46 protein-coding genes (1 of these 46 running past the window's edge) are annotated in these 57671 nt (G+C 71.4%); 22 read left to right on the top strand and 24 right to left on the bottom strand.

Annotated elements, in window-relative coordinates; genetic code table 11:
• Both AC07DI_RS03030 and AC07DI_RS03025 read left to right on the top strand, forming a co-directional pair.
• On the top strand, nt 1-732 hold the 3' portion of the coding sequence (locus AC07DI_RS03030; protein ID WP_478901788.1) for an alpha/beta hydrolase. The gene continues 903 nt to the left of window position 1, outside the view; the window shows 732 of its 1635 coding nt (coding positions 904-1635); its start codon lies beyond the left edge, outside the window; it ends in the stop codon at nt 730-732.
• Nucleotides 729-1127: a RidA family protein gene (locus AC07DI_RS03025; RefSeq protein WP_478901787.1), complete on the top strand. Its 399-nt coding sequence runs from the start codon at nt 729-731 to the stop codon at nt 1125-1127. Before AC07DI_RS03030 ends, AC07DI_RS03025 begins: the two co-directional genes overlap by 4 nt.
• 15 nt (nt 1128-1142) lie before the next feature.
• On the opposite strand, the gene AC07DI_RS03020 is transcribed toward AC07DI_RS03025, so the two are convergent.
• A complete protein-coding gene (locus AC07DI_RS03020; RefSeq protein WP_384258489.1) occupies nt 1143-1712 on the bottom strand; it encodes an adenylosuccinate lyase in 570 nt (189 codons plus the stop codon).
• Between the two features lie 558 nt (nt 1713-2270).
• Here AC07DI_RS03020 and AC07DI_RS03015 point away from each other — a divergent pair.
• The 9 genes from AC07DI_RS03015 to pssA all read left to right on the top strand — a co-directional run bounded on the left by AC07DI_RS03015 (nt 2271) and on the right by pssA (nt 13158).
• Nucleotides 2271-4052: a 3-hydroxyacyl-CoA dehydrogenase family protein gene (locus tag AC07DI_RS03015; RefSeq protein ID WP_478901785.1), complete on the top strand. Its 1782-nt coding sequence runs from the start codon at nt 2271-2273 to the stop codon at nt 4050-4052.
• 112 nt (nt 4053-4164) lie between these two features.
• The gene (locus tag AC07DI_RS03010; RefSeq protein ID WP_384258494.1) at nt 4165-4971 is read left to right on the top strand and encodes a TetR family transcriptional regulator; all 807 of its coding nucleotides are present in this window, start codon (nt 4165-4167) and stop codon (nt 4969-4971) included.
• Nucleotides 4972-5372: 401 nt separating this feature from the next.
• Nucleotides 5373-6734, top strand: a complete 1362-nt coding sequence (gene ccrA / locus AC07DI_RS03005; RefSeq protein ID WP_384258496.1) for a crotonyl-CoA carboxylase/reductase — start codon at nt 5373-5375, stop codon at nt 6732-6734.
• 36 nt (nt 6735-6770) lie between these two features.
• Nucleotides 6771-8798, top strand: a complete 2028-nt coding sequence (locus AC07DI_RS03000) for a protein meaA (protein WP_478901783.1) — start codon at nt 6771-6773, stop codon at nt 8796-8798.
• The gene (locus AC07DI_RS02995; RefSeq protein ID WP_384258500.1) at nt 8795-9760 is read left to right on the top strand and encodes an HpcH/HpaI aldolase/citrate lyase family protein; all 966 of its coding nucleotides are present in this window, start codon (nt 8795-8797) and stop codon (nt 9758-9760) included. The genes AC07DI_RS03000 and AC07DI_RS02995 overlap by 4 nt, the downstream gene beginning before the upstream one ends.
• Before the next feature lie 6 nt (nt 9761-9766).
• Entirely contained in the window at nt 9767-10279 is a 513-nt protein-coding gene (locus tag AC07DI_RS02990) for a MaoC family dehydratase (RefSeq protein WP_384258502.1), read from the top strand.
• A gap of 4 nt (nt 10280-10283) precedes the next feature.
• Complete coding sequence (locus AC07DI_RS02985; RefSeq protein WP_384258504.1) at nt 10284-11489, top strand: acyl-CoA dehydrogenase family protein; 1206 nt, start codon at nt 10284-10286, stop codon at nt 11487-11489.
• Nucleotides 11490-11660: 171 nt separating this feature from the next.
• A complete protein-coding gene (locus AC07DI_RS02980) occupies nt 11661-12317 on the top strand; it encodes a phosphatidylserine decarboxylase (RefSeq protein ID WP_055555195.1) in 657 nt (218 codons plus the stop codon).
• Complete coding sequence (gene pssA / locus AC07DI_RS02975) at nt 12304-13158, top strand: CDP-diacylglycerol--serine O-phosphatidyltransferase (RefSeq protein WP_150174018.1); 855 nt, start codon at nt 12304-12306, stop codon at nt 13156-13158. Before AC07DI_RS02980 ends, pssA begins: the two co-directional genes overlap by 14 nt.
• A 614-nt stretch (nt 13159-13772) precedes the next feature.
• Here the strand turns inward: pssA and AC07DI_RS02970 are convergent.
• Nucleotides 13773-14888 carry a glycerate kinase family protein gene (locus AC07DI_RS02970; protein WP_478902263.1) on the bottom strand — a complete coding sequence of 372 codons (1116 nt, stop codon included), beginning with the start codon at nt 14886-14888 and terminating at the stop codon, nt 13773-13775.
• A 247-nt stretch (nt 14889-15135) separates the two neighbouring features.
• On the opposite strand from AC07DI_RS02970, the gene AC07DI_RS02965 reads away from it, so the two are divergent.
• A complete protein-coding gene (locus AC07DI_RS02965; protein WP_478901781.1) occupies nt 15136-16860 on the top strand; it encodes a BCCT family transporter in 1725 nt (574 codons plus the stop codon).
• Nucleotides 16861-16902: 42 nt separating this feature from the next.
• The gene (locus tag AC07DI_RS02960) at nt 16903-17400 is read left to right on the top strand and encodes an NUDIX domain-containing protein (protein ID WP_478901779.1); all 498 of its coding nucleotides are present in this window, start codon (nt 16903-16905) and stop codon (nt 17398-17400) included.
• Nucleotides 17401-17506: 106 nt separating this feature from the next.
• Here AC07DI_RS02960 and AC07DI_RS02955 read toward each other — a convergent pair whose 3' ends face one another.
• The 14 genes from AC07DI_RS02955 to AC07DI_RS02890 form a co-directional block, all read right to left on the bottom strand.
• Nucleotides 17507-18016, bottom strand: a complete 510-nt coding sequence (locus tag AC07DI_RS02955; protein ID WP_478901777.1) for a methylated-DNA--[protein]-cysteine S-methyltransferase — start codon at nt 18014-18016, stop codon at nt 17507-17509.
• Nucleotides 18017-18060: 44 nt separating this feature from the next.
• A complete protein-coding gene (locus AC07DI_RS02950; RefSeq protein ID WP_478901776.1) occupies nt 18061-19542 on the bottom strand; it encodes an AlkA N-terminal domain-containing protein in 1482 nt (493 codons plus the stop codon).
• A gap of 83 nt (nt 19543-19625) precedes the next feature.
• On the bottom strand, nt 19626-20153 hold the full coding sequence (locus tag AC07DI_RS02945; protein ID WP_478901774.1) for an O-acetyl-ADP-ribose deacetylase: 528 nt from the start codon (nt 20151-20153) through the stop codon (nt 19626-19628).
• Nucleotides 20150-21562, bottom strand: coding sequence for a phytoene desaturase family protein (locus tag AC07DI_RS02940; protein WP_478901772.1), 1413 nt, complete (start codon nt 21560-21562; stop codon nt 20150-20152). The genes AC07DI_RS02945 and AC07DI_RS02940 overlap by 4 nt, the downstream gene beginning before the upstream one ends.
• Nucleotides 21563-21678: 116 nt before the next feature.
• The gene (locus AC07DI_RS02935; RefSeq protein ID WP_478901771.1) at nt 21679-22590 is read right to left on the bottom strand and encodes a phosphotransferase family protein; all 912 of its coding nucleotides are present in this window, start codon (nt 22588-22590) and stop codon (nt 21679-21681) included.
• Complete coding sequence (locus AC07DI_RS02930) at nt 22580-23824, bottom strand: MFS transporter (protein WP_478901770.1); 1245 nt, start codon at nt 23822-23824, stop codon at nt 22580-22582. Before AC07DI_RS02930 ends, AC07DI_RS02935 begins: the two co-directional genes overlap by 11 nt.
• A complete protein-coding gene (locus AC07DI_RS02925; RefSeq protein WP_478901769.1) occupies nt 23821-26406 on the bottom strand; it encodes a lantibiotic dehydratase in 2586 nt (861 codons plus the stop codon). The genes AC07DI_RS02930 and AC07DI_RS02925 overlap by 4 nt, the downstream gene beginning before the upstream one ends.
• Complete coding sequence (locus AC07DI_RS02920; RefSeq protein ID WP_478901768.1) at nt 26403-27338, bottom strand: PHP domain-containing protein; 936 nt, start codon at nt 27336-27338, stop codon at nt 26403-26405. Before AC07DI_RS02920 ends, AC07DI_RS02925 begins: the two co-directional genes overlap by 4 nt.
• Nucleotides 27338-28390, bottom strand: coding sequence for a hypothetical protein (locus AC07DI_RS02915; RefSeq protein WP_384258530.1), 1053 nt, complete (start codon nt 28388-28390; stop codon nt 27338-27340). Before AC07DI_RS02915 ends, AC07DI_RS02920 begins: the two co-directional genes overlap by 1 nt.
• Complete coding sequence (locus tag AC07DI_RS02910) at nt 28387-29481, bottom strand: arginase family protein (RefSeq protein ID WP_478901767.1); 1095 nt, start codon at nt 29479-29481, stop codon at nt 28387-28389. The genes AC07DI_RS02915 and AC07DI_RS02910 overlap by 4 nt, the downstream gene beginning before the upstream one ends.
• A 1-nt stretch (nt 29482) precedes the next feature.
• The gene (locus AC07DI_RS02905) at nt 29483-30679 is read right to left on the bottom strand and encodes a B12-binding domain-containing radical SAM protein (RefSeq protein ID WP_478901766.1); all 1197 of its coding nucleotides are present in this window, start codon (nt 30677-30679) and stop codon (nt 29483-29485) included.
• A gap of 193 nt (nt 30680-30872) precedes the next feature.
• Nucleotides 30873-33470 carry a lantibiotic dehydratase gene (locus AC07DI_RS02900; RefSeq protein ID WP_478901764.1) on the bottom strand — a complete coding sequence of 866 codons (2598 nt, stop codon included), beginning with the start codon at nt 33468-33470 and terminating at the stop codon, nt 30873-30875.
• A gap of 215 nt (nt 33471-33685) precedes the next feature.
• Nucleotides 33686-34513 carry an inositol monophosphatase family protein gene (locus AC07DI_RS02895; RefSeq protein ID WP_384258540.1) on the bottom strand — a complete coding sequence of 276 codons (828 nt, stop codon included), beginning with the start codon at nt 34511-34513 and terminating at the stop codon, nt 33686-33688.
• Between the two features lie 121 nt (nt 34514-34634).
• The gene (locus AC07DI_RS02890; protein ID WP_478901763.1) at nt 34635-36488 is read right to left on the bottom strand and encodes a gamma-glutamyltransferase family protein; all 1854 of its coding nucleotides are present in this window, start codon (nt 36486-36488) and stop codon (nt 34635-34637) included.
• Nucleotides 36489-36688: 200 nt separating this feature from the next.
• Between AC07DI_RS02890 and AC07DI_RS02885 the strand changes: the two genes are divergently transcribed.
• Nucleotides 36689-37315, top strand: a complete 627-nt coding sequence (locus tag AC07DI_RS02885) for a dihydrofolate reductase family protein (protein ID WP_478901762.1) — start codon at nt 36689-36691, stop codon at nt 37313-37315.
• Here AC07DI_RS02885 and AC07DI_RS02880 read toward each other — a convergent pair.
• On the bottom strand, nt 37312-38901 hold the full coding sequence (locus AC07DI_RS02880; RefSeq protein ID WP_478901760.1) for a hypothetical protein: 1590 nt from the start codon (nt 38899-38901) through the stop codon (nt 37312-37314). The two genes, AC07DI_RS02885 and AC07DI_RS02880, sit on opposite strands and share 4 nt — an antisense overlap.
• A gap of 142 nt (nt 38902-39043) precedes the next feature.
• On the opposite strand from AC07DI_RS02880, the gene AC07DI_RS02875 reads away from it, so the two are divergent.
• Together AC07DI_RS02875 and AC07DI_RS02870 are read left to right on the top strand one after the other, a co-directional pair.
• Nucleotides 39044-39367, top strand: coding sequence for a hypothetical protein (locus AC07DI_RS02875; protein WP_478901759.1), 324 nt, complete (start codon nt 39044-39046; stop codon nt 39365-39367).
• 116 nt (nt 39368-39483) lie between these two features.
• On the top strand, nt 39484-41877 hold the full coding sequence (locus tag AC07DI_RS02870) for a SpoIIE family protein phosphatase (protein ID WP_478901757.1): 2394 nt from the start codon (nt 39484-39486) through the stop codon (nt 41875-41877).
• 45 nt (nt 41878-41922) lie between these two features.
• Here AC07DI_RS02870 and AC07DI_RS02865 read toward each other — a convergent pair whose 3' ends face one another.
• A complete protein-coding gene (locus tag AC07DI_RS02865; RefSeq protein WP_478901755.1) occupies nt 41923-42921 on the bottom strand; it encodes a MerR family transcriptional regulator in 999 nt (332 codons plus the stop codon).
• A gap of 194 nt (nt 42922-43115) precedes the next feature.
• Here AC07DI_RS02865 and AC07DI_RS02860 point away from each other — a divergent pair, with 194 nt between their 5' ends.
• Nucleotides 43116-43769 carry an SDR family NAD(P)-dependent oxidoreductase gene (locus AC07DI_RS02860; RefSeq protein ID WP_478901753.1) on the top strand — a complete coding sequence of 218 codons (654 nt, stop codon included), beginning with the start codon at nt 43116-43118 and terminating at the stop codon, nt 43767-43769.
• Nucleotides 43770-43792: 23 nt separating this feature from the next.
• Here AC07DI_RS02860 and AC07DI_RS02855 read toward each other — a convergent pair whose 3' ends face one another.
• On the bottom strand, nt 43793-45166 hold the full coding sequence (locus AC07DI_RS02855) for a cryptochrome/photolyase family protein (protein ID WP_478901752.1): 1374 nt from the start codon (nt 45164-45166) through the stop codon (nt 43793-43795).
• Nucleotides 45167-45388: 222 nt separating this feature from the next.
• Between AC07DI_RS02855 and AC07DI_RS02850 the strand changes: the two genes are divergently transcribed.
• Nucleotides 45389-46453, top strand: a complete 1065-nt coding sequence (locus tag AC07DI_RS02850; RefSeq protein WP_478901750.1) for a lipoate--protein ligase family protein — start codon at nt 45389-45391, stop codon at nt 46451-46453.
• 20 nt (nt 46454-46473) lie between these two features.
• On the opposite strand, the gene AC07DI_RS02845 is transcribed toward AC07DI_RS02850, so the two are convergent.
• The 5 genes from AC07DI_RS02845 to AC07DI_RS02825 form a co-directional block, all read right to left on the bottom strand.
• Nucleotides 46474-47472, bottom strand: coding sequence for a TIGR03842 family LLM class F420-dependent oxidoreductase (locus tag AC07DI_RS02845; RefSeq protein ID WP_478901749.1), 999 nt, complete (start codon nt 47470-47472; stop codon nt 46474-46476).
• Nucleotides 47473-47617: 145 nt separating this feature from the next.
• Nucleotides 47618-49375 (bottom strand): thiol reductant ABC exporter subunit CydC, encoded by a 1758-nt coding sequence (gene cydC, locus AC07DI_RS02840; RefSeq protein ID WP_478901747.1) that lies wholly within the window; start codon nt 49373-49375, stop codon nt 47618-47620.
• Nucleotides 49372-51087, bottom strand: coding sequence for a thiol reductant ABC exporter subunit CydD (cydD, locus tag AC07DI_RS02835; protein ID WP_478901745.1), 1716 nt, complete (start codon nt 51085-51087; stop codon nt 49372-49374). The genes cydC and cydD overlap by 4 nt, the downstream gene beginning before the upstream one ends.
• A 31-nt stretch (nt 51088-51118) precedes the next feature.
• Nucleotides 51119-52141 carry a cytochrome d ubiquinol oxidase subunit II gene (gene cydB / locus AC07DI_RS02830; RefSeq protein WP_478901743.1) on the bottom strand — a complete coding sequence of 341 codons (1023 nt, stop codon included), beginning with the start codon at nt 52139-52141 and terminating at the stop codon, nt 51119-51121.
• A 60-nt stretch (nt 52142-52201) separates the two neighbouring features.
• Complete coding sequence (locus AC07DI_RS02825; RefSeq protein ID WP_384263715.1) at nt 52202-53503, bottom strand: cytochrome ubiquinol oxidase subunit I; 1302 nt, start codon at nt 53501-53503, stop codon at nt 52202-52204.
• A 201-nt stretch (nt 53504-53704) separates the two neighbouring features.
• Between AC07DI_RS02825 and AC07DI_RS02820 the strand changes: the two genes are divergently transcribed.
• The 4 genes from AC07DI_RS02820 to AC07DI_RS02805 form a co-directional block, all read left to right on the top strand.
• Nucleotides 53705-54631, top strand: a complete 927-nt coding sequence (locus AC07DI_RS02820; RefSeq protein WP_478901742.1) for a LysR family transcriptional regulator — start codon at nt 53705-53707, stop codon at nt 54629-54631.
• Nucleotides 54632-54922: 291 nt separating this feature from the next.
• A complete protein-coding gene (locus AC07DI_RS02815) occupies nt 54923-55246 on the top strand; it encodes a 2Fe-2S iron-sulfur cluster-binding protein (protein WP_384263720.1) in 324 nt (107 codons plus the stop codon).
• Nucleotides 55246-56517 (top strand): NAD(P)/FAD-dependent oxidoreductase, encoded by a 1272-nt coding sequence (locus tag AC07DI_RS02810; protein WP_478901740.1) that lies wholly within the window; start codon nt 55246-55248, stop codon nt 56515-56517. The genes AC07DI_RS02815 and AC07DI_RS02810 overlap by 1 nt, the downstream gene beginning before the upstream one ends.
• A 378-nt stretch (nt 56518-56895) precedes the next feature.
• The coding region (locus AC07DI_RS02805; RefSeq protein ID WP_478901739.1) for a 3-deoxy-7-phosphoheptulonate synthase at nt 56896-57671 on the top strand (776 nt) is incomplete at its 3' end.

Genomic DNA, 57671 nt, shown 5'->3' with positions numbered 1-57671 from the left:
GTCACCAGGAAGCCCGCGGGCAAGAAGGTGGGCGGCGCCGAGCTGGAGGACACCTTCATGCCCGGCGCCTACTTCAACGGCTACTGGCCCATCCTGGCGAAGGCGTTCGCCGCGTACGCGAACGGCAAGGAGACGGGCCCGCTGGTCAAGGCGTACGAGGGGATCGGCGCCGTGGACGCCGCGGGCGAGAACGGCTACAGCGTCTACACCGCCGTGCAGTGCCGGGACGTGCAGTGGCCGCGCGACTGGCGCACGTGGCGCGACGACAACGACGCGGCGCACGCCAAGGCGCCGTTCGCCACCTGGAACAACGCCTGGTACAACGCCCCGTGCGCGTTCTGGCCGACCCACCACCTGAGCCCGCCGGACACCGCCAACTCCGAGCTGCCCCCGGTCCTGCTCTTCCAGGCGACCGACGACCCCGCCACCCCGTACGACGGCGCCATCGCCCTGCACCGGAACCTGGGCGGCTCCCGGCTGGTCGTCGAGCAGGGCGGCGGCAACCACGGCATCACCCTGCGCGGAAACCGCTGCCTGGACCGGCACTTGGCCGCGTACCTGAGGAACGGCAAGGTGCCACAGAGCGACGGCGAGGTCGACGCGGTCTGCGAGGCGCTGCCCGACCCGAAGCCGCCGCACGCCACGAAGGGCAGGTCGGACACCGTGCGCGGAGCGCTTGCGGCCTTCGGGCGCGGGGCGTTGTCACACCCGTGGTCCACCATGGGGTCATGAGCCGACTGACCCGCATCAGCGCCCCCGAGGGCGTCGCCCCCGCCACCGCGTACACCCACGTCGTCATGGGCACGGGCCGCCTCGTGGCCGTCTCCGGGCAACTGGCCCTGGACGAGGACGGAAAGCTCGTCGGCGAGGGCGACGCGGCGGCGCAGGCCCGGCAGGTGTTCGAGAACCTGCGGCGCTGTCTCGCGGCGGCGGGCGCGACCTTCGAGGACGTCGTGAAGCTGACGTACTTCGTGACGGACATGGCGCACATGCCGGCCGTGCGCACCGCGCGGGACGCCTTCCTGGACCCGGAGCGGCTCCCCGCGTCCTCGGCGGTGCAGGTTGCGGCGTTGGTCGCCCCCGAGTTCCTGATGGAGATAGAGGCGTTCGCTGTGGTGTCGGAGTAGGGGCGCCCGCCCCCCTCACTCCGGCAGCCGCGCCAGTGCCGCCGAGGCCGCTGCCGCGAGGCGCGGGTGGCCGCGCGCGGCCATCAGCACGGGCCTCGCCCGGCCGTCGCCCAGCGCCCCGAGCCCCTCCACGCACGCGAGGGCGATCTTGCCGTACGGATCGTGCGGGGCGAGCCTGCGCTGGAGCGTGGTGATCAGCGCGGGCGCCGACTCGGGGGCGCGCAGCTCGGTCAGCAGGCGCACGGGGTAGAGCGCGTAGGCGATCCGGAGCTCGTTCGTCGCGAGGGCGGCAGCGGCGCGTGCCGTGCGCGGGTCGCCGAGCCGCGCGAGGGCGTGCGCCGCGGCGGCGCACCGCGGCGGGTCCCGGTGGTTGAGGAGGAGGACGAGCGACTCGAAGGCCCTGCGGTCACCGGCGACGCCGAGTCTGACCGCCGCCAACTCCCGGGCCCACAGGGGCTGCCCGGGCGAGACGAGCACCTCGGCGAGTGCGTCGAGGTCATCGGTGGCGACCATCCAGTCGTACTCCTTGGCCCCACCCGCCTCGGCCCGTAAGCGTTCCGTCACCGTCCGCAACTCCTCATCCATGGCCGCGAGCCTAGGGCCTGCCTTTCGGATCTGTCCGGGGTCGCGTGGCCTGGCACGCACATCTGCGGCGTTGCCGTCGGTTGTCAACGCTCCGCATTGCCACCCTCCTCCGCCTTGCAGCTGCACGCACCGAACACCGCTCGAGCCCCACCCAAGGCAAAGCCACCCAAGTCCGGCCCGACCCGAAAGGCAGACCTTAGAGCCTTACCCAGCAGTCGCGACGTAGATCACACAGATCGGGCCGCCGAGGGAACTCGCGAGGGCTGGCGCGCTCATTACTTGCCGGTTAACCTCATGTGAGCGGGGCACACTCCTCGCAGCAGTTCCTTTTCTCGCGGTGGCCTGGTGACGCAGCCGCCGCGAGTGTCCGGTCGGTTCGGTACTTCATGTACCTCAGTACGACGTGGCCCCGGGACAGGGCCGGTCGGCTTCTTCACCGGGCGTGCCCTGCGCGCCGCCCGGGACGCGACACGCACCACTCCCCGCCGCCGTGCGGCAGCCAGGCAGCCGCCGCACCCGCGCGCCCCTCAGTCGTCACTCTCTTCCTGGAGTCCACGCATGGACACTCCCTTGAACACCGTCGCCGTCATCGGTCTCGGCACGATGGGCACCGGCATCACCGAGGTCCTGGCCCGCGCGGGCCGCGAGGTCATCGGCATCGACATCAGCCAGGCGGCGGTGGCCCGCGCCGTCGAGTCCCTGGAGGCCTCGACCGCCCGTGCCGTGCGCCGGGAGCGCCTCACCGAGGAGGAGCGCCGCGGCGTCCTCGCCCGCTTCCGCACCTTCACCGACCTGCGGGCCGCGGCCGACGCCGACCTGGTCATCGAGGTCGTCCCGGAGTCGTACGAGATCAAGCAGCAGGTCGTCCGCGAGCTCGACACCGTCGTCCGCCCCGAGACGATCATCGCGACCGGCACCAACGCGCTGTCCGTGACCCGCCTCGCCGCGGAATCCGCGCGCCCCGAGCGGGTGTTGGGCCTGCACTTCTTCAACCCGGCGCCCGCGATGAAGCTCGTCGAGGTCGTCTCGTCCGTGCTGACCGCGCCCGCCGCCGTCGCCTCCGTCACCGAGCTCGCGTACGCCCTGGGCAAGGAGTCCGTCGCCGTCGGCGACCGGCCCGGCTTCGTCGCCGACGGGCTGCTCTTCGGCTACCTCAACCAGGCCGCCGCGATGTACGAGGCGAAGTACGCCTCCCGGGAGGACATCGACGCCGCGATGAAGCTGGGCTGCGGGCTGCCGATGGGCCCGCTCGCGCTGCTCGACCTGATCGGCGTGGACACCGCCCGCACGGTGCTCGACGCGATGTACGCGGAGTCGCAGGACCGCCTGCACGCGCCCGCGCCGATCCTCAAGCAGCTCAGCGAGGCGGGTCTTACCGGCCGCAAGGCGGGCCGCGGCTTCTACACGTACGCCGAGCCGGGCGGCGCGGAGGTGGTGCGCGACGCGCAGACCCCGCCGGAGGGCGAGGTGCGCGGGCCGGGGCGCACGGTGCGGTCGGTGGGTGTCGCGGGCTCAGGGACGATGGCGTCCGGCATCGCGGAGGTCTTCGCCAAGGCCGGCTTCGACGTGGTCCTCGCCGCGCGCACGGAGGAGAAGGCCGAGACCGCCAGGTCGCGCATCGGGAAGTCCCTTTCCCGTTCCGTGGACAAGGGCAGGATGACGGCCGAGGCCGCGGCGCGGGCGCTGGAGCGGATCACCCCGGCCGGGTCGTACGAGGCGTTCGCCGACGTCGATCTGGCCCTGGAGGCCGTCGCCGAGGACCTGGAGATCAAGCGGCAGCTGTTCGGGACGCTCGACAAGGTCTGCAAGCCGGGCGCCATCCTCGCCACCACGACGTCCTCGCTGCCGGTCGTGGCCTGCGCCCGCGCCACCTCCCGGCCGCGCGACGTGATCGGCATGCACTTCTTCAACCCGGCCCCGGCGATGAAGCTGGTCGAGGTGGTCCGCACGGTGGTCACCGCGGACGACGTGCACGCCACGGTCCGCGAGGTCTGCGCGAAGATCCGCAAGCACCCGGTGGACTGCGGCGACCGCGCCGGCTTCATCGTGAACGCGCTGCTGTTCCCCTACCTCAACAACGCGATCAAGATGGTCCAGGAGCACTACGCGACGCTGGACGACATCGACGCCGCGATGAAGCTCGGCGGCGGCTACCCCATGGGCCCCTTCGAGCTCCTGGACGTCGTCGGCCTGGATGTCTCGCTGGCCATCGAGAAGGTCCTGCACCGCGAGTTCCGCGACCCGGGCCTGGCCCCGGCGCCGCTGCTCGAACACCTGGTGGCCGCGGGCTGCCTCGGCCGCAAGACGGGTCGTGGCTTCCGCGAATATGCCCGGCGCTGAGCCGGCCGGGGGGCACCTGGGCGATCGGACGGACTGGGGCGGGCTGCTCGGACCCTCGGGCGGCCCCGTCCCTCAGGAGCACCTCGCCGCGCACATGCAGTACGTTCGTGGCATGTCCAAGGCCGCCAAGTCCTCACGCAACGCAAGCCCCGACGCTCCGGAGAGTGCCGCGGGCAGCCGTGCCGCCGCCCAACGGCTCAAGATGCGCCGGGAACTGGCGGCGGCGGCCATGGAGCTCTTCGCGTCCAAGGGGTACGAGGCGACGACGGTCGACGAGATCGCCGCGGCGGCGGGCGTCGCCCGCCGGACCTTCTTCCGGCACTTCCGCTCCAAGGAAGAGGCGATCTTCCCCGACCACGACGACACCCTGATCCGCGCGGAGGCGGTGCTCAACGCGGCGCCGCCGCACGAGCACCCGCTGGACACGGTGTGCCGGGGCATCAAGGAAGTCATGAAGATGTACGCGGCATCGCCCGCGGTCTCCGTGGAGCGCTACCGCCTCACCCGCGAGGTCCCGACGCTCCGCGAGCGCGAGATCGCCTCCGTGGCCCGTTACGAGCGGCTCTTCACCCGCTACCTGCTCGGCCACTTCGACGAGCACGCGCACCACGACGGCAACGACGACCCGCTGCTCGCGGAGGTCGCCGCCTCCGCCGTGGTCACCGCCCACAACCACGTCCTGCGGCGCTGGCTGCGGGCCGGCGGCCAGGGTGACGTGGAGACGCAGCTGGACCGCGCCTTCGCGATCGTCCGCCGCACCTTCGGCAGCGGCATCGGCGCGGGCCGCGACACCCTGCCCGCCCCGGCCTCGGCGACGGCCTCCGCGCAGGGCGAGGTCCTGGTCACGGTGGCCCGCACGGACGCGCCCCTCGACGAGGTCATGAGGACCATCGAGAAGGCGCTGCGCGAGCGCTCGTAGGCGTCGATAGTCACCCTTTCGCACCGTTTCGTCCTTGGCTTTTCAGGGGGCGCTACCCACCGGTAGCGCCCCCTTCGCTGTGCCGCCACCCCCTCTGACCTGCACTGATCGATCATCGGTCAAAAATTCATGGCACCCAGTGTCTTGCCCGTTGGCACGCGGTGCCATACGTTGAAGGTGTCCGGGCGGCCAGCGTACAGAGATCCTCCGTACGCCGGCTGTCCCCGCAAGCCCCGGCTTGTGCGCCCGGACGCCTGCGTCACAGGCACCTCCCACGCCCCACCAAGGCGTCGCCGAGCACCACCTCCGCCGAACCGACGGCACACCTCCACCGCAACTTCAGCACCCGACGCAACCCTCAAGAGCGTTCCCTCAGACGCTTCTTCGCCGGAGGCAAAACCGTGAAGGAAATCCTGGACGCGATTCAGGCCCAGACCTCGACCGCGAGCGGCTCCGCCGCGGTCACGTCCGCCGACTTCGCCGCTCTCCCCCTGCCCGACTCGTACCGCGCGATCACCGTGCACAAGGACGAGACGGAGATGTTCGCGGGCCTGGACACCCGCGACAAGGACCCGCGCAAGTCGATCCACCTGGACGACGTGCCGATCCCCGAACTCGGCCCCGGAGAAGCCCTGGTGGCCGTCATGGCCTCCTCGGTCAACTACAACTCCGTGTGGACCTCGATCTTCGAGCCGGTGTCCACCTTCAGCTTCCTGGAGCGCTACGGGAGGCTGAGCGAGCTGACCAAGCGCCACGACCTGCCGTACCACATCATCGGTTCCGACCTGGCGGGCGTCGTGCTGCGTACCGGGCCCGGCGTGAACGCCTGGAACCCCGGCGACGAGGTCGTCGCGCACTGCCTCAGCGTCGAGCTGGAGTCCTCCGACGGGCACAACGACACGATGCTCGACCCCGAGCAGCGGATCTGGGGCTTCGAGACCAACTTCGGCGGACTCGCCGAGATCGCCCTGGTCAAGTCCAACCAGCTGATGCCGAAGCCGGACCACCTGAGCTGGGAGGAGGCCGCATCCCCCGGCCTGGTGAACTCCACCGCCTACCGCCAGCTGGTCTCCCGCAACGGCGCCGGCATGAAGCAGGGCGACAACGTCCTGATCTGGGGTGCGAGTGGCGGCCTCGGCAGCTACGCGACGCAGTTCGCGCTCGCCGGCGGCGCCAACCCCATCTGCGTCGTCTCCAGCCCCCAGAAGGCGGAGATCTGCCGCGCGATGGGCGCCGAGGCGATCATCGACCGCAACGCCGAGGACTACAAGTTCTGGAAGAACGAGCACGAGCAGGATCCGCGCGAGTGGAAGCGGTTCGGCAAGCGCATCCGTGAGCTCACCGGCGGCGAGGACATCGACATCGTCTTCGAGCACCCCGGCCGCGAGACGTTCGGCGCCTCCGTGTACGTCACCCGTAAGGGCGGCACCATCACCACCTGCGCCTCGACCTCGGGCTACATGCACGAGTACGACAACCGCTACCTGTGGATGTCCCTCAAGCGCATCATCGGCTCCCACTTCGCCAACTACCGCGAGGCGTGGGAGGCCAACCGCCTGATCGCCAAGGGCAAGATCCACCCCACGCTCTCCAGGACGTACCGCCTGGAGGACACCGGCCAGGCGGCCTACGACGTCCACCGCAACCTCCACCAGGGCAAGGTCGGCGTCCTCGCCCTGGCGCCCGGGGAGGGCCTCGGCGTGCGCGACCACGAGATGCGGGAGAAGCACATCGACGCGATCAACCGTTTCCGCAACGTCTGACCGCACTGAGCCGAACGCACTGAGGAGCAGCGGAACATGACAGAGCGTCAGAAGGACCGGCCGTGGCTCATGCGGACGTACGCCGGTCACTCCACGGCGGAAGCGTCCAACGAGCTGTACCGGCGCAACCTCGCCAAGGGGCAGACGGGCCTCTCGGTCGCCTTCGACCTGCCCACGCAGACCGGCTACGACCCGGACCACATCCTCGCCCGCGGCGAGGTCGGCCGGGTCGGTGTGCCCGTCTCGCACCTCGGCGACATGCGGCGGCTGTTCCAGGACATCCCCCTGGAGCAGATGAACACCTCGATGACGATCAACGCCACCGCCATGTGGCTCCTGGCGCTCTACCAGGTGGTCGCCGAGGAGCAGGGTGCGGACATCACCAAGCTCCAGGGGACGACGCAGAACGACATCGTCAAGGAGTACCTCTCGCGCGGGACGCACGTCTTCCCGCCGGGTCCTTCGCTGCGCCTGACCACCGACATGATCACGTACACGGTGGCCCACATCCCCAAGTGGAACCCCATCAACATCTGCAGCTACCACCTCCAGGAGGCGGGGGCCACACCGGTCCAGGAGATCGCGTACGCGATGTCCACCGCCGTCGCGGTTCTCGATGCCGTACGCGACTCGGGGCAGGTCCCCGAAGAGAAGTTCGGGGACGTCGTGGCCCGCATCTCCTTCTTTGTGAACGCGGGTGTCCGGTTCATCGAGGAGATGTGCAAGATGCGGGCGTTCGGGCGGATCTGGGATCAGGTCACGCGCGAGCGGTACGGCATCGAGAACCCGAAACACCGCCGGTTCCGCTACGGCGTGCAGGTCAACTCGCTCGGCCTGACCGAGGCCCAGCCGGAGAACAACGTCCAGCGCATCGTCCTGGAGATGCTGGCCGTCACGCTCTCCAAGGACGCACGCGCGCGTGCCGTGCAGCTGCCCGCCTGGAACGAGGCGCTCGGCCTGCCCCGGCCCTGGGACCAGCAGTGGTCGCTGCGCATCCAGCAGGTCCTCGCGCACGAGAGCGACCTCCTGGAGTACGAGGACATCTTCGCGGGCTCGCACGTCATCGAGGCCAAGGTGGCCTCGCTCGTCGAGGAGTCCCTCGCCGAGATGGACCGGATCGAGAAGATGGGCGGCGCGATGGCCGCCGTCGAGTCCGGCTACCTCAAGTCGCAGCTCGTCTCCTCGCACGCCGAGCGCCGGGCCCGCATCGAGTCGGGCGAGGAGAAGATCATCGGCGTGAACTCCTACGAGTCCACCGAGCCGAACCCGCTCACCGCCGACCTGGACGCGGCGATCATGACGGTCGACCCTGCGGTCGAGGCGCGCGTGGTCAACGCCCTGGCGCACTGGCGCGACAACCGCTACCAGCCGCCGTTCAACCACCCGCGCCCCTGCAAGGCCCTTCAGCGGCTCAAGGAGGTGGCCGCCGGGACGGGCAACCTCATGGAGGCCACCCTGGAGTGCGCACGCTCCGGTGTGACGACCGGGGAGTGGGCCGGGGCCCTGCGGGAGGTCTTCGGGGAGTTCCGGGCTCCCACGGGCGTCTCCAGCGCTCCTGTGGCGGTCGCCGCGGAGGAGGGCTCGCCGCTCGCCCTCGTCCGCGAGAAGGTGGCGCGGACCGCCGAGGACCTCGGCGGCGGCAGGCTCCGTTTCCTGGTCGGCAAGCCCGGCCTCGACGGGCACTCCAACGGCGCCGAGCAGATCGCCGTGCGCGCCAGGGACGCCGGCTTCGAGGTGGTCTACCAGGGCATCCGCCTCACGCCCGAGCAGATCGTCGACGCGGCGCTGGCCGAGGACGTGCACGCGGTGGGCCTTTCGATCCTCTCGGGATCGCACGCGGAACTCGTGCCCGACGTGCTCGTACGGCTGCGCGAGGCCGGCGCACCCGACATCCCCGTCATCGCCGGAGGCATCATCCCCAACAGCGACGCCGAGGAACTGAAGGCGGCGGGTGTGGCCGCCGTCTTCACCCCCAAGGACTTCGGCATCACCGAGATCATCGGCCGTATCGTCGACGAGATCCGGAAAGCGAACAAGCTCGACCCTCTGGAGGTCCCCGCATGACCGCGCCCATCAACCGACTCCGCCCCCGGCGCTCCTGTCTTGCCGTACCGGGCTCGAACCCCCGCTTCCTGGAGAAGGCCCAGGGCCTCCCCGCCGACCAGGTCTTCCTCGACCTGGAGGACGCCTGCGCGCCGCTCGCCAAGCCGGAGGCCCGGCACACCATCGTCAAGTTCCTCAACGAGGGCGACTGGACGGGCAAGACGCGGGTCGTGCGCGTCAACGACTGGACCACCGAGTGGACGTACCGCGACGTCGTCACGGTCGTCGAGGGCGCGGGCCAGAACCTCGACTGCATCATGCTGCCGAAGGTGCAGAGCGCCGAGCAGGTCGTCGCCCTCGACTACCTCCTCACCCAGATCGAGAAGACGATGGGCTTCGAGGTCGGCAAGATCGGCATCGAGGCGCAGATCGAGAACGCGCGGGGGCTCAACAACGTCAACGCCATCGCCGAGGCCTCCCCGCGCGTGGAGACCATCATCTTCGGCCCGGCCGACTTCATGGCCTCCATCAACATGAAGTCCCTGGTCGTCGGCGAGCAGCCGCCCGGCTACCCGGCGGACGCCTACCACTTCATCCTGATGAAGATCCTGATGGCCGCCCGCGCCAACAACCTCCAGGCGATCGACGGCCCCTACCTCCAGATCAAGAACGTCGACGGCTACCGCGAGGTCGCGAACCGCGCCGCCGCGCTCGGCTTCGACGGCAAGTGGGTGCTGCACCCCGGCCAGGTCGAGGCTGCCAACGAGGTCTTCTCGCCCTCGCAGGACGACTTCGACCACGCCGAACTGATCCTGGACGCGTACGAGTACTACACGTCCGAGGCGGGCGGCAAGAAGGGCTCGGCGATGCTCGGCGACGAGATGATCGACGAGGCGAGCCGGAAGATGGCGCTCGTCATCTCCGGGAAGGGCCGTGCGGCGGGCATGCAGCGCACGTCCAAGTTCGAGGCCCCGGAGGCGTAGGACATCATGCAGTTCGGCCGCACCTACGAAGAGTTCGAAGTCGGCGCCGTGTACAAGCACTGGCCCGGGAAGACGGTCACCGAGTACGACGACCACCTCTTCTGCCTGCTCACCATGAACCACCACCCCCTCCACATGGACGCCAACTATGCGGAGAGGACGACGGACTTCGGGAAGAACGTCGTCGTGGGCAACTACATCTACTCGCTGCTCCTCGGCATGTCCGTGCCGGACGTCTCCGGCAAGGCGATCGCCAACCTGGAGGTCGAGTCGCTCAAGCACGTGGCGCCGACCTTCCACGGCGACACGCTCTACGGCGAGACGACGGTCCTCGACAAGACGCCGTCCAGGTCCAAGTCGGACCGCGGGATCGTCTACGTGGAGACCAAGGGCTACAAGCAGGACGGCACTCTCGTCTGCGTGTTCCGCCGCAAGGTGATGGTGCCCACCGAGACGTACATCAAGGAGCGCGGCGGCGAACAGCCCGGCCGCCCGGAGCTCAAGTCCCAGGAGAAGTGAACCCATGAGCCGACTCGCGCAGACCGCCGGTCTCACCGACGTCCAGCAGGAGATCCTGTCCACCGTCCGGGACTTCGTCGACAAGGAGATCATCCCGGTCGCGACGGATCTGGAGCACCGCGACGAGTACCCGCAGGCGATCGTCGACGGCCTCAAGGAGTTGGGCCTCTTCGGGCTCATGATTCCCGAGGAGTACGGCGGTCTGGGTGAGTCGCTTCTCACGTACGCGCTGTGCGTCGAGGAGATCGCGCGTGGCTGGATGTCGGTCTCCGGCATCATCAACACCCACTTCATCGTCGCCTACATGCTCAAGCAGCACGGCACGCAGGAGCAGAAGGAGACCTTCCTGCCGCGGATGGCGGCCGGCGAGGTGCGGGGCGCGTTCTCGATGTCGGAGCCGGGGCTCGGCTCCGATGTGTCGGCCATCACGTCCAAGGGCGTGAAGGAGGGCGACGAGTACGTCCTGAACGGTCAGAAGATGTGGCTGACCAACGGTGGCACGTCGACTCTGGTGGCCGTCCTGTGCCGGAGTGACGAAGGACACCCCGAGGGCACGGCGCCGCACAAGTCGATGACGACGTTCCTCGTCGAGAAGGAGCCCGGCTTCGGGGAGGTCCGGCCCGGCCTCACCATCCCCGGCAAGATCGACAAGATGGGTTACAAGGGCGTCGACACGACAGAACTCATCATGGACGGCCTGCGAATTCCGGCCAATCGTGTGCTCGGCGGGGTTAGCGGCCGAGGTTTTTACCAAATGATGGACGGCGTCGAGGTCGGCCGCGTCAATGTCGCGGCGCGTGGCTGCGGTGTCGCTCAGCGTGCGTTCGAGCTCGGTGTCTCATATGCCCAGCAACGCCACACTTTCGGCAAGCCGATCGCCCAACACCAGGCGATTCAGTTCAAGCTGGCCGAGATGGCTACCAAGGTTGAGGCCGCCCATGCGATGATGGTGAACGCAGCGCGCAAAAAGGACTCGGGGGAACGAAACGACCTTGAAGCAGGGATGGCGAAGTACCTCGCATCCGAGTACTGCAAGGAAGTAGTGGAGGACGCGTTCCGGATTCACGGTGGCTACGGCTTCTCGAAGGAGTACGAGATCGAGCGCCTCTACCGGGAGGCCCCGATGCTGCTGATCGGTGAAGGTACCGCCGAGATCCAGAAAATGATCATTGGCCGACGGCTACTCGAAGAGTATCGATTCCAGGGCTAGATGCCCGGTTTGGGCCATTTTCGCCGAGAAGAAGATCACACCCTGTCAACACTCTTCGGCCGCCGACTCGGCTTCCTCGCTTGCCCAGTTGTGGCTCGCAACCGATAGCATCCGGAAAAAGCCGCCGTCCCCCTGTTCACTGCGCGGCATCATCCGCTACGAAGGTCATCCATGCCCCACAGCCAAACCTCTGCACCACGCGACGGCATTCTCCAGGGACGCCTTGCTCGCGGAGCATCGCCGTGGCTCCTGCCGACCGTCGCAACCGCGGCACTCAGCCTCGCCCGCGCGCGCCGCTCCAAGGGCGCCGCGGCCGTAGCCGTACCCGCCACCGCGCTGGCGGCGGGCATGCTGTGGTTCTTCCGCGACCCCGAGCGTGAGATCGCTCAGGGCCGGGTCATCTCCCCCGCCGACGGCGTGGTGCAGAGCATCATGCCGTGGAAGGACGGGCGTACCCGCGTCGCCATCTTCATGAGCCCGCTGAACGTCCACGTCAACCGGGCGCCCCTGGCGGGCACCGTGACGTCCGTGGAGCACATCCCCGGCGGGTTCGTCCCGGCGTTCAACAAGGAGAGCGAGAACAACGAACGCGTTGTCTGGCACTTCGACACCGAGCTCGGTGACATCGAGATGATCCAGATCGCGGGCGCGGTCGCCCGGCGCATCGTGCCGTACGTGCCGCAGGGGTCGAAGGTGGAGCAGGGCGAGCGGATCGGCCTGATCCGCTTCGGCTCGCGCGTCGACATCTACCTCCCCGAGGGTGTCGAGGTGGACGTCGAGGTCGGTCAGAAGACCGTGGCTGGGGTGACTCGCATTGACCGTGGTTGATCCTGAGACACAGGCGGGCTGGGTGCCCGAGGCGGTGGAGGACGAGGCGGACGAGGAGATGCCTCTCTCACTTCGCCTCTCGATAGCGGACACCCTCACGCTCGGTAACGCCACCTGCGGGTTCATGGCGGTGTACTTCACCACCACGGGCATCCTCATCCCGCACCTGCAGGGCAGCAACGAGAGCGGCATGGCGCGGCACTCCGCCGCCACCGCCGTGATCCTCATGCTCTGCGCCGCCGTCTTCGACCTCTTCGACGGGCTCGTGGCGCGCAAGCTGCGGTCCTCGCCGATGGGCGCGGAGCTGGACAACCTCTCCGACCTGATCAGCTTCGGCCTGGCCCCGGCGTACTTCGTCCTGGTCTACGGCATGGTCGCCGACGACGCCCACCAGCGGGTGGCGGCGGTCGGCGCGATCGTGGTCCTGCTGGCGGTGGTGCTGCGGCTTGCGCGGTTCAGTTGCGTGACCGTGAAGGACGGCACCTTCCAGGGCATGCCGTCGCCCTTCGGAGCGCTCACGGTCGTCTCGATCGTGCTCCTGGAGCTGCCCTTCGTGGCGACGCTCCTCGCGATCATCGGCACGGCCTGGCTCATGGTCAGCCGCGTCGAGTACCCGAAGCCGCGCGGCCCCCTCGCGGTGGCCATGCTCTCGTGGATCGTCGCGGCCATGGGGCTGCTCGCGGCCTGGGCCTTCGAGGCGCCGGGCGGCCAGCTGCTCCTGCAGACCGGCTGCGCGCTCCAGCTCGTCCTCGGCGCGGTGATCCCCCTCTTCGCCACGGCTCGGCGGGTGAACAACTTCCGCGGCAACCGTCGCGAGGCGCGGGCAGCGCAGTTGCCGTAGCGGCGCGGGTGCCGGCGGCGCTTGAACGGTGTGAGGGGGGCCTGAACCGAATGGTTCAGGCCCCCCTTCACGTGCCGCCGGTCGCCCTTCGGGCTCGTCCTCAATCGCCGGACGGGCTCACATGGCCTGTCGCCCTTCCTGAGGCCCTGCCGAGGATCCGCCCGCGAGCCCGGCCAGGGTTACCGCCAGGGCCGCGGCGAGCCAGGTCGGCAGGCTGAGGCCGGTCAGAGCCTGTCTTTGAACCCCCGTCGTCCGCGCGAAGCGCGGGCGCAGCGGTGGATTGGGGCCTCCCCTGCTCGAGCGGAGCCGAGAGCTTGGGGAAGCGTGCGATCGGAGTGCGGAGTTCCAGGTCATGTGGCGGAGCCACCTGTCCTGAAACTCCGTGCGCCGAGGGCGCGTGCCGGGCATCGGGGCGCAGACGGGGGTTCAAAGACAGGCTCTCAGCCCCCTCAGGGGCGCGGGGAACTGCGCGAACAACCCGACACGACCCGCATCCGCCGAAGAAGCCCCGCCCCGCAGACGGTCTCGCGCGGGCGTCTGCCCGGCCAGGGCCCTTCGCGGCTGCGGGTCGTTCTTCGGTCGCTCGCGCAGTTCCCGCGCCCCTTACGGGTCCCTCAGGTCAAGTAGTCCCGGCCCAGACGCTCCGCGAGGACCTCCAGGATCGGGCCCGCCTCCGCGATGCACCGCGCCACGTCCGGCTCCACGTCCGTCAATGCGTACGCACGGCGGATACCGGCCGCACCCAGCGTCTCCGGAGGCAGCGCGAGGCGGCCGCAGACCGCGACGACCTCGACCCCGGCGGCCCGTGCCGCCGCCGCCACGCCCGCGGGCGCCTTGCCGTGCAGGGTCTGCTCGTCGAGCGAGCCCTCGCCCGTGATCACCAGGGTGGCCCGCTCAAGCGCGGGCGCGAATCCGAGCACGTCGAGCATGACGTCGATGCCGGGCCGGAAGCCCGCGCCGAGGCCGACCAGCGCGCCGTACCCGATGCCGCCCGCGGCTCCGGCGCCCGGCGACTGCGCGTACTCGGCGGCCTTGGGCCCGATGGACTCCTCCAGGACCATGGCGAAGTGGGCGAGGGCCGCGTCGAGGGCCTCGACATCCTCGGGGGACGCGCCCTTCTGCGGACCATAGACGGCGGGCGCGCCCTTCGGCCCGGTCAGCGGGTTGTCGACGTCGCTGGCGAGGACGATCTCAACGTCCTTCAGCCGGGGGTCGAGACCCGACAGGTCGGCGGTGGCGAGTTCCCCCAGCGGTCCGCCGCCGGGTCCGACGGGTTCGCCGTCCGCGTCGAGGAAGCGCGCGCCGAGCGCGGCGAGCATGCCCGCGCCGCCGTCGGTCGTGGCGCTGCCGCCGACGCCGAAGACGATGGTGCGGGCCCCCGCGTCGAGCGCCGCGCGCAGCAGCTCCCCGGAGCCGTACGTCGTGGAGGTGAGCGGCGCGAAGACGCCCTCGGGGAGCAGCTGGAGGCCCGAGGCCTCGGCCATCTCCACCACGGCGGTGCCGTCCTTCAGCGCGTACGCCGCCGTGACCTGCTCGCCGAGCGGGCCGGTGACCCGCACCTCCCGGCGCTCGAAGCCGCCCGCGACGGCCGCGGCGACCGTGCCGTCACCGCCGTCGGCGACCGGCAGCGCCTCGACCGGCAGGCCGGGGGCGACGCGGTGGAGTCCGGCCGTCACCCGCTCGGCGACCTGCACGGCCGTGAGCGAGCCCTTGAACTTGTCCGCGGCGATGAGTACGCGGTGCGCGTTCCCGCGCTGTGCGCCGTCGCGCCCAGCGTGCGCCTGCCGCTCGTGTCCCGCCGTCCCTGCAGCGTCCGCCACCTTGGTTTCCCCTTGCTTTCCGGGCCTTGCTCGCGTCAAGGCAGTCGCGCCGCTGCGACCATAACCGCAGACAGGGCCCGCTGCCCATGGCCGACCGGGGCGCGAGACGGCGCGCCCCGACGAAAAATCCCGCCATATCGCTCCATAGTGGTGCGCCATGAGCACGGAAATGATCGATCAGCCCCCTCCCGGCGAGGACCCGCCGGACCCGCCGCCGACCGACCGGGACCCGGCGGACGGCTCACCGCCCGACGGCACGCCGGACTACGTGGTCGTCGGCGTCGGCGTGGCCGCCGTCCTCGCGGTGGTCGGCTGGGCCGCGATCGGCAAGAGTTCCTTCGAACGCGCCTCGGACGCCGCGCTCGCCTGGGTCCTCGCCAACTTCGCCTGGCTCTTCGTGATCGCCGCCGACGCCTTCCTCGTCCTCTGCGTGGTCCTCGCGCTCAGCCGTTTCGGCGGCATCCGGCTCGGCAAGGACGACGCGCGGCCGGAGTTCACCAACCTCGCGTGGATCGCGATGATGTTCAGCGCGGGCATGGGCATCGGCCTGATGTTCTACGGCGTCGGCGAGCCCCTGACCCACTATCTGAACCCTCCCCCGTCCTCGGGCGGCGAGCCCCGCACCGGCGGCGCGGCGCGCACCGCCCTGGAGTACTCGTTCTTCCACTGGACGCTGACCCCCTGGGCGATCTACGGCATCGCGGGCCTGGCCCTCGCCTACGCGGGCTTCCGCAAGGGCCGCGGCAACCGCCTGAGCGCGGTCTTCGTGCCGCTCATCGGGGCCCGGCGGGCGGCAGGCTGGCCCGGCCGCCTCATCGACCTGCTCGCCGTCTTCGCGACCGTCTTCGGCACGGCGACCAGCCTCGGCGTCGGCACGCTCCAGGTCGCCACGGGGCTCAACCTCACCACCGGCGTGACGGACTCCACCACCCTCCAGCTGATCATCATCGTGGCGCTCGGCGCCGCGTTCGTGGTCTCGGCCTTCTCCGGCGTGCACAAGGGCGTCAAGTGGCTCAGCACCCTCAACATCGTGCTCGCCGCCTGCCTGATGCTGTTCGTCTTCGTCCTCGGGCCGACCGTCTTCGTCCTCGACGCGATCCCCTCCAGCGTCGGCGGCTACCTCCACCAGCTGCTTCCGATGGCCTCGCGCACGGGCGCGTTCACCGACAGCGGCTGGCTCGGCACCTGGACGATCTTCTACTGGGCGTGGTGGCTGTCCTGGGCGCCGTTCGTCGGTACGTTCATCGCCCGCATCTCGCACGGCAGGACGATCCGCGAGTTCCTGATCGGCGTGCTCCTCGTGCCGAGCGGCGCCACCATCGTGTGGTTCTGCGTGATGGGCGGCACGGGCATCCGGCTCGACGCGACCGGCCGGGTGGACATGGCCGCGAAGGTGGAGGAGGGCGCGGAGGCCTCGCTCTTCGCCATGCTCGACGCGCTGCCGCTCGGCACGGTCACCTCCTGGGTCGCGATGATCCTCGTCATGACGTACTTCGTCACCAGCGCCGACTCCGCCTCCCTGGTGATGGGCTCGCTCAGCAGCCGCGGCTCGCTGCACCCGCCCACCTGGCTGGTCGTCACCTGGGGCGTCCTGATGGCGGCGGTCGCGGCGGTGCTGCTGGTCGCGGGCGGGCTGAACTCGCTGCAGAGCGCGACGATCCTGGTGGCGCTGCCGTTCGTCGTGGTGATGCTGGCGCTGTGCTGGGCGCTCCTGAAGGAACTGCGCGCGGACCCGGGCGCGGGACCCGCACGCGGCCAGGCGCTGCACGGGCTGCGGGACGCGGTGCGCACGATGGTCGGCGACGCGATCACCGAGCAGACCCCCGACCGGCACCGCCGCCTCCGACGGGCCATCAGGTCCCGCAGCAGGGAAGGCGATTGACGGCCCGCCGGGCCCATGCCGGGCTGCGGCTACGCTTTCCGGATGACCATCCAGGACTACGCCACGTACATCGCCGGACTCCCTCGCGTCCTCGTCGGCGCCGCCGCGCTCTTCCGCGACGCGGAGGGCCGCGTACTCCTCGTCGAGCCCAACTACCGTGAGGGCTGGGCCCTGCCGGGCGGGACCGTCGAGTCGGACGACGGGGAGACGCCGCGGCAGGGCGCGCGCAGGGAGACCCTTGAGGAGATCGGGCTCGACGTCGGGCTCGGGCCGCTGCTCGTGGTGGACTGGGTGCCGCCGGGGCCGGTGCGGAGCCGGCCGCCGCTGGTGGCGTACTTGTACGACGGCGGGGTGCTCGACGCCGACCAGTTGAAGTCGGTCAAGTTGCAGGAGGAGGAGCTGCTCTCCTGGCGCCTGGTGGCCCCCGAGGATCTCGCGGAGCACCTGCCCGAACCGCTGGGGCGCCGGGTCGCCGCCGCCCTCGACGTGCTGGCCCGGGGCGGCGGGCCCGTGGAGTTGGAGGACGGGCACAGGCCGTAGCGCCGCAGAGGCCCGCGGGCGCGGGCGCGGACCAGGGCCTCGTCAGAAGAGGACGTCGTCGGAAGAGGACGTCGTCGGAAGAAGACGTCGTCGGAAGAAGACGTCGTCAGAACAGGACGTCGGGCCCGGTCCGCGTCGCCCCGCCCTCGAAGGCCAGCAGTCGCTGCTTGCGGTCGAGCCCGCCCCCGTACCCCGTCAGGCTGCCGTTGGCGCCGATGACGCGGTGGCAGGGCACGATGACGCCGATCGGGTTCTTGCCGTTGGCGAGGCCGACCGCGCGGGAGGCGCCGGGCCTGCCGAGGAGTTCGGCGAGTTCGCCGTACGTACGGGTCTCGCCGTAGGGGATCTCCTGGAGCGCACGCCAGACCGTGCGCTGGAACGGCGTGCCGTCGAGCCGCAACGGCACGTCGAACTCCGTGAGCTCCCCTGCGAAGTAGGCCGCCAACTGGTCGGTGGTCTCGGCGAACGGGGTCGCATCGCGGTGGCCGAAGGTCTCCTCGGGCGGGCGGTGGCGCTGGTCGGTCATGTAGAGGCCGCTGAGCACGCCGTCGGTGGCGACGAGGGTGAGCGTCCCGTAGGGGCTGTCGATGTGGGTGTGCAGGCGTTCCGTGACCATGGTCGGGATGTTCCTTGCGTCTCGTCGTCGCGTCTCGTCGTCCCCTACGCGGGGAGGAAGTTGATGGGGTGGACGTCGGTGGCCCACAGGTACTGGACGGCGTAGGCCCGCCAGGGGCGCCAGGCCGCGGCGCGCGCCGTGAGCGCGGCCGGGGTGTGCGGCAGGCCCAGCTCCTTCGCGGCGCGGCGGATGCCGAGGTCGGAGGGGAGGAACGCGTCGGGGTCGCCGAGCGCCCGCATCGCGATGACCTCCACCGTCCAGGGGCCGAAGCCGGGGAGCTCGGCGAGCCGGGCGCGGGCCTCGTCCCAGCCGTTCTCCACGCCGAGGCCGAGGGTGCCGTCGGCGAGCCGGTGCACGAGCGTGGTGAGCGTGGCGCGGCGGCTGCGGGGCAGGGCGAGCGACTCGGGGTCGAGTGCGGCGAGCGCGTCGGGGCCGGGGAAGAGGTGGGTGAGGCCCCCTTCGGGGTCCTCGACCGGCGTCCCGTGCGCGGTGACCAGGCGTGCGGCGTGGGTGCGGGCGGCGGCCGTGGAGACCTGCTGGCCGAGGACGGCGCGTACGGCGAACTCGGCCTCGTCGACCGTGCGCGGCACCCGCCGCCCCGGGGCCTTGTCGACGAGCGGCGCGAGCAGCGGATCGGTCCGCAGCCGGCCGTCGACGGCGGCCGGATCGGCGTCCAGGTCGAGCATGCGGCGGCAGCGGCTGATGGCGATGGTCAGATCGCGCAGGTCGGTGAGGGCGAGCCGGCAGCCGATGTGGTCGGGGTACGGGGTGAGGGCGACGATGCCGTGCCCGTAGGGGAGGCTCAGGGTTCTGCGGTACGCGCCGTCCCGCCACTCCTCGACGCCGGGCACGGCGGTGGCGACGAGGTGCCCGAAGAGGTTGTCGGGGTTGAGGGGGGCGCGGAACGGCAGCCGCAGGGAGAGGACGCCGCCCGCCGCTCCGGGCCGCGCGATACCCGGCCGCTTCGGCGCGCGGGCCCGCAGCTCGCCGGGGGCCAGCGCGAAGACCTCGCGCACCGTGTCGTTGAAGGTGCGGATCGAGGCGAAGCCCGCGGCGAAGGCGATCTCCGCCATGGGCAGCTCGCTCGTCTCGATGAGCAGCCGCGCGGTCTGCGCGCGCTGGGCGCGGGCGAGCGCGAGCGGTCCTGCGCCGAGCTCGGCGAGGAGCTGGCGCTCGACCTGCCGGGTGGAGTAGCCGAGGCGGCGCGCGAGGCCGGGGACGCCCTCGCGGTCGACGACGCCGTCACCGATGAGGCGCATGGCGCGGGCCACGAGGTCGGCGCGCTGGTTCCATTCGGGCGAGCCCGGGCTGCTGTCGGGGCGGCACCGCTTGCAGGCCCGGAAGCCGGCCTGCTGGCAGGCGGCGGCACTGGGGTAGAACGTCATGTTCTCGGCCTTGGGCGGGACGACCGGGCAGCTGGGGCGGCAGTAGATCCGGGTGGTGACGACTGCCGTGAAGAACCAGCCGTCGAAGCGGGCGTCCTTCGACTGAACGGCGCGTACACAGCGTTCCGTGTCGGTGTGCATGCTCTCAAGGATCGCGGTTCCTGCGCCGGGTGGCTGGCGAGAATGCGACATCGACGTAGCGCTGCCCGGCCGCCCGCGCGGGCCTACCGCGCCGCTGCCTCCGCCGCGGTGAAGGCGTCGTACGCCTCCTGGCCGAAGAGGACGAAGCGCACCTCGTCGAAGTGCGCGGGATCCGCGGACTCGCGGACCGTCCGGACGGCGATGCGGGCCGCGTCGTCGAGCGGCCAGCGGTAGATGCCGGTGGAGATCGCGGGGAAGGCCACCGTACGCGCGCCCAGCTCGGCGGCCACGCGGAGCGACTCGCGGTGGCAGGAGACGAGCAGCTCCGAGCGGTCCTCGTCGGCGGACCAGACGGGGCCGACGGTGTGGATCACGTGCCGGGCGTCGAGCCGGCCCGCGGTGGTGGCGACGGCGCGGCCGGTGGGGAGCCCCTTGCCGTAGTGCGAAGCGCGCAGGCGGCGGCAGTCGGCGAGGATGTCGGGGCCGCCGCGCCGGTGGATGGCGCCGTCGACGCCCCCGCCGCCGAGGAGCGAGGAGTTGGCGGCGTTGACGATGGCGTCGGCGTGCTGCTGGGTGATGTCCCCTTGGACCAGGCTGATGCGCGCGGTCACGGTGTGCTCCTCAGTGCTTTCCATACGGCCTTCGCGGCGTTGTGCCCGGACATGCCGTGCACTCCGGGTCCTGGGGGCGTCGCGGACGAGCAGAGGAAGACCGCGGGGTGCTGGGTGGCGTACGGGAAGAGGGACGGCTTGGGCCGCAGCAGCAGTTGCAGGCCGCTCGCGGCGCCGCAGGCGATGTCGCCGCCCACGTAGTTGGCGTTGGACGCGGCGAGCTGGGGCGGGCCCGCCGTGGCGCGGGCGAGGACGCGGTCGCGGAAGCCGGGGGCGAAGCGCTCGAGCTGCCGCTCGATCGCGTCGGTGAGGTCGCCCTCCCAGCCGTTCGGGACGTGGCCGTACGCCCAGAAGACGTGCTTGCCCTCCGGCGCGCGGGAGGGGTCGACCAGGCTGGGCTGCACGGTGATCAGGAACGGCGCGTCCGGCGCCCGTCCTTCGCGGGAGGCGGCGTGCAGCGCGGCGCCGATCTCCTTGCTGTCCGCGCCGACCTGCACGGTCCCGGCGCGCCGCGCCTCCTCGGCGGTCCAGGGGACGGGGCCGTCCAGGGCATAGTCGATCTTGAAGACACCGGCCCCGTACCGGTACCCCGCATAGGCGTTGCCGAGCCCCGCGATCCTGGCGAGCGCGGTCGGCGAGGTGTCGAACACGTAGGCGCGGGCGGGCGGCAGGTCGTCGAGCCGCTTGACCTCGTAGTCCGTGTGGACCGCGCCGCCGAGGTCCTTCAGATACGCGGTGAGCGCGTCGGAGATGGACTGCGAGCCGCCGCGCGGGACGGGCCAGCCGCGGGCGTGCGCGGCCAGCGCGAAGACCATGCCGACACCGCCGGTGACGATGCCGTCGAGCGGGGCGATGACGTGGGCGACGAGTCCCGCGAAGAGCGTGCGGGCCCGCTCGTCGCGAAAGCGCCGCATCAGCCATGTGGACGGCGGCAGCCCGACGAGTCCGAACCGGGCGAGGGTCAGGGGGGCCCTCGGCAGCGAGCTCAGCGGCAGGGACATGAAGTCCCGGAGCAGGACGTCCCACTTGGGCAGGAACGGCTCGATCAGCCTCCGGTACGCGCCCGCGTCGCGCGGCCCGAACGAGGCGGCGGTCTCGGCGACGGAGCGGGACAGCACGGCGGCGGTACCGTCCGGGAAGGGGTGGGCCATGGGCAGCGGCGGCTGCAGCCACTGGAGCCCGTAGCGCTCCAGTGGCATCGAGCGGAACGCCGGGGAGTTGATGCCCAGCGGGTGGGCGGCCGAGCAGGGATCGTGCCGGAACCCCGGAAGCGTCAGCTCCTGTGTGCGCGCTCCGCCGCCCACGGTGCTCTTCGCCTCGAAGACGGCCACGGAGAAGCCGCGGCGGGCCAGCTCGACGGCAGCGGTCAGCCCGTTCGGCCCCGCCCCCACGATGACGGCATCAAGCATGGACGGCACCTTGGGACTCCTTCGTCAGCCGCTGGCCACTTCCGCCAGGATAGGCCGGAGCACCGGCGCCGATCCGCGGGCCCCGGCCCTCCCGGAGCCCGCCTTCGAGTGAGCTGTCACGCGTGCCGCGCGCCCATCCTGAGCGCCAGTTCTCGTGCGTGGTCGGCTGCCGCCGGTCCGCGGCTCGGGTCGGGCGCCTCGGAGAGGAAGACGAGAGCCAGCATCAGTGCGGCGTCCAGGCGGCAGACGTGCAGGCACGGATCGCTGTCGGGTGGCACCGTGGCCGTCCTCGCGTAGCCGCTGCGGATCGCTGCCATGTCGAGCTCGTTCTCCGGGTACCTGGCGTACTCGGTCAGGCGCCCGAACTCCAGCGAGGGGGAGCCGAGCAGGGCATTCGACCAGTCGAGCAGGGCGACGGCCCGCCCATGCCGACGCCGGATGTTGTCGCTGCGGACGTCGAGGTGGAGGAGGCTGTCCTCGGTGAGGCCGGTGAGCCGGCCGGCGATGAGGGACGGGTCCGGCGGCTCGGGCCAGTCATCGACGAGGCGGCCGATCTCGGCCCAACGGCGCCCGATGCGTGCGGTGATCGCGCTCGCCGTGGGCACCGCCTCCGACGCGACGGGCCGCAGCCGCGGCGGCGGCACCTGGTGCAGCCGTGCGAGGAGTTGCCCGAGCGCGAAGGAGTCGAGAGCCGACCCGTCATCGGGGACGTATGCGGAGAGCAGTACGTCAGGGGAGTCCGGATCGTCCGCCAGGACGAGTTCCTTCGCCTCCGCGACCGGCAGATCATGGGCGGCCAGATGCCGCGCGATCTCGTACTCCTGAAGGAGCAGGGTCCGGGTGTCCACGTGGGGGTCATTGGCGTTCGAGTCGAATCGCCGGTGCGCGAGACGTACCGCGACGGGCCGCCCGTCGCGCCCTTGGGCCTGGTAGACGGAGAACTCAAGTCCCTTGCCCACCAGTTCCAGACTGCTCAGGCCCCACCGCTCGGCAAGGCTGTCCAGCTCGGCGAATCTCTCACTCATCATGTGCACCTTCGGGGATCTTGCGGTCGTCGGTGATCCTGCTGTCCTTCAGCAGGGTGAAAGCGATGGGCGGACACATCAGCAGGGTGACCGCGCCGCCGACCGCGAAGGCCGTCCGCGGCCCCGCCGACGTGCTCAGCCAGCCGAAGATCAGCGCGCCGAGGGGCATCGTCCCCCAGGCGAACAGCCGGTACACGCCGGTTGCCCGGCCGAGGAGGCGGTCCGGGATGAGTTCCTGACGCAGGGAGACAGCCACGACGTTCCAGACCATGAGACCGAACCCGGCGGCGCAGTAGCCCGCGGTGACCACGTACACGCTGTCGGTCGCCGCTACCGCCAGGCCGCCCACGCCCATGAGGGCCAGGTTTCCGATCAGGGTGGGGACCCGGCCCAGCGCTCCGGTCATACGGCTCGCGGCCACGCTGCCGGCGACGCCCCCGGCGGCTCCGGCGGCAAGCAGCGCCCCGTATGCGGCGTCCGGGAGCCCGAGCACGTCGCGCACCAGGATGACGAAGACGGCGATCTGTCCGAGGTAGACGGCGTTGATGACGCCGGCGGAGAAGGTCAGGGCGCGCAGCAGAGGATCACGCAGCACGTGGACCAGGCCCTCGCGGATGTCGGTCAGGAGCCGCGGCCTGACCGCGGACCGCTCGGGCCGCGGCCCGCGAACGCCGGTCAGCAGCGCTGCGGACACCAGGAAGGAGAGCGCGTCGAGCAGGAGGGGAATCACCCTGCCCAGCACGAAGAACACACCCCCGAGCACATGTCCCAGCAGGTCGCGGCCCACGGTCTGGACCGCGAAGAGCCTGCCGTTCGCCGCCTCCAGCTTCTCCCTGGGAACGATGCCCGGCAGCAGCGCGAAGGACGCGCAGTCGAACAGCACCTCCCCGACACCCAGCAGGAACGCCGCGGTCATCAGGGGCCAGAAGGTCAGCCAGTCGCAGGCGAGCAGCACCACGGTGACGATCAGCGTCGCGGCGCGCAGCAGGTCGGCGGCGACCATCAGACGACCACGCTCGAACCGGTCGGCGTACGCCCCTGCCGGCAGACCGAACAGCAGCCAGGGAACCGTGGTGGCCGCGGTGACGGCGGACACCTGGAACGCGTCGTGCAGCAGCGCGGCGGACAGCAGCGGAAGGGCCGCGAAGCGCATGCCGTCGCCGACCGCCGACGCGGTCGCGGCGCCGATCATGCGGTGGTAGCCGGAACCGAAGCGAACAGTGGTGTGCGCGCTCACCCCGTGCTCCCCGGTGAGAACACGGCGCACCGCAGCTCGCTGGTGTAGCGGTGACCGCGCACGCTCAGCCAGCGTTGGGCGGGCGTGGGCAGCATCTCGGAGATCTCCAGTGTGCCGTCCTTCCGTGCGGCAAGTCGGCACAACTGCCGTACCAGGAGCGGTGCGTGCCAGTCGACGTAGACCGGCTTCGGCTCGCCGGGGATCTTGACGAAGACGTGCCGGGGCAGGCCGAGCTCGGAGCGCAGTCGGCAGGCCGCGACGAACTCCGCGGCCTCCTCCCCGCCCGTCCGCCCCACGGGTCCCTCGAAGGCGGCCGCACCGCGCAGGCGGGCGGCGGAGACCCGCCAGGTCTCGCGTTGCAGGACGACACGGCCGCAGCGGATACGGGGGATGTGCGCCAAGGCGGGGGCGTCCAGTCCCGCCCCGCCGAAGTGCCGCGGGAAGGCGAACGGGGAGAGCGGGTCCTGGCGGATGCTCGGTCCGCCGGCCGGGGGCGCCATGAGTCGCAGCCTTCCCGCGACCCCGTGGGCCCGCAGCTCCAGCCGTCCGTCACGGAGCACGACGTACAGCTGGGACGGCTGCACCACCCGGTCGCGCGACTGCCCGGAACGGCCGTAGACCTCCAGGTCGTAGCAGGGGTAGACGAGCTGTGTCGACGACTTGTCCGGGTGGCCCCGGGACAGGTTGGCGAGGACCTCGCCGTCGTCGAGCAGGGACAGGTAGCCCTCGTAGACCTGCGGCAGCAGCTCCGGCGCGCGTTCCTGGATCAGGGGACCGAAGCTGGTGTGGGTGATGACCTCCCGGACGGCGTGGCAGTCTCCGATCACCGCGGTGAACCGGCCCTCGCGCAGGTCCTGAAGGCTCGTGGCGGCGAACAGCACGTCCGGGTCGACGACCGCCGCGGGTCTACGGGGACGGTCGGCGAGGATCACCTCCATCCGCTCCCTCTCCACGACGACCTCCGGCCGGTCCGTGCCCCCCTCCCCCATCAGGGCGTCGGTGATCGAACGGTCGAGCGCCGCCAACTCGGCCTCGACGGCGGCGCACTCCTCCTCGATGGCGTGCCGGTCCCGGAAGAACTCCGAGTAGAGGCGGTCCAGGGGGACCTCGACACCGGCGCCGAAGCGCTCCGCCACCCATCGGGTGAGAATGGCGAGCTCACGCCGCATGCGCAGGCGTGGACGCGCGAGCACGGTCTCGTACACGATCGACAGTTCGTCCGTGATGAAGCGGGCGATGTCCGGGCCGATGGTCAGGTCGACCGGCTCGCCGTGGGCCTCCTCGAACAGGACGCTCCGGTCGGCGTAGTGCAGGCCGCTGTTGCGGTTCGCGGGGGTTCCCGTCACCTTCTCGAACCTGGCCTTGATCGCGGCCAGCGCGGCAGGGCGCTCGGCGAGGGGCAGCGTCGCGAAGCGGGCCAGGTCCTCCTCGAAATGCCCGATGGCCGAGAGGACCGGCGCGGCCTGCTCCGGTGGAGCGGAGAGCAGTTGGCGGCGCAGGGCGGTCAGGGGCTCGTGGTCGCCGACGGGGATCTCGAACTCGGCCACCACCCATTCCCGCGCGACCAGCTCCTTCAGCACCTGGTCGAAGGGGGCGGGGGTGTGGGAGCCGAACGCGGTGTCCCACTCCGCGCGCAACTCGCGCAGCGTTCGTTCCCCGTCGCAGCGCTGCCACAGCCATTGCTCGTGCGCTGCCGCCTCCCTGCCTCCGAGGTGCTGGAAGTTCCAGTCGGTGTCGAGGCCGTCGCGGGTGGTGAACGCGTAGAGGTCGATGCGTCCTTCGCGCAGGAAGGACAGCGGGCGCCTGCGCGGACGTACGCAGTCGAACAGGCCGGGGACCTCCGCGGCGCTCTGGGCCAGCTTCTCCGCGGCCCAGTGGCTGAAGAGCGTCCGGCGCTCCATCTCGCGTTCCGAGGTCCAGGCGATGCCCGGCGCTTGTCCGACCCGGCCCACGGTGAACGGTCCGAAGTGGGAGTGGGTCTCGTTCTTCGTCGTCACCCGCTGGAGGTACATCGTGAGCAGGTCGGTCATCCTCCGGGTGTGCCGGCCCATGTCTTCCTGGAAGCTGTCGAGCCATGCGGCGAACTCCGGGTACGCGGAGTCGTTCGACAGCAGCAGTACTTGCCGCAGGCGCTCGTCGCCGAACGCCTCGGCCACGGCGGTTCTCGCGAGGTTGAGGCGCGTGCGGTACCGGGCCGTGTACGCCTCCTGCTCCGCGGCGAACTCCTCGGCGGACGCCTGGTAGGTGTGCAGGGTGTGCGCCGCCTCGTCGGGCAGTGCCGCGGTGGCACGCCGCACTTCACGGCCGGACAGCGGTCGCAGCAGGCCCACGCGCGACGCCGACTGCCGGCAACCGGGCACCTGGTGCTGCCGCAGTACGGGCTTGAGATCCCGCGCCAGCGAAGCCAGCCGGTCCCTGCTCTCCAGGAGAGCGTGAGCCTCGTCGACGGAGGCGGTGTCCACGAGGGGGTCGAGCGCCTCCATCGGGAAGCCGGCCTGTCGGAGCACGACGATCGGCACGAGTCGCCACGCCTCGCCCGGTGCGGGGTTCGTGCTGCTCTGGGAGTCGTTGACGCTGGTCACAGCCCTGCCTCGGTGCTCGTGCGGACGGGACGACGCTCGTGCAGCGCGTCGAGGACGGCCAGGGGGTCCGCGGGGAGCGCGGGCAGCAGGCCGGGCCGCGGCGCCCAGGGCTTGACCCGCACCCCGTGGTAGTCGGACCCGGCGGTCGGGACGAGGCCGAGCCGGTCGCATACATCGGCGAGGAGGCGGCTCTCGGCCGGGGTGTGCCAGCTCGTCCACACTTCGAGCCCGGCCAGTCCGGCCTCCCGCAGCGGCTCGAGCAGCGCCACGCACTCGGGTCCGTCCAGGTCCGTCACGAACTGGCCCGGGTGGGCGAGGACGGCGGCCCCGCCGGCCTCCTCGATCCATGACAGGACGTCGACCACGTCGGGCTTCTCGGGGTGCTCGACATGGAGCGGCCTGCCGGGACGGCACCAGTCGGCCACGAGCCGGTCGTACGCATCTGCCGTGTAGTCGGCGAACCTCGCATCGTCGTGCGCCGCCTCGAGGAGCAGGGCGAGATAGTCGCCCACATAGGCCACCCGGTGGCCGCCCAGGCGTCGCACCACGTCGTCCCAGGTGAGCGGCGCTCCAATGGTCTGCGCGCGGTCGGTCCAGGTGCGCCACCACGCCAGTTCGGCGTCGTGGACACCACCGATCCGTTCCCGGAACCGCAGGTCATGGGGGTCGATGAAGTAGGCAAGGCAGTGGGTTTCCGCGCCGCGCCAGGTGGCGGTGACCTCGCAGGCCGGTACCACGGTGAGGCGCCCGCCGACGGCCTGCTCGAACGCGGCGACGCCGGCCACGGTGTTGTGGTCGGTCACGGCGGCCACGCGCAGCCCGGCGTCGACACAGCGCCGGGCCAGCTCGGCCGGGGCCTCGTCCCCGTCGGAGTGCCGCGTGTGCAGATGCAGGTCGACCGGGGTGGCGAGAGTGGCGGACGCCCCCCGCATCAGCGCGCTCCGGGCAGGGCGCGCCGCCAGGACGCGGCCAGCCATCGCTCGTAGTCGGGTCCTGACGGCTCGTCCATGACCAGGCACAGTGGCTCGATGATCCGCCCCGGGCCGCCGGCCAGGCCGCCGTGGAGCATGGTGAGGTTGTGGCCGAACAGCAGGTCGCAGTGCTCGCCCGGTGCGAGTACTTCCCAGCGGCGCCGGAATTGCGCCCAGGTCAGGCCGGTGGCCATCAGCACCTGGTGGCAGAAGAGGCGTGCCGCCTCGCCCTCGCACTCCCCGCAGGCGCAGCGCCGGGCCAGCGGCACGGCGGCGGGGTAGCGGACCCGTTCCTCCTTCGTCAGCACGGCCTCGCTGTGGTGGAAGGACAGGCCGTGCCAGAGAGGTTCCTGAAGACCGAGCATGGCTCCGAGCGACGGATAGGCACAGCCGTGCTCCGGCTGACGCTCCAGCCCCCGGCGCAGGTTGTCACCGAGCCAGCGGGCCGCGGCGGCCGGCCGGTCGTCCCCGGCTTCGATGTCACGCCGGTCGAGCACGTCGTCGATGACACCGAGCCAGTCGTAGTACGTCGTGACGCTCAGCCCTTCTCCCACGTCGGGGAGGAAGATGCCCTGGTACATCTTGTGCGCGGGAGTGGTGGTGTAGCCGGAGCTGCCGAATTCCCGCCAGGCGGGATCCCAGTCGGGCGCGTCCTGGAGACTGGGCGTCAGGTAGGAGCAGTGCTGTCCGTCGTGGTGGGGCAGCAGGGTCCGGGTGGAGAACCCCTCGGGGACGTACGTCTGCTGCGGCCGGTCGACCTCCAGCCGCATCTTCGCGGGGGCGCCACGGGCGATCAGCGCGGCGCGGATCCGTTCGGCCAGGGCTGTCGAAAGGCGGCGGCTCTCCTCGACGCCCAGCCGCAGGCGGCCGATGCGGAACACCGCGAAGCCGACCCGGTGGATGACGTCGACGGACGCGGCGGCCATGTCGTCCAGTGCCTGCTCGCGCCGGTCCGCGGGCCCGGAGACGAGAGCGGTGCAGTCGAACCGGGCTTCGGAGGGGGTGAAGTTCACTGGTGCTCCAGGGGTTCGTCACAGGCGCTTTCGGACCAGGGCGCGAAGTCGGACGGGACGCACTCGGTGCGGAACAGGAACTCGAAGAGCAGGCGTGCCGCGATCTGGGCGGTGCTGCCCGACGGGTCGTAGCGGGGTGCGACCTCCGCCACGTCGACGGCGCCGACGGGCAGCGCGCGGAGTTCCTCGTAGACGTCGAGGAGTTCGCCGGTGCTGATGCCGCCCATGGTCACATGGCCGGTTCCGGTGGCCGAGGCGCTGTCGAGTACGTCGATGTCGAGTGAGACGTAGACCGTGTCGCACCGGGAGCCGAGTTCCTCGATGAGGGGGCGCAGTGCGGCGGCGGCCCCGTCCCTGGTGATCCGGGAGCCCGGCACGATGTGGAAGCCGCTGTCGACCAGCCCCCGGTACTGGTCGTACTTGGTCACGTCGCCGACGCCGACGAAGGCCATGTCCTCCGGGCGCATCTGGGGGATCTCGCTGATCCTGCGGGAGTTGGAGCCGTGGTACAGCGGTCCGTGCAGCGTGCTCCAGTTGCCGAAGTCGAAGTGGTGGTCGATGTTGATGAACCCCACGCGGCCCGCGCCGCGGTCGAGCCGTCCGGCACGGAAGCCGGCGAAGGTGGGGAAGGTGCACGAGTGGTCGCCGTTGAGGAAGACCAGACACGGCGCGGACTGGCTGAGACGGCGGCTCTCCGCCGCGACGGCCTGGAAGGTCCGCACGGTGTCCGTCGGGTAGACGTGCAGGTCACCGGCGTCCGCGACCTGGGGGGCGCGGTAGCGGAAGGCCTGGCCGGTGCGGGTGTCCAGCATGCGCCACTGGCCCAGGCTGGTCAGGTAGCTGGAGAAGACCAGGCTTGCCTGGCGGATGGCCCGGGGTCCCTCCGCGGCTCCCGGCCGGGAGCTTGCGGTGGCGTCGAAGGGGACGCCGGACACCACCCAGCCGTCCTCTCCCACGTCCACCCGGTCGGCGGGAGTGGTGGGGGTGCCGAAGAGTGTCGCTACGCCGGCCCAGCCGGGCAGCGGATCCTCCTCGAAGTCCTCGGCCTTGACGCTGTTCTGCAGCGCTGCGAAGTCGGGGAGCTCGTTCATGTCACTTCTCCTGCGCAGAGGACGTGGGAAGGGGCATCGGGGTGCGGATGATGTCGTGCGCGGCGGCGACCTTCTCCTGGAACAGGTCCCAGCTCGCTTCGGGAGACAGGTGCTGCGGCCGGTAGACGACGGGTACGTCCTCCCGCCAGTCGGCGAAGTCCCAGTTGAATATGCGCTCACGCAGCCTCGGGAAGTCCGGGGTGAGCGGGTAGGGAACGAAGTTGTAGAGGTTGAAGAGCCACAGCGCCGAACTGTTCTCCCGCATCCAGTCGACGGTCTGGCCGTGCGCGGCTTCCGTTTCCTCGTCGAGGCCGCCCATCATGTTGAGGACGACCTTCAGGCCTGCGTCGCTCAGCTTATGGATTTTCGTGGTGTAGTCGTCGAGGCCGCGGGAGAGTTTGTTGAGCCGCTTCAGCATCTGGGAGTCGGCCGACTCGAAGCCAAGTTCCACGGCGACGACGCCGAGTTCCCGCATGGCGTCGACGATCCAGTCCTTCACCTGCATGACATGTGTCTGCACGATGAACCGGTATCCTGGCCGGTCGCGGAAGACGTCCAACAGGTTGGCGACCGCTTCGCGTGACTGGCCGAATGTCTTGTCGCCGATGTAGAAGAGCCGGGTGTCCGGGAAGCGGGCGGTGAGTTCGTCCACTTCGTTCTCGAGGGCGCCCTTCTCCACGAGGGTGAGCTGCTTGCTCCAGGCGTCTCCGCAGAAGGAGCACTGGTACAGGCATCCGTGGCTGGCGTTGAGCCGCAGCAGGGGGACCTGGCCTTCGTAGCCGCCGAGATGGCGGTAGTCCGGTGCCCAGGTGATCCGCTCGGACACCAGTCCGGGGAGAAGCGGCTTCTCCAGGTTCCCGCCCGCTCCGGAGGCGAGACCGGCGAGCCTGCGCACGAAGGTGGCGTCGAGCTGGCCGCGGTGTACCGCGTGGACGGCGCCGTCCGGGGCGAGCGGGGCCATGTTCCCGCCGAGGACGACGCGGCGTCCGGCGTGCTCCAGGTGTTTGGCCACGTCCAGGGCGAGGCGGAAGTTCTGGGCGAGAGGCGACATGAGGACCAGGTCGCCGGGGGTCGTCGCCTCCATCAACGGCTCGGAGCAGGCGTCCGGTTCGGCCGGTGTCCTCGACAGGTCGCGGAAGACGGAGTCGATGCCCGCGGTGTCGAGCAGGGCGGTCAGATGGGCGACCCATAACGGCATCTCCCATAACCCGTCGGACGGGATGAAGTATTCGGGGAGTAACGCCCGGAATCGCCGGTCGTAATCGTCGTAGTAGCTCGACAGATGAGGGTCCGGGTCATGACTGGAGGGGAAAGGAAGTTGGACTACGCAGCTCTTCGGCATCGTCGTTCCTTTGCTCGATGATGATGGGGGCATCCTCGAAGTGGAGTCGTCAGCCGGAACCGCGGGAGAAGACCGCACAGCGCAATTCGCTCGTGTGGCGTTCTCCGTCGATCTCGAGCCAGAGCTGTTCCGGCGACGGAAGCATTTCGCTGAATTCCAGGGGAGAATCCGACCGCCGGGCGAGGCGGAACACCTGTCTGACGATGAGGGGGGACTCCCAGTCGACGTACACCGGTTTCGGTTCACCGGGGATCTTCAGGAATCCGTGGCGGGGCAGATCAAGGTCACGGCGGAGCTTGCGGGCGGCGGCGAACTCGGCCGCGTCCCCCTTCGCCGGGCGCGTGCCTGGGCTCCACCCCCGAAGGGCGTTCGCGGGTATGCGCCAGCGCTCCCGGTGCAGTACGACGCGGCCGCAGCGGATGCGCGGCAGGTGGTCATGTCCGACGCTGCGTATGCCGACGCCTCCGAAGTGCCGGGGGAAGGCGAACGGGGACAGCGGGTCCTGGCGGATGCTGGGTCCGCCCGCCAGCGGAGCGAGCAGCTTCAGCCGGCCTTCCACTCCCCGGGCGCGGAGCTCCAGGCGTTCGGCGGTCGCCACGACGTATAGCTGGTGGGGCTGGAGCACGGCGTCCCGGCTCTTCGGGGACAGCCCGTGCACCTCCAGGTCCGGGCAGGGGTAGGCCAGTTGGGCGGCGGTTTTGTCGGGATGCGAGCGGGAGAGGTCGACCAGCACCTCGTCCTTGTCCAGCAGGCTCTGGTACCGCGCGTAGACCTCGTCGAGCAGGTCCGGAGCCTCGGCCTGCAACAGCGGGGCGAAGCTGGAGTGGGTGAGCGCCTCACGGACGGCATGGCAGTCGCCCACGACGGCGAGGAAGTCGCCGCCCGCGAGCGCGTCGGCGTCCCGTGCGGCGAGCATGACGTCCGGATTGCACAGTGCGGGTGGCGTGGCCGGATGGCGCGAGAGCAGCTGCTCCAGCTGCCCCCGGTCGACGACCGTCTCGTGCTGGTCGCCGGTGGCCCCTGCCAGCAGTACGGCAGTGATCTCGTGGTCGAGCGCCGCGATGTCCCGGTCCACTTCCTCGCACTTGAGGGCGAGTTGGGGCTTGTCCTCGAAGAAGCCGGCGTAGAAGTGCTGGAGAGCGACGGGGTTTCCCGGGCCGAAGCGTGCCTTCATCCAGTCGTGCAGGATCTCCTGCTCGCGGCGGACCCGGAGCCGGGGGGCGAGAAGCGTCAGGTCGTAGACCACGGACAGCTCGCGGCTGACGACGTTCTCGATGTCCTGGCCGAGGGCCATGTCCCTGACCGGGCTGTAGGCCTCCTCGTAGAGGACGCTCCGGTCTGCGTAGTGCAGTCCCTGGGAGCGATTGGCCGCGGTCCCGGTGGTCTCCTCGAAGGTCTTCTTGAGGCGGCCGAGGAGTGCTGCGCGGTCGACGGCCGGGCCGTCGGCGAACTGTCGCAGCGTGTCGGCGAACCACCGCACCACCGCGCGTTCGCCTGCTTCCTTCTCCAGGTGTCCCTCCAGGTGTCCGTCCAGCGTCCGGAGGGGATCGGCGGTCCCGACGGGAATCTCCCAGCGCGCTGTCAGCCAGCCCTTGCTGACCAGTTCACGCAGTACCTCGTCGAAGGTGCGGCGGGGCGGGGTACTGCCGCGTCGCGGCCAGGCGGCGCGGAGCTGTGCCACCGTGCGCTCGCCGTCGCAGCGTTCCCACAGCCATGACTGGTCGTCGTCGAACGTCTCGGCCGTCACCTCGACGAAGCGCCAGTCGTCCGGCATACCCGTGCGCGTCTCGAACGCGTACAGCCGGATCCGCGGACCCTGGCCGAACGCGAGCGGCAACCGCCGAGGACGCACGGTCTCGAAGAGCTCAGGACGGCCGCTGAACGCCTCGGCGAGCGCTTCACCTGCCCAGTGGCTCAGGAAGGCGACGCGTCGCAGTGGACCGGTGGACCAGGAGATCCCAGCGGTGCCGGGTGCCACCCGGGCCACCGCGAGAGGACCGAAGTGGGAATGCGTCTCGTTCTTCGTCGTGACCCGCTGGAGGTACATGGCGAGCAGGTCGGTCATGCGCTTGACGTGCCCGTCCGATCCGCCTCCGCCACTGTCGATCCAGTCGGTGAACTCCTCGAAGCGTGCGTCGTTCGACAGGAGCAGAACCTGCTGGAGTGCGGGGTCCCGGAAGAGGCGTACGACGCTCTCGCGACCGCGGGCCAGCGCTGCGGCGTGCTCCTTCTCGAAAGCGCTCCACACGCTGTCCAGGGCCAGAACCGCGTCCTGGTAGCACGTGACCGTCTCCAGGGATGCCTGGCTGAGGTCCGTCTCCAGACGGGCGAGATCCCGTGGCGGTAAAGGGCGCAGCATGCCCACCCCGGAGGCGATGTCTCCCTGCGTGCCCACGCGCTCCTCGCGCAGCACCGCTTTCAACCGCTGTCCGATCCGACGTGCCTCATCGCAGCGGGCGAGTACGGCATCCGCGGTTCTCGGAGTCGCCGAATCGGCGACTTCCCGCAGGAGAGAGCAGGGGAATCCGGCGTGGCGCAGCAGCATGACCGGGGCGAGCGCCCACGCGTCGCGGTCACTGGAGCGGCCGGTCGGGGTGTTGCCGTCCGGCAGTCGTGTGTCGTCCTGACGCTGTCCTCGACGGTCCATGACTGCCCCCGTTGGCCGCTCAGTGCTCACCACTGGGCGTGACGCTAGCCACGGAGTGCGGCGTCTTTCAATGGCATATGCATGGGCTTGCCGACTTCATGCCAAAGATTGGCCTGATCACTCTCCACACCAGGCGCTTCACGCTCCGTGCGCCACGGTGGTCGGTGTGCGGGGCGTGCGTGCCGGGCGTCGGGGCGCGGGCGAGGACCGGCTTCTCAGGCGGCGCCCGTGAGCAGGTCCGCGACGCGTCGGGCCGTGGCGGCGTCCCGGGCCGCGGTGAACGGCAGCGTGTTGCCGCCGCCGATCCGGAAGGGCTCACCCGTCAGCGTCAGGTCGGCGCCGCCCGCCTCGGCCACGAGCAGCAGGCCCGCCGCGTGGTCCCAGGCCAGCTCCCACGAGAAGGCGACGGCGTCCAGCGCTCCCCTGGCTATGGCGAGGTACTCAAGGCCCGCCGACCCGCACGGCCGGGGCCGCACGCCGTCCACCGCGAGGCCGAGCAGGGCCCGCTTCTGCTCCTCGGTGGTGAAGTCCGGGTGCGAGGTGGCCACTTCGAGGTCGGCGCCCGCGGCGGGCGAGCCGGCGGTCAGCCGCTCTCCGTTCAGCCAGGCGCCCCGGCCGCGGATCGCCACGGCGAATTCGTCCAGCGCCGGCGCGTACGTCCAGGAGGCCTGGACCTCGCCGCCCACCGCCAGTGCGACGAGCATGCAGAACCCGGGGTCGCCGTTCACGAACTGCCGCGTCCCGTCGACGGGGTCCACGATCCACACCGGCGCGTCACCCCGGATCGCGTCGTACGTCGACGGGTCCGCGTGCACCGCTTCCTCGCCCACGACCACGGAGCCGGGGAGGAGGGCGGCGAGGTCCACCGTCAGCTGCTCCTCCGCGCGGCGGTCGGCGACGGTCACCATGTCGTGCGGGCCGCTCTTCTCGACGACATCGCCCTCGGCGAGCTGCCGGAAACGGGGGGTCACCTCGGTGGCCGCGGCCTTGCGGACGGCTTCTTCCACGTCACGTACGCCGTGCGTCAGAAAGTCTTCGATCATGTCTCCATGAGAGCACGACGGACTGACATCCCGTTCGGCCGCGGAGAATGGGGGGTGAACGGGGGGACAACTCCTGGGGCGGTCACGTCGCCCCGCGCCGCGGGGCGAGCCGAGCGCAGCGTCACCGCCCCACCGCGTACCCCTGCGCCCCCCGGGGATTCGCCGCCGCCGACAGCACTCCGGTCCTCGGATCCCGTGCCACCACGCACAGGCGGCCCTCCGACCAGCCGCCGCCCACCACCACGTCATGCCCCCTGCGCCGCAGCTCGTCCACCACCTCGGGGTCCATCCGGGATTCCACCGCCAGGCTGCCGGGCGTCATCCGGCGCGGGTGGAAGGAGCCGGGGAACGCCTCCGTGTGCCAGCTGGGCGCGTCGATCGCGCCCTGCAGGTCGAGTCCGCCCCGTACGGAGGCCCGCGCCACGACGCCGAGGAAGAAGTGCACCTGCCACTGATCCTGCTGGTCGCCGCCCGGCGTACCGAAGGCCATGACGGGCACCCCGTCCCGCAGCGCCAACGACGGCGTCAGCGTCGTGCGCGGCCGGCGCCCGGGTGTGAGCGAGTTCGGCAGGCCCTCCTCCAGCCAGGCCATCTGGAGCCGCGTTCCCAGCGGGAAGCCCAGCTCGGGCACGACGGGGTTGGACTGGAGCCACCCTCCGCTGGGCGTGGCGGACAGCATGTTGCCCCACCGGTCGACGACGTCGAGATGGCAGGTGTCGCCGCGCGTCGCGCCGTCCACGGTCACGGTCGGCTCCCCGGCCCCCGCCGCCGCCCCGGCCCCCCGGTCCAGACCGGCGGTCTCCCCCGCGGCCACCGCCAGCGCGTGCGCGGAGAGCCGCGGTTCGAGCCCCCCGGGCGCCCCGGGCCGCAACTCGTACGAGGCCTTCTCCCCGATGAGCCGCCGCCGCGCCGCGTTGTACTCGGGCGAGAGCAGCTCCCGCACCGGCACGCCGTCCGCGCCCCGCTCCCCCGCGTCCCCGTACCAGGCCTCCCGGTCGGCCATGGCCAGCTTGCAGCCCTCCACCAGGAGGTGGACGTACGCGGCCGACCCGTACTGGGGAAGTTCCGCGGCGGTCGAGGGCAGCAGCGCGAACTGCTGCAGGAACGCGGGGCCCTGGCTCCAGGCGCCCGCCTTGCACAGGGTCCAGCCCTCCCAGTCGTACGTGACGGGGTCCTCGTAGGAGGCCGTCCAGCCGCGCAGGTCCCGCGCCGAGAGCGTCCCCACGTGCCGCTCGCCGCTGGTGTCCATGGTGGGCTGTCCGGCCTGCCGTACGAGCGCCTCGGCTATGAACCCGCTGCGCCACACCTCGCGCGCGGCCTCGATCTGCGCCACCCGCGCGTCACCTGCCGGGGCGCCCTCCGCCTTCGCCTTGGCTTCCGCCTCCGCCGTCAGGCGCCGCCAGGTCGCGGCGAGCGCGGGGTTGCCGAACAGCTCTCCGGGGCGGGGGGACCGGCCGCCGGGGAGGTAGACCTCGGCCGACGAGGGCCACTCACGCTCGAAGAGCTGCCGTACCGTCTCCACGGTCTCGCCGACCCGCTCGACGGGAGCGTGCCCGTCCTCCGCATATCCGATGGCGTACTTCAGTACGTCGGCGAGCGGCTTCGTGCCGTGGTCCCGCAGGAGCAGCATCCACGCGTCGAAGGCGCCGGGCACGGCGGCGGCGAGCGGGCCGGTGCCGGGCACGAGTTCCAGGCCGAGGGAGCGGTAGTGGGCCACCGTGGCCCCGGCCGGCGCGGGCCCCTGCCCGCAGAGCACGCGCACCTCGCCGCCCGCGGGGGCGAGGATGATCGGGACCTCGCCCGCGGGCCCGTTCAGGTGCGGCTCGACCACGTGCAGGACGAATCCCGCCGCGACCGCGGCGTCGAAGGCGTTGCCGCCGTCCTCCAATACGGCCATCGCGGACTGGGAGGCCAGCCAGTGGGTGGACGACACCATGCCGAAGGTGCCCTGCAGAGTGGGACGCGTCGTGAACATAGGCCCTCTCACCTCGCTGTTTCGCCCTCCTGGCCCGGGAGTTGGGCGCGCGGGACGGACGTGCGGCTTCCCCGCTCACCAGGAGGCTATCGATCACCCCGCACCCCTTGGTCCCCGCCTCCGGCCCGGAGCGGGGGCCGACGAGCTGTACCGTGCGCTGCCCGAGCGCCCGTGGCATCCATCGCCGAGGAGGACTTCTGATGCGCAGCGTGACCTGTTCGATGAGCGTTTCACTGGACGGCTACATCGTCGGACCGGACGGCCGTTTCGACTGGACGGCGCCCGGCAAGGAGGTCTTCCGCTTCGCGAGCGACGAGGTGCGTGCACTCGGCGTCCACCTGCTGGGGCGACGGCTGTACGAGACGATGCTGTACTGGGAGACCGCCGACCGGGACCCGGCGCCCACCGCCGCACTGGACTGGGAGAACGCCGACCAGGACCTGCTCGGCTTCGCCGCGCTCTGGAAGGCGCTCCCCAAGGTGGTGTTCTCCACCACGCTGTCGGAGGTGCGGGGCAATGCCCGCCTGGCCTCCGACGGCCTGGCAGCGGAGATCGAACGGCTTCGGGCGGAGCCCGGGGACGGCGACATCGCGATCGGCGGCGCGACGCTCGCCGCCGAGGCGGCCGCGCTGGGGCTGATCGACGAGTACCGGATCAGGGTCTACCCGACGCTGGTCGGCGGCGGCGTTCCGCTCTTTCCCCGGCGCGAGCGCCGGACGGATCTCGAACTCGTCGAGACCCGTACCTTCAACACGCAGGTCGTCTACCTCCGCTACCGCGTGGCGCGCTCCAGGACCTCATCGCCGCCCCGGCATCCGAGGGGCTAGCGGACGTCGACGTAGTCCTCGCTTCCGTAGTCCGCGTAGGAGGAGGCGGTCGTGTCGGTGTAGCGCATCTGCCAGGTGCCGTCGCGCTGCGCGGTGAACTTCTTGCTGAACGTGCCGTCGGTCAGCGTCTTGGTGCTGCCCAGTTCCTGCCACGCGGAGCCGGCCGTCGCGGCCTTGAACCAGACGCGGATCTTCTGGCCGCCGTACGGCCGCCAGGTGGACCCCGCCTTCCGCATCAGGCCGCCCTTGGCCGTGAGCGTCGCCCCCTTGCGCACGCCCTCGGGCGAGACACCGTCGTTCCAGATCTTGGTGTACGTGCGGCCGAGGTCGAAGCCCGCGCCGTTCACGCCGGCGTTCACGAGGCGGAGCCGCCACTGGGCACCCGCATCCCCCTTCTTCGGCGAGGACGCCGTGAAGGTCGCGCCGTACGCGGCGTCGAAGGTGCCGGTGCTCGACCAGGTCCCGCCCGCGGAACGGCGGTCGATGGACACCTTCGCCTTGGTCCCCGCCGGGTACGAGCCCTGCGTGACACCGAGCTTTCCGGTGAAGGTGACCTTGCGGTACTTGCTCACCCCGGCCTTGACGTTCGACAACGCGCTCGTCCGAGGGGGCGTGGCCAGCGTGAAGGAGTGCGGGGCCGATGCCGTGAACCAGTTCGAGGCGGTCGGCAGGACGCTCACCTGCCCGCCCTGCTTGACGGTGTACGCCGTGGAGAAGGCGCCGTTCGCACCGCTCACGACGGTCCCGTCACCGATCCGCACCTCGGCGGCCAGCGGCTTCTCGGTGCCGTCGTCCGCGATACGGGTGAGCTTGCCGCGGACGGGGATGTCGCTGCCGTACGGGGCGGTGACCGTGCCGGTGGGGGTGTCCACCGTGAGCTTCAGCGGCTGCTTGCGGAAGGGCAGGGTCAGCGACTCGTACTGCTGGTCGAACATGTACTCGTAGGTGGTGGCGGTGCTGTACTCGTCGAAGTGCTGGGAGGACGTGAAGCGCCCCGCCTCGTCCGTCCACACCCATCCCTCGCCGTGGGCCTCGCGGGCGCGGTAGTACAGGCCCACTCCGGCGAACGGCTTCACCTCGTGGGTCCGGGGGTCCTCGGCCACCACGGACCCGGAGACCGTGAGGTCGGCGTTGTCGTAGGAGATCCACGGGCGGCTGCTGGTGAGGGTCAGCTTGGGGTTGAGACCGTAGTTGAGATAGCCGGTCGACGGCTCGACGACCTCGTCCGGCTGCCCCTCCCTCGCCACGACGTCGATCACGTAGGCGCCCATGGAGGGCAGGGTGACCGGCTCGGACCTGAAGGTGTCCTCGTAGCAGTCCTCCGTGTCGGGACATGCCTCGGTGCCGTCGAGGCGGACATCGGCGAGGACCCTGCTGTCGTTCTTCGCGTGAATCCTGAGCGTGACGTCCTCCGGGCGGAAGCGCGAGGACATGTGCTCATAGAGGGCGTAGACCTTGCCCCCTTCCACCACGGTTTCCGTCCGGCTCTTCGCACTGCCGCCACCCGCGTGCGCCGCGGGCGCGGCGACCAGTGCGGCAGCGCAGACCGCCATGCTCGTGGCCAGCGCTGCCGTGAACTTCTTCAAGACGTGAACTCCCCCATCGGGTTTTGCCATACGTACGAGCGTTTGACCTGCGAGGGGGGTGCGGGGTTGCGCGACTGCGTGCCTCAATTCGGTTCCGTCGCGCTGTCGCGCCGCAGCCGTTTCCGCACCGCATCATGGCTTCGTGGCGGCAGAGAACGTGCAGTACACCGAGGACGGTCACTTCATCGTCGTCAAGGGGCGGCGGTGGCGGGCCACCGATCCCCGTGTGCCCGACGACGTGAGAGAGCGGCTGGTCCGCCATCTGATGGCGGCCCGCAGGGCCGTTGCCGCCGCGGGTGACGACGCGGAGGCGCGGGGGGCCGCCCGGGCGCGTGTGCAGCTCGCCAAGACGGGGCTGGGGGAACGGGGCACGGCCTGGTGGGAGCAGTCCCTCGCCGAGCGGCGCCGGCGGTGGGAGGACTGCCTGCGGCGCCTGGACGAGGAGGCGAGGGCCGGGGCCGCCTGAGCCGCACGGTCCGGGAGGGCCTTACGTGGTGGATCAGGGGTGATCGGGCGTACCGCAGTTGTGCCCCTTTCGGGGACGGCGGATTCTGGAGCAATGAACGAGGCTGATGTGGCGGCATGACTGCATGGAACGCGGAGCAGAGCACCGACTTTCGTGGGCCCCTCGACGTCACCAGGGCGGCCACGGCGGTCGTCGACGCCCGGGACACCGTCATCGGGTGGAGCGACGCGGCGGAGCGGCTCCTCGGCCATCGGCTCCAGGAGATCGTCGGCCGGCCCCTGACCACGTTCCTGTCGTCACCCGGCACGACGCCCGCCCTCCGCCCCCTCTCCCCCGGGTCCTGCGGTGACGAGGTCCGCGTGGCCCGGCACCGGGACGGGCGCGAGCTGATCGTCGCCATGGCGGTCTGCGCCCTGCGAGGGAGGGACGACGGCTCGACGCTGCGCGTCCTCGTCATCACTGAGCTGGCGGATCTCCGGTTGTGGGAGGCCCGGCAGTCCCTGTTGCACGGCCTTGCCACCCAGTCCCCCGTCGGCCTCGCCATCTACGACACCGACCTCTGCCTGACCTGGTGCAATACGGCGTACGAGCGGGACATGGGGCGGCCACTCGCCGAGTTCCGCGGTGCTCGGGCCGATGAGCTGTACTCGGAGGGGAAGTTCGTGACCAGGGGGCACCCGCCCACTCTCGACGCCGTCATGCGTCATGTCCTGGACACCGGCGAGCCCTTCCTGGACCTGCACTTCCAGGGACGCCCGCCCAGCGACCCGGAGACGGACCACCTCTGGTCCTGTGCCTACTACCGGCTGCAGGACGCCGACGGGAACGTGTTCGGAGTGTGCGAGGACGCCTTCGACATCACCGACCGCTACCGGGCACAGCGGCGGCTCGCCCTGCTCGTCGAGGCGGGCCGCGGCATCGGGACCGCCCTCGACGTGCTGGCCACCGCCGAGAAGATCACCGAGGTGGCCGTACCGGAGTTCGCCACCACGGTCACGGTCGACCTCGCGAAGCCGGTCCTCGATGGCGAGGCACCGGCCACCAGCGGCGCGGCGGCGATGTCGCTGGTGCGGGTCGCCCGCTGCCCGGCGAAGGAGACAGAAGACGCCGAGGTCCTGCGCCCTCCTCGCCACAGCCCCATCGCCTATCCACCCGGGTCCCCGCAGGACCGCTGTCTCTCCTCCGGCGGGCTCGTGCTCGACGACACCGTCCTCGTCGTGCCGTTGCGGGCCGGGAACAGCGTGCTGGGGCTCGTCACCTTCCTCCGCGAGGCGCCGGCCGCCACGTTCGACAGCGGTGAGGTGGCGCTGGCCGACGAGTTGGTCGCCCGCACGGCCGTGTCCATCGACAACGCACGCCGCTTCACCCGCGAGCGCACCGCCTCCCTCGCCCTCCAGCGCCAGTTGCTGCCGCAGCGGCTGCCCGAGCAGTCGGCGGTCGATCTGGCCTACCGCTACCTGCCCACGGACGACGTGACGGGGGTCGGCGGTGACTGGTTCGACGTCATTCCGCTGTCCGGGACCCGGGTCGGGCTCGTGGTCGGGGACGTGGTCGGCCACGGGTTGCAGGCGGCCGCGACCATGGGTCGGCTGCGTACGACCGTGCGCGCGTTCGCCCAGATGGACATGGACCCCGTCGAGCTGCTGTCGCGGCTCGACGATCTGGTGGGGCAGTCGGCGGAGGAGCAGGGCGGCGAGCGGGGGGCCTCCGACGGTGCGTACACCGATGTGACCACCGGGGCGACCTGTCTCTACGCGGTCTACGACCCGGTCTCGCGGCGCTGCGTCATGGCCAGGGCCGGGCATCTGCCGCCGGCGGTCGTCGATCCGGACGGGCAGGTGTCCTTCCCCGACCTGCCGGCCGGCCCGCCGCTGGGCCTCGGCGGCCTGCCGTTCGAGTCCCTGGAGATCGAGCTGCCGGTGGGCAGCCTGCTGGCTCTCTTCACCGACGGCCTGGTCGAGGCCCGGGACCGCGACATCGACCACGGGCTCGACACCATCGGACGGGTGCTCGGCGACCGGCACGCGTCCCTGGAAGAACTGTGCGACCGGGCCGTCACGGAACTCCTGCCGGGCGGCTCGACGGCGGACGACACGGCCCTGCTGCTCGTCCGCACCCGCGAACTCGACACCGCGCAGGTCGCCGAGTGGGAGGTGTCCGCGGAACCGGTCGCCGCAGGCCGTGCCCGGGACCTGGCCACCCGGCAGCTGCACCGGTGGGGCCTCGAAGAGCTGTCGTTCACGACCGAGCTCGTCGTCAGCGAGCTGGTGACCAACGCGGTCAGGTACGCGGACGGTCCGATCCAGGTACGCCTCATCCGGGACCGCACCCTGCTGTGCGAGGTCGCCGACACGGGCCACACCTCACCGCACCTGCGCCACAGCGGCGAGGACGACGAGGGCGGGCGCGGCCTGTTCATCGTCGCGCAGCTCGTCCAGAGATGGGGCACGCGCTACACGCCCTCCGGCAAGACCATCTGGACCGAGCAGGCCTTCCCCACGACGGTCTGAGCCGCCCGTACGCATCCCAACGCCCCCGCCCGCCGCTCACGCCGCTCACGCCGCGAACAACGACTCGATCCGGTCCGCCGCCGGCCGCAGCCCGGTCAGCCGCTCGACCCCCGGCGCGTACGCCCCAGCCCCCGTCGACCAGCCCGGCCCCGCGACAAGCACGGTGGGATGCGTACGCGCGCCCCGCACGCCCCACTCCGCCTCCGCGACGAGGTGCACCAGCGCGCGGTCGGCGGTGTTGCGCGAGTGCGCCCAGAGCACCACGGCCGAGGGGCCGATGCGCCGCACCGCCTCGTACAGCGCCTCCGCGGGGAGGGCGGCGCCGAACATCCTGGTGGGCAGGCCCCGTTCGCCGAGGACCGCGGTGAGGGCCTCCAGCGCGAGGGTGTGCTGCTCCCCGGGTACGCAGGTGAGCAGCACCGGCGCGAGGGGCACCGTCGTGAGCGGCGGGGCGTCGGCCGCGGCGGTGTCCTCGAGGTCCGGGACGCGGCGCAGGACACAGGAGACGTGCCAGGAGAGCAGATGCTCGACCTCCACGTACCGCTCGCCGCAGGACGCCCATTTGCGGCCGATGGCGTGCAGGGCGGGGGCCATGACCTCCTCCCACCCCTTGGTGAAGCCGTACGCGGTCACCGTGGTCCGCAGCTGCGCGTCGACGGCGGGCGCGTCGAGCCGCACCGCCGCCCTGGCGAGGCCGCGGCACTCCTGACGGACGGTGCCGAGGGAGAGTTCGCCGGGGTCGCTCCCGCGTCGGGGCCGCGGCACCTCGGCCCCGGCTTCCCGCAGGGCCAGCCGCGCGGCCTCCGCCGGCGGTACGCCGAGCGCGGTCAGCCGGCACATCTCCTCCACGCGGCCCACGTCCCCGGCGCTCCAGCGGCGGTGCCGGCCCTGCTCGCGGCGGTGGGCGGGCCCGATGCCGTACCGCCGCTCCCAGGTGCGCAGCGTGGTCGGCGCGACGCCCAGTCTGCGGGCGACGGACCCCGTGGTCAGTGCGGGTTCGTCCGTGCTCCGCCGGGAGGGGTCCGGCTGCCCTGTAGCGCCCATCCCGCGACGATACGACGCACAAGCGCTGCGAGTTGTCGTCTTCGGGGACTGTCACCAGTCTGAGAGCGACTTCGGCCTCCGGACGAGGAGTACGCGCTCGGTGCGGGCTGCGCGCGTCGCGGGACGGCCCGGGACGCCCGTCCGGTCCGGAGTACCCGGTGTTGGGCAACTCTTGGAGCCTTGGAGGCAGAACTATGGAAATCACGGGCGCGAACGTCCTGGTGGTCGGTGCCACCGGCGTCCTCGGCGGGCTCGCCGCCTGCGCCTTGGCGGAGCGCGGCGCGCGGGTGGCGCTCGCGGGCCGCAACCCGGTGCGGCTCGCCGCTCTCGCCCAGGACCTCGGCGACGTACCCGCCCGGAGCTTCGAGGCGTGCGACCTGGACCAGTGCACCGCGCTGGGGCCGTGGGCTGCGCGGTTGTTCCCGCGGCTCGACGGGGTCCTCGTGACGGTGGGGGCCGCGGGTTTCGGCGCCGTCGAGGACGTGTCGAACGCGGCGGCCGGGCACCTGCTCACGGTGAACGCGCTCTGTCCCATGGCGGTCCTGCGGGGCGCGGCTCCGGTGACGGCGGACAAGGGGTTCCTGCTTGCGGTCACCGGGCCCGACCGCGCCGGACGCCTCGCGGGCAGCGCGGACTACACCGCCTCCAAGGCGGCGTTGAGCGGCTGGCTCGGCGTGCTCGCGGAGGAACTCGCGCCGCGCGCCGTCGCGGTCCACGACTTCCGCGCACCGCATCTGGACACCGGCTTCACCGAACGGCCGCTCATCGGCAGTCCGCCCGCGCTGTCGCCGGGCACCGACGCGCTGTCGACGGCGCTGTCCCTGGTGGACAGGATCGCCTCGGCCTGAGAGCCCGTCTTTGAGAGGCGTCGTCATGCGATACCCCTGGCCTGCTTGAAGCGACTGAGTCCGTCGGCCAGTTCGACGAGCGGCTCGGGGTAGTCGTAGCGCGCCCGCTCCGCCGCCCGCAGCTTCCACGGTTCGTGGACCGCCGGCCCGCGCAGCTCGCCGAGTTCCGGCACCCAGCGGCGTACGTACGCTCCGTCCGGGTCGTAGCGCTTGGCCTGGAGCACGGGGTTGAGCACCCGGTTGGGGCGGCTGTCCGTGCCGGTTCCCGCCACCCACTGCCAGTTGAGCTGGTTGTTGGCGAGGTCGCCGTCGACCAGGAGCCGCCGGAAGTGGCGGGCGCCGACCCGCCAGTCGACGTAGAGCGTCTTGGCCAGGAAGCTCGCGGTCAGCAGTCTGCCGCGGTTGTGCATCCAGCCCTCGTGCAGCAGCTGGCGCATGGCCGCGTCGACGATCGGGTACCCGGTGCGTCCCTCCTGCCACGCGGCGATGTCCTCGCGCGCCGACTCCTCGGAGCGCCAGCGGTCGCCGCGCGTGCGGTAGTCGGCGGTGGCCGCGTCGGGGCGCGCGGCGAGCACCTGGTGGTGGAAGTCGCGCCAGCACAGTTGCCGGACGAAGTCCTCGGCGCCCCGGGACGTCCGCCTGCCCGCGTCGCGGACGAGTTCGGCGCCGGACAGCGTGCCGAAGTGCAGATGCGGCGAGAGCCTGGACGTGGCGTCGCCCGCCAGGTCGTCGTGGGTCTTGTCGTACCTGTCGATGCCGTCGCGCAGCCACGCCTTCCACCGCGCGCGGCCGGCGCTCTCACCGCCCTTGGCGAGCCCCGGCGAGAGCCCCTTCACCCGGTCCCTGGCGGGCAGGGGGTCGGAGCGGACGTCGTCCGGTACGCGCACGGTGCGCGGGGCGGCGAGGACGGCCCGCACGCCCTGCGCCGACCAGCGGCGGTAGTAGGGGGTGAAGACGGCGAAGTGGCCGGAGCCCGCGGGGGTGACGGCGCCGGGCTCGACCGCGGTGATCACGGCGTCGTGGACGTGCAGGTGTTTCCCGTCCGCTTCCAGTGCCGCGCGCAGCCGCTTCTCGCGGGCGTGCGCGTACCGGCTGACTCCGGCCGCCATGTGCACCTCGTCGGCGTCCGTCGCCCGGACGACGGCCCGCACCTCGTCGACGGGGTCACCGGCGCGCACGACGAGCCGGCCGCCGCGGTCCCGCAGCCGCCGGTCGAGGTCGGTCAGGCAGTCGGCGAGGAACGCCTCGCGGTTGGGGCCCGAGCCGCCGATGCCGCCGATGGTCCGGTCGAGGACGAAGAGCGGCACCACGGCGTCCGCGCGCTTGACGGCGGCGCGCAGCGGCGGGTGGTCGTGCACCCGCAGGTCGGAGGTGAACAGGACGACGGAGATGCGCATGGGGTGGGCTCCAGTGGACGAGTGCCTCGGGCACGTGGCGCGGTGCCGGTGCCGACCGCTGTCCCCACTTTCCGCCGGACCGGCTCCGGGGCCGCGCCGTGCGGCGCGTGTTGCCCCCATATGGCGCGCGGAAAGGGACATTCCCCTACTCGGTTAGCGTGGGGGGACGATTCGGAACAGTGAGCCGAGGGCGGCTGCGCCCCTCGGGCATGGAGGAAGCACGTGCACGGTGAGTACAAGGTCCCCGGCGGCAAGCTCGTCGTGGTCGATCTGGACGTCGAGGGCGGCGCACTGCGGAACACGCGCGTGGCCGGTGACTTCTTCCTCGAACCCGACGAGGCGCTCGACGCGATCAACGGCGCGCTGGACGGCGCGCCCTCCGACACGGACGCCGCGGGTCTCGCCGCCCGCATCGACGCCGCGCTCCCCGAGGGCACCGTCATGTACGGCCTGACCTCGGACGGCATCGGCGTCGCCGTCCGCCGCGCCCTGGCCCACGCGACGGACTGGACCGACTACGACTGGCAGCTGGTCCACGAGGGGCCGCAGCCGCCCGCGCTGCACATGGCGCTCGACGAGGTGCTGACCCAGGAGGTCGCGGCGGGCCGGCGCCCGCCGACCCTGCGCGTCTGGGAGTGGGCCTCGCCCTCCGTGATCATCGGCAGCTTCCAGTCGCTGTCCAACGAGGTCGACGCGGAGGGCGCCGCCCGGCACGGCGTCGAGGTGGTGCGCAGGATCTCCGGCGGCGGCGCGATGTTCGTGGAGCCGGGCAACACCATCACGTACTCCCTGTCCGTCCCTGACGCCCTCGTCCAGGGGCTCTCCTTCCAGGACAGCTACGCCTATCTGGACGACTGGGTGCTCGGCGCTCTCGCCGACATGGGCATCAAGGCGTGGTACCAGCCGCTCAACGACATCGCGACGGACGCGGGGAAGATCGCGGGCGCCGCGCAGAAGCGCATGGTGGCGGTGGGCGGCGGGGCGGGCGCCGTGCTGCACCACGTGACGATGTCGTACGACATCGACGCGGACAAGATGCTCGACGTGCTGCGCATCGGCAAGGAGAAGCTGTCCGACAAGGGCACGCGGAGCGCCAAGAAGCGCGTCGATCCGCTGCGCCGCCAGACCGGTCTTCCCCGCGAGACGGTGATCGAGCGCATGATCGACTCCTTCCGCTCCCGCTACGGACTCGCTGAGGGCAGGGTGACTGACGAGGAGCTGGCGCGCGCCGAGGATCTCCTGCGCAGCAAGTTCACGACCCCCGAGTGGACTGCTCGCGTGCCGTAGTCGACGCGCGGGCCGGGTGGTCAGGTCATGACCGGGACGACCGACTCCGCGTACGCGTCGATGACCTCCTCGCGCGCGTCGTGCATCGCGTACACCGCGAACTGGTCGACGCCCAACTCCTTGAGTTCCCGCAGCCGTTCGAGGTGCGCCTCGACGGGTCCGAGGAGGCAGAACCGGTCGACGATCTCGTCGGGCACGAAGGCGGTGTCGGGGTTGCCGGTGCGGCCGTGGTGGCTGTAGTCGTAGCCCTCGCGCGCCTTGATGTACGCGGTGAGGGCCTCGGGCACCATCGAGGAGTGCTCGCCGTACCTGGCGACCAGGTCGGCGACGTGGTTGCCGACCATGCCGCCGAACCACCGGCACTGCTCGCGGGCGTGCGCGAGGTCGTCGCCGACGTAGGCGGGCGCGGCCACGCAGATCTTGACGTCCGCCGGATCGCGCCCGGCACCGGCCGCCGCGTCCCGTACGGCCCTGACCATCCACCGCGTCAGATACGGGTCGGCGAGCTGCAGGATGAACCCGTCGGCCTTCTGCCCGGCGAGCGCGAGCGCCTTCGGGCCGTACGCCGCCATCCACACCGGCAGCCTGCCGTTTCGCACCCACGGCAGCCGCAGGGTCTGCCCGCCGACGTCGGCCTCGCGGCCCTCGGCGAGGTCACGGATGACGTCGATCGACTCGCCGAGCCTGGCCAGGGTGTTGGGCTTGCGCCCGGCGACGCGCATCGCGGAGTCACCGCGCCCGATGCCGCACACGGTGCGGTTGCCGTACATGTCGTTGAGCGTGGCGAAGGTGGAGGCCGTGACCTCCCAGGTCCTGGTGCCCGGGTTGGTGACCATGGGGCCGACGGTCAGTCGCGTCGTATGCTCCAGGATGCGGCTGTAGATGACGAACGGCTCCTGCCACAGGACGGACGAGTCGAAGGTCCAGCCGTAGCGGAAGCCGCCCCGCTCCGCGCGCCTCATGAGGCCGACGACCTCCGAGGCGGGCGGGTCGGTCTGCAGTACGAGTCCGAAATCCATTGCCCCGACTCCTCACGCACGTCACGCAGGTCGAATGACACCCGGGAAGCCGCCCGAGGGAGCCGGGAGCCGTCCGGGAAGGGACAATCCTCGGCTTCCGGCCGGAGCTTGGCAAGAGGGACACGACGGCCGTCGGGCGGCGCCGTCAGAGCGCCATGGCGGGCAGGGCGTCCGGCACGCCGTCGAGGTCCTCGTGGCTGATGGAACGGATCCGGCCCTCGTCCAGGGTGAGGATCCGGTCGGCGGCGGCGAGGCCCGCCCGTTCGTGCGTGACCAGGAGCGTGGTACGGCCGCGGGTGGCGTCGAGGATGTCGGCGAGCACCGCGGCCGCGGTGTCCGGGTCGAGGCCCTCGGTGGGTTCGTCCAGGACGAGGACGGGCGGGTCGGCGAGCAACGCGCGGGCGAGGAGCAGGCGTTGGCGCTGACCGCCGGAGACCGTGGCGCCGTCCCCGCCGAGTACCGTCTCCCAGCCGCCCGGCAGCGACTCGATCCAGTCCAGGATGCGCGCCCTGCGGGCCGCGTCGCGCAGCTCCGCGTCGGTGGCGTCGGGGCGGGCGAGGACCAGGTTGGCGCGGATGCTCGCGTGGAAGACGTGCGCGTCCTGGGTCATACCGGTGATCGCGCGGCGGGCGTCGGCGCCCGCGCAGTCGCTCAGTTCGCGCCCACCGACGCGGACGCTGCCCGCTTCGTAGGGGACGAACCGCATCAGCGCCGCGATCAGCGTCGACTTGCCGGACCCGCTGGGGCCGAGGAGCACGACGCGGTGGCCGCTCGGCACCCGCAGGTTCACCCCGTCAAGGGCCGGGGGCCCGCCGGCGGTGTGGCGCACCCGCAGGTCGCTGATGACCACGTCGAGCGGCCCTTCGGCGGGCAGCGGGGCCGGGTCGGCGGGGTCGGCGACCGGCGCGGGGGTGTCGAAGAGGTCGGCGAGGCGCTGCGCGGAGGCGCGCACCTCGGCGAAGCGGCGGGCCGCCGCGGGCAGCGGCGCGAGCGCCTCGAAGGAGACGAGGGCGAGCACCGCGAGGACGGTGAGCTGCACGGCGGGCAGGTCGCCCGATGCGTGGGCGCGCAGCGCGAGCCAGGTGACGCCGACCGTCGCCGCGCCCTGGAGTACGAGCACCACGGCCTGGGCGAGCGAGGTGGTCAGCGCCTTGTGGCGTTCGAGGCGGGCGATCCGGGCCGCGACGTCGCGCGCCCGGTCGTGGACGCGGCCGCGGGCGCCGTACGCGGCGAGGTCGGCGGCTCCCTGGGTCAAGTCGACGGTGACGGCGGAGAGTTCGGCGCGCGCCGCCTTCTCCGCGCGGCCCGCGCGCCGGGACAGCGCGAGGACGAGGGCGGGCACGAGGAGTCCCGCCACGGCGAGCAGGACACCGAGCAGCACTCCGGCCCCCGGCAGCAGCACCACGACCATGCCGGTGGCGGTCGCGGCGACCACGAACGCCGCCGTGGCCGGGATCATCACCCGAAGGAGCAGGTCCTGGGCGGCGTCGACGTCGTCGACGAGCCGGGTCAGCAGGTCGCCGCTGCGGAAGGCGGGGGTGCCGGCCGGGGCGAGCGGCACGAGCGCCTCGTACACCCGGGCGCGGAAGCCGGCCACGGCCCGCAGCACGCCGTCGTGGCCGAGGAGCCGGTCGATGTAGCGCAGTGCGCCGCGTCCCAGGGCGAGCGCGCGTACGGCGACGATCGCGACGCTCACCGCGGCGATCGGCGGCTGTTCGGCGGCGCGGGTGATCAGCCAGGCGGCGGTGGCCATCAGGGCGGCGGCGGCGAGTTCGCTGCCTGCGGCGGCGAGCGCGGCGGGCAGCAGCCTGCGCCAGTAGGGCAGGAGGTGGTGCAGGAGGCGGACGGTGGGGCGGGGCCCGCGGGGGCGCCCGGGGGCGGCGGCTTCGGTGTACGTGGTCATGAGGCCACCAGCCTTTGCGTGGGCGGGAGTTCGGGGTGGGCGGGGAGCGCCGGGGCCGGCGGGAGGTGGATGCCGCCCGCCCGGACCGTGATGATCCGGTCGGCGTGCGGCAGCAGGCTCGTGCGGTGGGCCACCACGATCGAGGTGCGGCCCCGCATGAGGGCGACGGTGGCGCGGGTGACGGCGGCCTCGCTCTCGGGGTCGAGGTGCGCGGTCGGTTCGTCCAGGAGGAGGACGGGGGCGTCCTTGAGGAAGGCGCGGGCCAGGGCGATCCGCTGGCGCTGGCCCGCGGAGAGCCCGGCGCCGTGCTCGCCGAGCGGTGTGTCGTACGCCTGGGGCAGCTCCTCGACGAAGAGGTCGGCGGACGCGGCGCGGGCCGCCTCGCGCACCTCCGCGTCGCTCGCACCGGGGCGTCCGAGGCGGATGTTCTCGGCGACGGAGGCGGCGATCAGGTGCGGGCGCTGCGGCACCCACGCGACCTGGGCGCACCAGTCGTCGGTGCCGATGTCCGCGAGGTCGGTGCCATCGGCGGTGACCCGTCCGGAGGTCGGGGCGACGAAGCCGAGGAGCAGCGAGAGCAGGGTGGACTTGCCCGCGCCGCTGGGGCCGATCAGGGCGACGTGCTCGCCGGGTTCGATCGTCAGGCTGACGTGGTGGAGGGCGGCTGCGGCCCGGTCGGGGTACTGCACGGTGACGTCGTCGAGGCGCAGTCGGGCGGTGCGGGCGTCGGGGGCGGGGGCGCGGTCGGCGGGGGCCGGTGCCGCGTCCTCCTCGTCGAGGGTGGTGAAGACCCGTTCGGCCACCGCGATGCCTTCGGCACTGTCGTGGAAGGCGCCGCCCATGGCGCGCAGCGGGAGGTACGCCTCGGGGGCGAGGAACAGGACGATCAGGGCCGTGTGCAGGCTGACGTCGCCGTGCAGCAGCCGCAGTCCGACCGGTACGGCGACCAGCGCCACGGAGAGGGTGGCGACGGTCTCGAGGACCAGTGAGGAGAGGAAGGCGACGCGCAGGGTGCGCATGGTGGCCCGCCGGTGGGCGTCGGCCATCTCGCGCACCACCTTGGTCTGGTGGCGTTCGCGGCCGAACGCGCGCAGGGTGGGCAGTCCGGCCACCACGTCGAGGAAGTGGCCGCCGAGGCGGGAGAGCAACCGCCATTGGCGGGCCGTCCGTTGGGCGGTGTGCATGCCGACGAGAGCGCCGAACACGGGGATCAGCGGCAGGGTGATGAGGATGATCAGCGCGGATGTCCAGTCGGTCCACCACACGCTGGCGACGACCGTGAGGGGGACGACCGCGGTGGCCGCCATCGTGGGCAGGTAGCCGACGACGTAGGGGTCGAGGGCGTCGAGGCCCCGGGTGAGCAGGGTGGCGGTCTCGCCGTGGCGACGGGCCGCGAGCCGCAGGGGGTTGGTGTGCTCAAGGCGTCCGGTGACGCGGTCGCGCAGGGTGCGTTTGGCGTCGGCCGCGGCGCGCTGGGCGAGCACGCCGCGGAGCCAGGTCAGCAGGGCGCGCGCCGCCATGACGGCGCCGAGCGCGGCCAGCGGTCCGACGCGCAGCGCGTGGTCGGCGAAGCCGTCCGCGAGGACGGTCGCGAGCAGGACCGCCTGGGTGACGATGAGCCCGGCGCCCGCCAGGGCCAGTACCGAGGAGTACGTCATATGGCGCCGCAGCACTGGGATTTCCCGCATCAGGCGGCGTTCGACGGGCTTCATCGTGGGGGTCCCTCTCGTCGCTTTCCGGGGGTCAGAAGTAGCTGGGGTGACGTTGGCCCGTCCGCCCCCGGAAGGCCCACCAGCTCCAGAACTGGTAGGCGAGGATCGTCGGGATCACCAGGACCCCGAAGCCGCTCAGGATCTTCAGCGTGGCGTCGTCGGTGATGGCGTGGTCGATGTCCAGACCGGCGCCGGCCCCGGTGGTCAGGAGGTACGGGTAGTGGCCCGCCCCGAGGAGCAGCACGGGCAGCGCGGTCGCGGCGCAGGTGGCGACGAACGCGAGGACGTTGTGCCCGCGGGTGAGGTACCACCAGCCCGCGGCGAGGGCCGCCACGAACGCGGCGGTGATGACCGCCGAGGTCGCGCGGTTCGTCATCGAGGCGCCCTCGCCGAAGAGCGTGAGGAGCAGCGCGAGCGCTCCCACGACACCGGCTCCGGTGATCAGGCTCGCGCCCATCTTCCGTGCCTTGGCGCCGGTTTCGGGGCCCGAGCGGAGTGCGACGAAGGTCGCGCCGTGGGCGGCGAAGAGCAGCAGGGTGGTGACGCCGCAGACCAGCACGAAGGGCGTGAAGACCTCGCCGAGGCCGATGTGGAAGCTGCCGTCGGCGCGGCGGGGCACGCCGTGGAGCAGCAGGCCCACGACGAGGCCCCAGCACACGGCGGGCACGCCGCCGCCGACGACGATCAGGGCGTCCCACATCCGGCGGCCCCGCGCGCTGTGGGAGCGGCGGCGCAGCTGGACCGCGGCGTTGCCGAGGACCAGCCCCGCGAGGATCGCCACGATCAACGGGTACATGCCGGACAGGAGGGTGCCTTCCAGGTGCGGGAAGGCGCCGAACAGGACGCCGGCGAAGGCGACCAGCCAGACCTCGTTGCCCAGGAAGAACGGCGCGATGGCGTCGAGGGCGGCGTTCCCGCTGGTGCGCTTCTCCTCCTCATCCTTTCGGCCGAGGAAGGGGTGCAGCATCTGTGCGCCGTAGTCGTAGCCGCCGAGTACAAAGTACCCGGCGAGTAGCAGGCCCAGCAGGGCCAGCCAGACGGTCTCCAGACTCATCTCGCTCAACTTTCCGTTACAGCAGGGGAGTTCATGGCGGGGGTGCCGGGCGGTTCCGGCTCAGAAGGCGGGCACCGGCTGCTTCTCGTCGGCGCTGCCCTCCGGCCCGTCGGGGACGTCGTCCGGGAGCGGTTCGTTGACGCCGAGCTGGGTGGCGTCGGGGCCGCGCAGGGCGAAGCGGGTGATCAGGGTCCAGTTGGTCACGGCCAGCGCCACGAAGATGGCGATGAACAGGACGCAGGACAGCAGCAGCGAGGTCCTGCCGACGTTGGAGAGCGCGTCCTCGACCGTCAACTGGCCGTACACGAGCCAGGGCTGGCGGCCCACCTCGCGGACGATCCAGCCGCCCACGGAGGCGATGAAGGGGAAGGGGATCGTCGCCACCATGACCCACGACGCCCAGCGCCAGCGCATCAGCCGGTCCTTCCACAGAAGGATCAGGGCGATGGCGGTGATGGTGGACACGGTGTTGCCGATGAGCGACATGGCGTCCATCGAGATCCGCATCGTGTCCTGCCACGGCACGTAGTTGCCGGGGCCGTGCTCCTTGACGAGCTGGGCCTGCAACTCGGCGACGCCGCTGTTCTCCAGGACCGCGTCCTTCATGGGCTGGGTGCGCTCGATGATGGGCCGCTGCATCTCGCCGACGACGACGACGAAGAACGAGGCGACCGTCGAGACCCAGAGGCCCAGCTTCAGGGAGGTGCGGAAGAGTTCCCGCTCCTCGGTGTGGCGCAGGAAGTGGTAGGCGCTGATGCCGGCGACGAAGCAGCCGCCCGTCGTCAGGGCACCGAGCGAGAGGTGGAGGAGGGCGACCAGGGCGCTGGAGTTGGTGAGCAGCGCCGCGAAGTCGGTCAGGTAGGCGACTCCGTCGCGCACCTCGTAGCCGACCGGGTGCTGCATGAAGCCGTTGGCGATCAGGATCCAGTACCCGGAGGCGTACGCGGTCAGGGCCACGAGCCAGATGAGCGTGACGTGCACACCGCGGCGCAGCCGGCCCCAGCCGAAGATCCACATGCCGAGGAAGGTGGACTCGGCGAAGAACGCGATGAGGGTCTCGAGGGCGAGCGGGGCGCCGAAGACGTTGCCCGCGAACTTGCTCAGGCCGCTCCAGCTGAGTCCGAACTGGAACTCCATGACGAGGCCGGTGACGATGCCGACCGCGTAGTTGATGACGTAGAGCTGACCCCAGAAGCGGGTCATACGCTCCCGGACTGCTCTCTGGGCGGGATCACGGGTGAACGCGGCCCGGGTGTGCATGATCGCCACGATGGGGACGAGCCCCATGGTGAGGATCACGAACAGCCAGTGGATGCCGGTCGTGGCCGCGAACTGGAGTCGGGCCAGATCCGCAGCGCTCATGATGCGACCTTCCTGGGGGGACGGTTTCTGTGGGTGGGCGGTGGACGGTGGGGCCGCCGCTTCGCGTGTGCGGATGCCGGGCTCCGTTGCCCGCCATCCGTGCGGTGACCTCGATGAAGACCGTAGAGAGAATTCCTTATGCATTCCAAGACCGGTTTTGCCATGTGATGATGCCCCTGAAGGCATAAGTGAAGGTGGATCATGGATCTTCTGCAGTTGCGCTACTTCCAGGCCGTCGCCCGTTACGAGCACATCAGCCGCGCCGCGGAGGAGCTGCGCGTCGCCCAGCCCTCGCTCAGCCGCACCATCGCGCGCCTGGAGGGCGAGCTCGGAGTCCCGCTCTTCGACCGGCAGGGCCGCCGCATCCGGCTCAACCAATACGGCACCGTCTTCCTGCGCCACGTCGACCGCGCCCTGAGCGAGCTCGAAGACGCCCGCAGGTCGCTGAGCGACGCCCGCGACACTGCGTTCGGCCGGGTCGGCGTCGCCTCCGAGACCCTCCTGACGATCACCCATCTCCTCGGCAGCTTCCGGGCCGCCTACCCTCGCGCCGACGTCAGGCTCTACCAGTCGAACGCGGAGGAGATGGACCGTCAGCTGCGCGCGAGGGAGGTCGACTTCTGCGTCGCCTCACAGCCGCTGACCGGCGCGAACCTCGACTCGATCGAGCTGGCCCGCGAAGAGGTGCTGCTCGCCGTCCCGCGCGGCCACTGGCTCGACGGCCAGGAGAGTGTGACGATCCGTGAGATCGCCGCGGAACCCTTCGTCACCACCCGCCCGGGCCAGTGGCAACGCACGCTCCTCGACCGGCTGTTCGCGTCCGAAGGGCTCACGCCGCTGATCTCCTGCGAGGGCGACGAACCGGGCGCGAGCCAGGACATGATCAGCGCGGGGCTCGGCATCGGGCTCATCCCGGCCATCTCCCGCCAGGCCGGAACCGATTCCCAGGTCCCGGTCGCCTGGGTGCACCTGAACGCGCCGGACTGCCACCGGGTCCTCACCCTGGTGTGGAACCGCGACACCTACCTCTCCGACGCCGCCGTGAAGTTCCGCGAGTTCACCACCAGCAGGCCGTTCATGACCCACCGCCTCCCCGACCCCCGCCGCGGACGCGGCAACCGGCCCTAGACCTCTCCCGGGTCGCGTCCTGGGTCGCGTCCAGTCGCGCCCTGGGTCGCGTCCCGGCCACCGGCTCCTGGTCCGGCCGGAACTAGTTTGGTACGCTCCGACCCGTTGCCGAGCCCTGGCCCAGGACGTCGCGTGTCCGAACGGCCGGATGGTGTCGGTGAGTTGACCGGGGTGTCGTGTCCCCCGTCGGCCACCGGGCAGCACATCTCCACCTTCCGTCTTTCCACTTGCCAGGCATCCGTGCCACGGCGCGCCCTCGCGTGCGTCCGGATGCCATCGAGGAGCTCCGCCATGCCCAAGATCACGTATGTCGCCGTCGACGGCAACGAGACCGCAATCGACGTCCCGGAAGGCACCAGCGTCATGCGCGGCGCCGTGTTCAACGACATCGACGGCATCGTCGCCCAGTGCGGCGGCAACATGCAGTGCGCCACCTGCCACGTCTACGTGGACGAGACCACCCTCGACAAGCTGGAGCCGCCGAAGGAGCGGGAGGACGAGATGCTCGACTTCACCGCCTGCCCGCGCAAGCCCAACAGCCGGCTGAGCTGCCAGCTCAAGTCGAGCGAGGCGCTGGACGGCCTGATCGTGCACCTCCCCGAGCGGCAGAACTGATGACGGACAGCACCCACCCCGAGTCGGTCGTCGTCGTGGGGGCAGGCCAGGGCGGCTACCAGACCGCGGCCTCCCTCCGCGAGGAGGGCTACACGGGACGCATCACGCTCATCAGCGCCGAGGACGCGCTCCCCTACGAGCGTCCGCCGCTGTCCAAGGCGTACCTCAAGGGCGAGGCCGACGAGTCGCAGCTGTGGCTGCGGCCCGCGACGTACTACGTGCGCCAGTCGATCGACCTGGTCGCCGGCACCGTCACGGAGATCGACCCGGCCGCGCGCACGGTGCGCCTCGCCGACGGCTCCGCGTACGACTACGGGCATCTCGTCCTGGCCACCGGCGCCCAGCCGCGCACGCTCGGCGTGCCGGGCGCCGGGCTGCGCGGCGTGCACACCCTGCGCAGCGCGCAGGACGCCGTCGCGCTGCAGGCCTCGCTGGCCGGGGCCCGCCGGGCCGTGGTGGTGGGGGCCGGGTTCATCGGCCTCGAATTCGCCGCCGTGGCCCGGGAAGCGGGCGTCGAGGTGACGGTCGTCGAGGCGCTCGACCGCCCGCTCGCCCGGGTGGTCTCCGCGCGGACCGCGGAGCACTTCACGCGGCTGCACCGGAGCAAGGGCACCCGGCTGCTGTTCGGCCAGGGCGTCGCGGCGCTGCACGGTGACGGCCGCTCGGGCGTGAGCGCGGTGGAGCTTGCCGACGGCAGCAGGCTGCCCGCCGACCTCGTCCTGGTCGGTGTCGGTGTGAGCCCGCGCACAGAGCTGGCCGCCGCGGCCGGACTTCCGGTGGACGGCGGCATCACCGTCGACGCCCATCTGTTGACCGGCGACCCGCACATCTCGGCCATCGGTGACTGCGCGGCATTCCCCCAGGTGCGCTCGGGGAACCGGTTGCGGCTCGAATCCGTGCAAAACGCCGTCGGGCACGCCCAGTCGGTCGCCCGGCGGCTGACAGGAACGGTCCGCGCCTACGACGAACTGCCGTGGTTCTGGAGCGACCAGTTCGCGACGACCGTGCAGATCGCGGGCTTCGACGAGGGTCACGAAACCGCGGTGGCGCTGGGCGACGACCCCGACGCGTTCTCGGTTCTCCTCTTCCGCGGGGAATACCTCCAGGCGGTCGAATCCGTGAACCGTCCCGCCGACCATCTCGCGGCCCGGCGGCTCCTCGCGCAGAGCGCCGCCCTGACGCCCGAGGACGCGTCGGCCCCGGGATTCAGCCTGCGGGAGTACCTGCGGCGCCTGGTCAGGGCCGGGACGGAGGCGCCGGTGCCGCTCTGACGGACGGCGTACGCGCGCGACTGGAATCTTCCATTCCGATTCCCGTCGCGCGCCGATCCGCCATCGATGAATTATGGCGGGAACTTTCCAGTCCCGCTCTTGGAATGTTTAAGAATTTGCGCCCGGAGGGCTTACCGGCATGCGCTCTCAAATTCGCGTGCCACATCGCGTTCATTAGCGAAACATCGAAACAGTGTTGATTTGATTCGTTGAACAAGGCAGGATCGCTCAAAGTCAACGGGGGGCTTCCGGCGACTGCTGTCCGCCCCCTTGGATTCACACACCATTCACAAAGGGGACAGCTATGTCTGATTCCGCCGCGGGTGAGGGTTTTACCGCCTGAGAATCACTACATTACCGCTGGATCGGAGTACGTCAATGGAAGACGTTATACGGGAGATTCGTATCCGCGGGGCTCTGCAGCAACCCGACTGGAGCGACATCTCGCAGCTGAACCGGGTCGGCGAGGCACTGGCCGCCCGCCCCCCGCTGGTGCAGGGGGACGACCTGGCCACCCTGCGCACCCTGCTGGGCAAGGTCGCCGCCGGGCAGGCGATGGTCCTGCAGTCCGGCGACTGCGCCGAGGACCCCCAGGAGTGCACCCCGCGCCACGTGGCCCGCAAGGCGGCCCTGCTGGACCTGCTGGCCGGCTCACTGGGACTGATCACCGGCAAGCCCGTGCTGCGGGTGGGCCGCATCGCCGGCCAGTTCGCCAAACCCCGCTCCAAGCCCACCGAAATGGTCGACGGCGTCGAACTGCCCGTCTTCCGCGGCCACATGGTCAACGGCCCCGAACCCGACGCCGAGAGCCGCCGCCCCGACCCGCTCAGGATCATCACGGGATACATGGCGGCCGGCGACATCGTCGAGAACCTGGGCTGGCGCGACCGCGCCGCGGGCCGCGACGTCGTGGGTCCTGTGGTGTGGACGAGCCATGAGGCGTTGCTCCTGGACTACGAGACGCCGATGGTGCGCACCGACGACAAGGGCCGTCTCTTCCTGGGCTCCACGCACTGGCCCTGGATCGGGGAGCGCACCCGCCAGGTCGAGGGCGCCCATGTGGCGCTGCTCGCCGAGGTCAGCAACCCGGTGGCCTGCAAGGTCGGCCCCGCCATGGAAGTGGACGAACTCCTGGCCCTGTGCGAGCGCCTGGA

The organism is Streptomyces sp. NPDC044106, assembly GCF_056433985.1.
Note: the sequence above shows the minus strand (reverse complement) of the source record. Positions and strands in the feature narration are given on the sequence as shown.

Bases quoted from the DNA above. Each gene is read 5' to 3' on its own strand.
- AC07DI_RS02960 (WP_478901779.1), top strand. From the start codon at position 16,903: ATGACCATCCAGGACTACGCCACGTACATCGCCGGACTCCCTCGCGTC.
- AC07DI_RS02910 (WP_478901767.1), bottom strand. From the start codon at position 29,481: ATGAACGAGCTCCCCGACTTCGCAGCGCTGCAGAACAGCGTCAAGGCC.
- AC07DI_RS02985 (WP_384258504.1), top strand. From the start codon at position 10,284: ATGAGCCGACTCGCGCAGACCGCCGGTCTCACCGACGTCCAGCAGGAG.
- AC07DI_RS03010 (WP_384258494.1), top strand. From the start codon at position 4,165: ATGTCCAAGGCCGCCAAGTCCTCACGCAACGCAAGCCCCGACGCTCCG.
- AC07DI_RS02885 (WP_478901762.1), top strand. From the start codon at position 36,689: ATGCGCAGCGTGACCTGTTCGATGAGCGTTTCACTGGACGGCTACATC.
- AC07DI_RS03025 (WP_478901787.1), top strand. From the start codon at position 729: ATGAGCCGACTGACCCGCATCAGCGCCCCCGAGGGCGTCGCCCCCGCC.
- AC07DI_RS02900 (WP_478901764.1), bottom strand. From the start codon at position 33,470: ATGGACCGTCGAGGACAGCGTCAGGACGACACACGACTGCCGGACGGC.
- cydD (WP_478901745.1), bottom strand. From the start codon at position 51,087: ATGAAGCCCGTCGAACGCCGCCTGATGCGGGAAATCCCAGTGCTGCGG.
- AC07DI_RS02965 (WP_478901781.1), top strand. From the start codon at position 15,136: ATGAGCACGGAAATGATCGATCAGCCCCCTCCCGGCGAGGACCCGCCG.
- AC07DI_RS02920 (WP_478901768.1), bottom strand. From the start codon at position 27,338: ATGCGGGGGGCGTCCGCCACTCTCGCCACCCCGGTCGACCTGCATCTG.
- AC07DI_RS02815 (WP_384263720.1), top strand. From the start codon at position 54,923: ATGCCCAAGATCACGTATGTCGCCGTCGACGGCAACGAGACCGCAATC.
- AC07DI_RS02825 (WP_384263715.1), bottom strand. From the start codon at position 53,503: ATGAGCGCTGCGGATCTGGCCCGACTCCAGTTCGCGGCCACGACCGGC.
- AC07DI_RS02980 (WP_055555195.1), top strand. From the start codon at position 11,661: ATGCCCCACAGCCAAACCTCTGCACCACGCGACGGCATTCTCCAGGGA.
- AC07DI_RS02865 (WP_478901755.1), bottom strand. From the start codon at position 42,921: ATGGGCGCTACAGGGCAGCCGGACCCCTCCCGGCGGAGCACGGACGAA.
- AC07DI_RS03015 (WP_478901785.1), top strand. From the start codon at position 2,271: ATGGACACTCCCTTGAACACCGTCGCCGTCATCGGTCTCGGCACGATG.
- AC07DI_RS02870 (WP_478901757.1), top strand. From the start codon at position 39,484: ATGACTGCATGGAACGCGGAGCAGAGCACCGACTTTCGTGGGCCCCTC.
- AC07DI_RS03020 (WP_384258489.1), bottom strand. From the start codon at position 1,712: ATGGATGAGGAGTTGCGGACGGTGACGGAACGCTTACGGGCCGAGGCG.
- AC07DI_RS02820 (WP_478901742.1), top strand. From the start codon at position 53,705: ATGGATCTTCTGCAGTTGCGCTACTTCCAGGCCGTCGCCCGTTACGAG.
- AC07DI_RS02845 (WP_478901749.1), bottom strand. From the start codon at position 47,472: ATGGATTTCGGACTCGTACTGCAGACCGACCCGCCCGCCTCGGAGGTC.
- AC07DI_RS02950 (WP_478901776.1), bottom strand. From the start codon at position 19,542: ATGCACACCGACACGGAACGCTGTGTACGCGCCGTTCAGTCGAAGGAC.
- cydB (WP_478901743.1), bottom strand. From the start codon at position 52,141: ATGAGTCTGGAGACCGTCTGGCTGGCCCTGCTGGGCCTGCTACTCGCC.
- AC07DI_RS02860 (WP_478901753.1), top strand. From the start codon at position 43,116: ATGGAAATCACGGGCGCGAACGTCCTGGTGGTCGGTGCCACCGGCGTC.
- AC07DI_RS02940 (WP_478901772.1), bottom strand. From the start codon at position 21,562: ATGCTTGATGCCGTCATCGTGGGGGCGGGGCCGAACGGGCTGACCGCT.
- AC07DI_RS02905 (WP_478901766.1), bottom strand. From the start codon at position 30,679: ATGCCGTTATGGGTCGCCCATCTGACCGCCCTGCTCGACACCGCGGGC.
- AC07DI_RS02995 (WP_384258500.1), top strand. From the start codon at position 8,795: ATGACCGCGCCCATCAACCGACTCCGCCCCCGGCGCTCCTGTCTTGCC.
- cydC (WP_478901747.1), bottom strand. From the start codon at position 49,375: ATGACCACGTACACCGAAGCCGCCGCCCCCGGGCGCCCCCGCGGGCCC.
- AC07DI_RS02810 (WP_478901740.1), top strand. From the start codon at position 55,246: ATGACGGACAGCACCCACCCCGAGTCGGTCGTCGTCGTGGGGGCAGGC.
- AC07DI_RS02890 (WP_478901763.1), bottom strand. From the start codon at position 36,488: ATGTTCACGACGCGTCCCACTCTGCAGGGCACCTTCGGCATGGTGTCG.
- AC07DI_RS02855 (WP_478901752.1), bottom strand. From the start codon at position 45,166: ATGCGCATCTCCGTCGTCCTGTTCACCTCCGACCTGCGGGTGCACGAC.
- AC07DI_RS02935 (WP_478901771.1), bottom strand. From the start codon at position 22,590: ATGATGAGTGAGAGATTCGCCGAGCTGGACAGCCTTGCCGAGCGGTGG.
- AC07DI_RS02955 (WP_478901777.1), bottom strand. From the start codon at position 18,016: ATGGTCACGGAACGCCTGCACACCCACATCGACAGCCCCTACGGGACG.
- AC07DI_RS02990 (WP_384258502.1), top strand. From the start codon at position 9,767: ATGCAGTTCGGCCGCACCTACGAAGAGTTCGAAGTCGGCGCCGTGTAC.
- AC07DI_RS02895 (WP_384258540.1), bottom strand. From the start codon at position 34,513: ATGATCGAAGACTTTCTGACGCACGGCGTACGTGACGTGGAAGAAGCC.
- AC07DI_RS03000 (WP_478901783.1), top strand. From the start codon at position 6,771: ATGACAGAGCGTCAGAAGGACCGGCCGTGGCTCATGCGGACGTACGCC.